General features: G+C 62.7%; 61 protein-coding genes and 1 tRNA gene (2 of these 62 running past the window's edge). 10 read left to right on the forward strand and 52 right to left on the reverse strand.

Going from position 1 to position 55,816, the window contains the following annotated elements:
• Positions 1-531 carry the 5' portion of a TetR family transcriptional regulator gene (locus ACMG4O_RS15820; RefSeq protein WP_370186075.1) on the reverse strand. The gene continues 102 nt to the left of window position 1, outside the view, so 531 of the gene's 633 nt are visible here — the first part of the coding sequence; the start codon lies at positions 529-531; its stop codon lies off the left edge, out of view.
• A 261-nt stretch (positions 532-792) separates the two neighbouring features.
• Between ACMG4O_RS15820 and ACMG4O_RS15825 the strand changes: the two genes are divergently transcribed.
• The 5 genes from ACMG4O_RS15825 to ACMG4O_RS15845 all read left to right on the forward strand — a co-directional run bounded on the left by ACMG4O_RS15825 (position 793) and on the right by ACMG4O_RS15845 (position 7,347).
• The gene (locus ACMG4O_RS15825; protein WP_414434131.1) at positions 793-2,799 is read left to right on the forward strand and encodes an SDR family oxidoreductase; all 2,007 of its coding nucleotides are present in this window, start codon (positions 793-795) and stop codon (positions 2,797-2,799) included.
• A gap of 97 nt (positions 2,800-2,896) precedes the next feature.
• Entirely contained in the window at positions 2,897-3,793 is an 897-nt protein-coding gene (locus tag ACMG4O_RS15830; RefSeq protein WP_335629392.1) for an SDR family NAD(P)-dependent oxidoreductase, read from the forward strand.
• Positions 3,794-4,022: 229 nt separating this feature from the next.
• Entirely contained in the window at positions 4,023-5,939 is a 1,917-nt protein-coding gene (locus ACMG4O_RS15835; RefSeq protein WP_414434132.1) for an FAD-dependent oxidoreductase, read from the forward strand.
• The gene (locus ACMG4O_RS15840) at positions 5,936-6,382 is read left to right on the forward strand and encodes a hypothetical protein (RefSeq protein WP_414434133.1); all 447 of its coding nucleotides are present in this window, start codon (positions 5,936-5,938) and stop codon (positions 6,380-6,382) included. The genes ACMG4O_RS15835 and ACMG4O_RS15840 overlap by 4 nt, the downstream gene beginning before the upstream one ends.
• Positions 6,379-7,347 (forward strand): hypothetical protein, encoded by a 969-nt coding sequence (locus ACMG4O_RS15845; protein WP_142949680.1) that lies wholly within the window; start codon positions 6,379-6,381, stop codon positions 7,345-7,347. Before ACMG4O_RS15840 ends, ACMG4O_RS15845 begins: the two co-directional genes overlap by 4 nt.
• Here ACMG4O_RS15845 and ACMG4O_RS15850 read toward each other — a convergent pair.
• Positions 7,337-8,302, reverse strand: a complete 966-nt coding sequence (locus ACMG4O_RS15850; RefSeq protein ID WP_335629388.1) for an alpha/beta hydrolase — start codon at positions 8,300-8,302, stop codon at positions 7,337-7,339. The genes ACMG4O_RS15845 and ACMG4O_RS15850 overlap by 11 nt on opposite strands.
• 104 nt (positions 8,303-8,406) lie before the next feature.
• Between ACMG4O_RS15850 and ACMG4O_RS15855 the strand changes: the two genes are divergently transcribed.
• Positions 8,407-9,906 carry an adenylate/guanylate cyclase domain-containing protein gene (locus tag ACMG4O_RS15855; protein WP_370184608.1) on the forward strand — a complete coding sequence of 500 codons (1,500 nt, stop codon included), beginning with the start codon at positions 8,407-8,409 and terminating at the stop codon, positions 9,904-9,906.
• A complete protein-coding gene (locus ACMG4O_RS15860) occupies positions 9,893-10,936 on the forward strand; it encodes a hypothetical protein (protein ID WP_194856572.1) in 1,044 nt (347 codons plus the stop codon). The genes ACMG4O_RS15855 and ACMG4O_RS15860 overlap by 14 nt, the downstream gene beginning before the upstream one ends.
• A 10-nt stretch (positions 10,937-10,946) precedes the next feature.
• Here ACMG4O_RS15860 and gspD read toward each other — a convergent pair whose 3' ends face one another.
• The 5 genes from gspD to ACMG4O_RS15885 form a co-directional block, all read right to left on the reverse strand.
• On the reverse strand, positions 10,947-13,253 hold the full coding sequence (gspD, locus tag ACMG4O_RS15865) for a type II secretion system secretin GspD (protein WP_370202156.1): 2,307 nt from the start codon (positions 13,251-13,253) through the stop codon (positions 10,947-10,949).
• Between the two features lie 7 nt (positions 13,254-13,260).
• Positions 13,261-14,115, reverse strand: coding sequence for a type II secretion system protein GspC (gspC, locus tag ACMG4O_RS15870; RefSeq protein WP_414434134.1), 855 nt, complete (start codon positions 14,113-14,115; stop codon positions 13,261-13,263).
• 122 nt (positions 14,116-14,237) lie between these two features.
• Entirely contained in the window at positions 14,238-14,957 is a 720-nt protein-coding gene (gene gspN / locus ACMG4O_RS15875) for a type II secretion system protein N (RefSeq protein WP_142949685.1), read from the reverse strand.
• A 12-nt stretch (positions 14,958-14,969) separates the two neighbouring features.
• Positions 14,970-15,506: a single-stranded DNA-binding protein gene (gene ssb / locus ACMG4O_RS15880; protein ID WP_142949686.1), complete on the reverse strand. Its 537-nt coding sequence runs from the start codon at positions 15,504-15,506 to the stop codon at positions 14,970-14,972.
• A gap of 166 nt (positions 15,507-15,672) precedes the next feature.
• Entirely contained in the window at positions 15,673-17,049 is a 1,377-nt protein-coding gene (locus tag ACMG4O_RS15885; RefSeq protein ID WP_142949687.1) for an MFS transporter, read from the reverse strand.
• Positions 17,050-17,316: 267 nt separating this feature from the next.
• Here ACMG4O_RS15885 and ACMG4O_RS15890 point away from each other — a divergent pair, with 267 nt between their 5' ends.
• Positions 17,317-17,964 carry a LuxR C-terminal-related transcriptional regulator gene (locus ACMG4O_RS15890; RefSeq protein WP_142949718.1) on the forward strand — a complete coding sequence of 216 codons (648 nt, stop codon included), beginning with the start codon at positions 17,317-17,319 and terminating at the stop codon, positions 17,962-17,964.
• Between the two features lie 119 nt (positions 17,965-18,083).
• Complete coding sequence (gene uvrA / locus ACMG4O_RS15895; protein ID WP_142949688.1) at positions 18,084-20,927, forward strand: excinuclease ABC subunit UvrA; 2,844 nt, start codon at positions 18,084-18,086, stop codon at positions 20,925-20,927.
• Positions 20,928-20,936: 9 nt separating this feature from the next.
• On the opposite strand, the gene ACMG4O_RS15900 is transcribed toward uvrA, so the two are convergent.
• A complete protein-coding gene (locus ACMG4O_RS15900; RefSeq protein WP_142949689.1) occupies positions 20,937-22,346 on the reverse strand; it encodes an SDR family NAD(P)-dependent oxidoreductase in 1,410 nt (469 codons plus the stop codon).
• A gap of 130 nt (positions 22,347-22,476) precedes the next feature.
• Between ACMG4O_RS15900 and ACMG4O_RS15905 the strand changes: the two genes are divergently transcribed.
• Positions 22,477-22,833, forward strand: a complete 357-nt coding sequence (locus ACMG4O_RS15905; RefSeq protein ID WP_414434135.1) for a hypothetical protein — start codon at positions 22,477-22,479, stop codon at positions 22,831-22,833.
• Position 22,834: 1 nt separating this feature from the next.
• Here ACMG4O_RS15905 and ACMG4O_RS15910 read toward each other — a convergent pair whose 3' ends face one another.
• From ACMG4O_RS15910 to tuf (ACMG4O_RS16125), 44 genes are all read right to left on the reverse strand, one after another.
• A complete protein-coding gene (locus ACMG4O_RS15910; RefSeq protein WP_335629381.1) occupies positions 22,835-23,320 on the reverse strand; it encodes a GyrI-like domain-containing protein in 486 nt (161 codons plus the stop codon).
• A 28-nt stretch (positions 23,321-23,348) separates the two neighbouring features.
• Complete coding sequence (locus ACMG4O_RS15915; RefSeq protein ID WP_142949692.1) at positions 23,349-23,885, reverse strand: ferritin-like domain-containing protein; 537 nt, start codon at positions 23,883-23,885, stop codon at positions 23,349-23,351.
• 205 nt (positions 23,886-24,090) lie between these two features.
• On the reverse strand, positions 24,091-24,474 hold the full coding sequence (rplQ, locus tag ACMG4O_RS15920) for a 50S ribosomal protein L17 (RefSeq protein ID WP_067609468.1): 384 nt from the start codon (positions 24,472-24,474) through the stop codon (positions 24,091-24,093).
• Between the two features lie 60 nt (positions 24,475-24,534).
• A complete protein-coding gene (locus ACMG4O_RS15925; protein WP_142949693.1) occupies positions 24,535-25,542 on the reverse strand; it encodes a DNA-directed RNA polymerase subunit alpha in 1,008 nt (335 codons plus the stop codon).
• 20 nt (positions 25,543-25,562) lie between these two features.
• Positions 25,563-26,189, reverse strand: coding sequence for a 30S ribosomal protein S4 (gene rpsD / locus ACMG4O_RS15930; RefSeq protein WP_067609472.1), 627 nt, complete (start codon positions 26,187-26,189; stop codon positions 25,563-25,565).
• A 16-nt stretch (positions 26,190-26,205) separates the two neighbouring features.
• Positions 26,206-26,604, reverse strand: a complete 399-nt coding sequence (gene rpsK, locus ACMG4O_RS15935) for a 30S ribosomal protein S11 (RefSeq protein ID WP_067609474.1) — start codon at positions 26,602-26,604, stop codon at positions 26,206-26,208.
• A gap of 24 nt (positions 26,605-26,628) precedes the next feature.
• A complete protein-coding gene (gene rpsM, locus ACMG4O_RS15940) occupies positions 26,629-26,985 on the reverse strand; it encodes a 30S ribosomal protein S13 (RefSeq protein WP_142949694.1) in 357 nt (118 codons plus the stop codon).
• 125 nt (positions 26,986-27,110) lie between these two features.
• Entirely contained in the window at positions 27,111-27,227 is a 117-nt protein-coding gene (rpmJ, locus tag ACMG4O_RS15945; RefSeq protein WP_008928865.1) for a 50S ribosomal protein L36, read from the reverse strand.
• A 38-nt stretch (positions 27,228-27,265) separates the two neighbouring features.
• A complete protein-coding gene (secY, locus tag ACMG4O_RS15950; RefSeq protein WP_067612757.1) occupies positions 27,266-28,645 on the reverse strand; it encodes a preprotein translocase subunit SecY in 1,380 nt (459 codons plus the stop codon).
• 12 nt (positions 28,646-28,657) lie between these two features.
• A complete protein-coding gene (gene rplO, locus ACMG4O_RS15955) occupies positions 28,658-29,092 on the reverse strand; it encodes a 50S ribosomal protein L15 (RefSeq protein WP_067612759.1) in 435 nt (144 codons plus the stop codon).
• 3 nt (positions 29,093-29,095) lie between these two features.
• Positions 29,096-29,278, reverse strand: a complete 183-nt coding sequence (rpmD, locus tag ACMG4O_RS15960; RefSeq protein WP_067612762.1) for a 50S ribosomal protein L30 — start codon at positions 29,276-29,278, stop codon at positions 29,096-29,098.
• Between the two features lie 24 nt (positions 29,279-29,302).
• Complete coding sequence (gene rpsE / locus ACMG4O_RS15965; RefSeq protein ID WP_067612765.1) at positions 29,303-29,800, reverse strand: 30S ribosomal protein S5; 498 nt, start codon at positions 29,798-29,800, stop codon at positions 29,303-29,305.
• A 12-nt stretch (positions 29,801-29,812) separates the two neighbouring features.
• Positions 29,813-30,163 (reverse strand): 50S ribosomal protein L18, encoded by a 351-nt coding sequence (rplR, locus tag ACMG4O_RS15970; RefSeq protein WP_067612768.1) that lies wholly within the window; start codon positions 30,161-30,163, stop codon positions 29,813-29,815.
• 17 nt (positions 30,164-30,180) lie between these two features.
• The gene (gene rplF, locus ACMG4O_RS15975; RefSeq protein ID WP_142949695.1) at positions 30,181-30,714 is read right to left on the reverse strand and encodes a 50S ribosomal protein L6; all 534 of its coding nucleotides are present in this window, start codon (positions 30,712-30,714) and stop codon (positions 30,181-30,183) included.
• 32 nt (positions 30,715-30,746) lie between these two features.
• Positions 30,747-31,139 (reverse strand): 30S ribosomal protein S8, encoded by a 393-nt coding sequence (gene rpsH, locus ACMG4O_RS15980; RefSeq protein ID WP_067612774.1) that lies wholly within the window; start codon positions 31,137-31,139, stop codon positions 30,747-30,749.
• A 41-nt stretch (positions 31,140-31,180) separates the two neighbouring features.
• A complete protein-coding gene (rpsN, locus tag ACMG4O_RS15985) occupies positions 31,181-31,486 on the reverse strand; it encodes a 30S ribosomal protein S14 (RefSeq protein WP_067612777.1) in 306 nt (101 codons plus the stop codon).
• 9 nt (positions 31,487-31,495) lie between these two features.
• Positions 31,496-32,035 carry a 50S ribosomal protein L5 gene (gene rplE / locus ACMG4O_RS15990; protein WP_067612780.1) on the reverse strand — a complete coding sequence of 180 codons (540 nt, stop codon included), beginning with the start codon at positions 32,033-32,035 and terminating at the stop codon, positions 31,496-31,498.
• Positions 32,036-32,048: 13 nt separating this feature from the next.
• On the reverse strand, positions 32,049-32,363 hold the full coding sequence (rplX, locus tag ACMG4O_RS15995; protein WP_142949696.1) for a 50S ribosomal protein L24: 315 nt from the start codon (positions 32,361-32,363) through the stop codon (positions 32,049-32,051).
• A 15-nt stretch (positions 32,364-32,378) separates the two neighbouring features.
• Complete coding sequence (rplN, locus tag ACMG4O_RS16000) at positions 32,379-32,747, reverse strand: 50S ribosomal protein L14 (protein WP_142949697.1); 369 nt, start codon at positions 32,745-32,747, stop codon at positions 32,379-32,381.
• 49 nt (positions 32,748-32,796) lie between these two features.
• Positions 32,797-33,066 (reverse strand): 30S ribosomal protein S17, encoded by a 270-nt coding sequence (gene rpsQ, locus ACMG4O_RS16005; RefSeq protein WP_142949698.1) that lies wholly within the window; start codon positions 33,064-33,066, stop codon positions 32,797-32,799.
• 2 nt (positions 33,067-33,068) lie between these two features.
• Positions 33,069-33,260: a 50S ribosomal protein L29 gene (gene rpmC / locus ACMG4O_RS16010; protein WP_067612792.1), complete on the reverse strand. Its 192-nt coding sequence runs from the start codon at positions 33,258-33,260 to the stop codon at positions 33,069-33,071.
• A 3-nt stretch (positions 33,261-33,263) separates the two neighbouring features.
• On the reverse strand, positions 33,264-33,677 hold the full coding sequence (gene rplP / locus ACMG4O_RS16015) for a 50S ribosomal protein L16 (protein ID WP_067612795.1): 414 nt from the start codon (positions 33,675-33,677) through the stop codon (positions 33,264-33,266).
• Between the two features lie 13 nt (positions 33,678-33,690).
• Positions 33,691-34,389 (reverse strand): 30S ribosomal protein S3, encoded by a 699-nt coding sequence (rpsC, locus tag ACMG4O_RS16020; RefSeq protein WP_194856579.1) that lies wholly within the window; start codon positions 34,387-34,389, stop codon positions 33,691-33,693.
• A 4-nt stretch (positions 34,390-34,393) separates the two neighbouring features.
• Positions 34,394-34,747 carry a 50S ribosomal protein L22 gene (gene rplV, locus ACMG4O_RS16025; protein ID WP_414434136.1) on the reverse strand — a complete coding sequence of 118 codons (354 nt, stop codon included), beginning with the start codon at positions 34,745-34,747 and terminating at the stop codon, positions 34,394-34,396.
• A 10-nt stretch (positions 34,748-34,757) separates the two neighbouring features.
• On the reverse strand, positions 34,758-35,033 hold the full coding sequence (gene rpsS / locus ACMG4O_RS16030) for a 30S ribosomal protein S19 (protein ID WP_067612803.1): 276 nt from the start codon (positions 35,031-35,033) through the stop codon (positions 34,758-34,760).
• A 22-nt stretch (positions 35,034-35,055) separates the two neighbouring features.
• Positions 35,056-35,880 (reverse strand): 50S ribosomal protein L2, encoded by an 825-nt coding sequence (rplB, locus tag ACMG4O_RS16035; protein WP_142949700.1) that lies wholly within the window; start codon positions 35,878-35,880, stop codon positions 35,056-35,058.
• Positions 35,881-35,899: 19 nt separating this feature from the next.
• Positions 35,900-36,196 carry a 50S ribosomal protein L23 gene (gene rplW / locus ACMG4O_RS16040; protein ID WP_067612437.1) on the reverse strand — a complete coding sequence of 99 codons (297 nt, stop codon included), beginning with the start codon at positions 36,194-36,196 and terminating at the stop codon, positions 35,900-35,902.
• A complete protein-coding gene (gene rplD, locus ACMG4O_RS16045; RefSeq protein ID WP_067612435.1) occupies positions 36,193-36,795 on the reverse strand; it encodes a 50S ribosomal protein L4 in 603 nt (200 codons plus the stop codon). Before rplD ends, rplW begins: the two co-directional genes overlap by 4 nt.
• 14 nt (positions 36,796-36,809) lie before the next feature.
• Positions 36,810-37,445: a 50S ribosomal protein L3 gene (gene rplC / locus ACMG4O_RS16050; RefSeq protein WP_194856580.1), complete on the reverse strand. Its 636-nt coding sequence runs from the start codon at positions 37,443-37,445 to the stop codon at positions 36,810-36,812.
• A 69-nt stretch (positions 37,446-37,514) separates the two neighbouring features.
• Complete coding sequence (gene rpsJ / locus ACMG4O_RS16055; RefSeq protein ID WP_067612426.1) at positions 37,515-37,826, reverse strand: 30S ribosomal protein S10; 312 nt, start codon at positions 37,824-37,826, stop codon at positions 37,515-37,517.
• Between the two features lie 216 nt (positions 37,827-38,042).
• The gene (gene tuf / locus ACMG4O_RS16060) at positions 38,043-39,236 is read right to left on the reverse strand and encodes an elongation factor Tu (RefSeq protein ID WP_142949704.1); all 1,194 of its coding nucleotides are present in this window, start codon (positions 39,234-39,236) and stop codon (positions 38,043-38,045) included.
• Positions 39,237-39,268: 32 nt separating this feature from the next.
• A complete protein-coding gene (gene fusA / locus ACMG4O_RS16065) occupies positions 39,269-41,368 on the reverse strand; it encodes an elongation factor G (RefSeq protein ID WP_194856876.1) in 2,100 nt (699 codons plus the stop codon).
• Between the two features lie 82 nt (positions 41,369-41,450).
• Complete coding sequence (gene rpsG / locus ACMG4O_RS16070; RefSeq protein WP_142949706.1) at positions 41,451-41,921, reverse strand: 30S ribosomal protein S7; 471 nt, start codon at positions 41,919-41,921, stop codon at positions 41,451-41,453.
• Positions 41,922-42,043: 122 nt separating this feature from the next.
• A complete protein-coding gene (gene rpsL, locus ACMG4O_RS16075; RefSeq protein WP_067606428.1) occupies positions 42,044-42,418 on the reverse strand; it encodes a 30S ribosomal protein S12 in 375 nt (124 codons plus the stop codon).
• 148 nt (positions 42,419-42,566) lie between these two features.
• Complete coding sequence (rpoC, locus tag ACMG4O_RS16080; protein ID WP_194856877.1) at positions 42,567-46,766, reverse strand: DNA-directed RNA polymerase subunit beta'; 4,200 nt, start codon at positions 46,764-46,766, stop codon at positions 42,567-42,569.
• Positions 46,767-46,870: 104 nt separating this feature from the next.
• Positions 46,871-51,013 carry a DNA-directed RNA polymerase subunit beta gene (gene rpoB, locus ACMG4O_RS16085; RefSeq protein ID WP_142949708.1) on the reverse strand — a complete coding sequence of 1,381 codons (4,143 nt, stop codon included), beginning with the start codon at positions 51,011-51,013 and terminating at the stop codon, positions 46,871-46,873.
• Positions 51,014-51,159: 146 nt separating this feature from the next.
• On the reverse strand, positions 51,160-51,540 hold the full coding sequence (gene rplL, locus ACMG4O_RS16090) for a 50S ribosomal protein L7/L12 (protein WP_067606407.1): 381 nt from the start codon (positions 51,538-51,540) through the stop codon (positions 51,160-51,162).
• A gap of 70 nt (positions 51,541-51,610) precedes the next feature.
• Positions 51,611-52,144, reverse strand: coding sequence for a 50S ribosomal protein L10 (rplJ, locus tag ACMG4O_RS16095; RefSeq protein ID WP_142949709.1), 534 nt, complete (start codon positions 52,142-52,144; stop codon positions 51,611-51,613).
• Between the two features lie 306 nt (positions 52,145-52,450).
• Positions 52,451-53,146, reverse strand: a complete 696-nt coding sequence (gene rplA / locus ACMG4O_RS16100; RefSeq protein WP_067609358.1) for a 50S ribosomal protein L1 — start codon at positions 53,144-53,146, stop codon at positions 52,451-52,453.
• Between the two features lie 3 nt (positions 53,147-53,149).
• On the reverse strand, positions 53,150-53,578 hold the full coding sequence (gene rplK, locus ACMG4O_RS16105; RefSeq protein ID WP_142949710.1) for a 50S ribosomal protein L11: 429 nt from the start codon (positions 53,576-53,578) through the stop codon (positions 53,150-53,152).
• A gap of 90 nt (positions 53,579-53,668) precedes the next feature.
• A complete protein-coding gene (gene nusG, locus ACMG4O_RS16110) occupies positions 53,669-54,211 on the reverse strand; it encodes a transcription termination/antitermination protein NusG (RefSeq protein WP_142949711.1) in 543 nt (180 codons plus the stop codon).
• A gap of 9 nt (positions 54,212-54,220) precedes the next feature.
• The gene (gene secE, locus ACMG4O_RS16115) at positions 54,221-54,598 is read right to left on the reverse strand and encodes a preprotein translocase subunit SecE (RefSeq protein WP_067606418.1); all 378 of its coding nucleotides are present in this window, start codon (positions 54,596-54,598) and stop codon (positions 54,221-54,223) included.
• A gap of 43 nt (positions 54,599-54,641) precedes the next feature.
• Positions 54,642-54,717 (reverse strand) — tRNA-Trp (locus tag ACMG4O_RS16120).
• Positions 54,718-54,778: 61 nt separating this feature from the next.
• Positions 54,779-55,816, reverse strand: partial view of an elongation factor Tu gene (tuf, locus tag ACMG4O_RS16125; RefSeq protein WP_142949704.1) — the 3' portion only. The gene runs 156 nt beyond the window's last position; only the last 1,038 of its 1,194 coding nucleotides appear in the window; the start codon falls outside the window, past its right edge — the gene reads right to left on this strand; its stop codon occupies positions 54,779-54,781.

Genomic DNA, 55,816 nt, shown 5'->3' on the forward strand with positions numbered 1-55,816 from the left:
ATCCAGCATGGCGATGCCGAGGCCGAACATCACCGCGATGGCCGCCTCCGCCTCGCGCTGGGCGGGCACCGGCGGGCGGTCCTGGGCGGCCACCGCCTCGCGCACGTCCTCGGCGAGCTCGTTGACCATCAGCTGCAGCTCGCCGTGGATGCGCCGGCGATAACTGGATCGCCGCCCCAGGCGCTGCTGCACCAGAAGGCGGAACTCATTTTCATAGTCCTGTTGAAAGCGCACGAAGCGCGCCACCAGTTCCCGCACCGCGCGCGCCGCGCCCACTTCGATCATGCTGCGCCGCCCCGCCGCCATGGAGGAGCGCAGGTGGAAACAGGCCCGGTCGATCAGCGCCAGGCCCAGGGCCTCCATATCCGGAAAATGGTTGTACAGGGAGGTGGCGGCCAGCCCCGCCTCGCGGGCCACCTCGCGCAGCCCCAGACTGTCCAGGCCGCGCCCGTCGGCCATCAAACGGCCGGCGGCGTCCAGGATCCGCTCGCGGGTCTGCTTTTTTTGTTGCTGCCGGGCACCTTCGCTCATTTCACGAACACTCGTTAGTTCAGAGGCCTTGCATATAGCCACAGAAAACAACCCCAGCGCAAGCGATCAAAAACCGTTTGACTAACAACTGTTCATAGAACAGAATGCCGAACACTTGTTAGTTGTAACGGGCAAAAAAGGGCGTCAACACTGGCCCTTTAGGCGTAGGCGGCGCATTATCAAACGGTCGCCATATTCAAGAACAATACCCGGTGCCGGCTCGGCCGTGGCCACCAGAGATGACAGCAAAGGGGTTTTCGCATGAACTACTTCGTTACCGGCGCGACCGGTTTCATTGGCCGCTTCTTGGTGGCGCGTTTGCTCAAGCGCGAAGGTGCCCGGGTGTTCGCACTGGTGCGGCCCGGTTCGGAATACAAGCTGGACGCCATGCGCCGGCGGCTGTGCGTGGAAGAGAGCCGTCTGGTGCCGATCACCGGGGACCTGACCAAGAAGCTGCTCGGTGTCAGCAAGCGCGACCAGGACGATCTGGTGGGCCAGATCGACCACTTCTTCCATCTCGCCGCCATCTATGACCTGAGCGCCGATGAAAACACCCAGCGCTACATCAACATCGAGGGCACCCGGCAAACGCTGAAACTGGCCGAGAAGGTCAACGCCCAGGCGTTCCACCATGTGTCTTCCGTGGCCGCCGCCGGGCTTTACGAGGGCACCTTCAGCGAGGACATGTTCGAGGAAGCCGGCGAACTGAACGACCCCTACCTGCTCACCAAGCACGAATCGGAAGCCCTGGTGCGCCAGGAAAGCCGCATCCCCTGGCGGATCTACCGGCCGTCGCTGGTGGTCGGCCACTCCCAGACCGGCGAGATGGACAAGATCGACGGCCCCTACTACTTCTTCAAGCTGATTCAGAAGCTCAAGGACTTCCTGCCCAACTGGATCCCGCTGATCGGCGTGGAGAGCGGCCACTTCAACATCGTGCCGGTGGACTTCGTGGCCGACGCGCTGGATCACATCGCCCACCAGGAGGAAGGCAACGGCCAGTGCTTCCACCTCACCGCCGACCGCAGCTACAACCTGGGTGAGGTGATGGACATCATCGCCAGCGCCGCCCAGGCGCCGCGCATGCCGGTGCGCATCGACCAGCGCATGTTCGACGCGGTGCCCGGCTTCGTGCGCCGCGGGGTCAGCGCCATGACGCCCCGCTTGCTGATCAATCAGGCGATGGAGAACCTGGACATTCCGCCGTCGCTGATCAAGTTCCTGACCTTCCCCACCGAATACGACAACCGCCGCGCCGCCGCCGCGCTGGAAGGCAGCGGCATCGAGGTGCCGGAGCTGGAAAGCTATGTGCAGCAGCTGTGGGACTTCTGGGAAAACCATCTGGACCCGGACCGCGACGAGCGCGAGGACGAACTGCAGCCACTGCCCTCCCTGCCGGAGCGCGCCGAAGACAAGATCGTGATGATCACCGGCGCCACCTCCGGGATCGGCAAGGCCTCGGCCCTCAAGCTGGCGCGCGCCGGCGCCACCGTGCTGGTGGTGGCGCGCACCCCGGAGAAGCTGGAAGAGACCCTCCACGAGATCAAGCAGGTGGGCGGCAATGCCCGCGCCTACCGCTGCGACGTGTCCAATCTGGAAGCGGTGGACGAACTGGTCGAGCAGGTGCTGGCCGATTACGGCCGGGTGGATATCCTGGTCAACAACGCCGGCCATTCGATCCGCCGCTCGGTGGTGCACTCGTTCCAGCGTTTTCACGATTTCGAACGCACCATGCAGCTCAACTACTTCGGTTCGCTGCGGCTGATCATGCGGCTGATGCCGGGCATGATCGAACGGGGCTTCGGCCATGTGATCAACATTTCCAGCATCGGCGTGCTGACCAACGCACCGCGCTTCTCCGCCTATGTGGCGTCCAAGGCGGCGCTGGATTCCTTCACTCGCTGCGCGGCCAGCGAGATGGCGCACCTGGGGATCCATTTCACCACCATCAACATGCCGCTGGTGCGCACGCCGATGATCGCGCCCACCAAGCTCTACAACCATGTGCCGACGATCAGCCCCAACCAGGCGGCGGACATGATCTGCGACGCCATCGTGCGGCGCCCCAAGCGCATCGCCACCAGCCTGGGCATCATGGGCCAGGTGATGCACTTCCTGACACCCAAGGTCACCGAAACGATCATGAACACCGGCTACAAGATCTTCTCGGACTCCGCCGCCGCCATGGGCGGCAAGGAAAAAACGCCGAAGAAAATCAGCCGCGAACAGGCCGCCTTCTCCCGGCTGTTCAAGGGGATTCACTGGTAAGCCGGCCACACTGGGCCGCCGGGCAACGGCGGTCATTGATCAAACGCTTGTTTGAATGCAATCTTAGGAGGTCTTCCATCTTCGTGGGGTGCCTCCAATGAACGACATCGAATGGCAGCGGCCGGACCTCCGGCCGCATATCAAACGCATCTCCGCCGCCGCCGGCTGGCGCTGGCGGCAGCGTTTCTCCCCCCGTGGCGCGCTGCGCCGCCGCGTCGCCGGCCAGGTGGTTCTGATCACCGGCGCCAGTTCCGGCATCGGCGCCGGACTCAGCCACCGCCTGGCCCGCGCCGGCGCCACCGTCCTTCTGGTGGCCCGCTCCCTCGAGAAACTGCAGGACACCGTGGACGATATCCAGGCCGACGGTGGCCGCGCCCACGCTTACCGCTGTGACCTGGCCGACCTCGACAGCTGCGACCGGCTCTGTGAGCAGGTGCTCGCCGAACACGGCGGCGTGGATATTCTGGTCAACAACGCCGGCCGCTCGATCCGCCGCTCGGTGATGCACAGCCTGGACCGCTTCCACGACTACCAGCGCACCATGCAGCTGAATTATTTCGGCGCCATCCGCCTGGCGATGAACCTGATTCCCGCCATGCAGGCACGCGGCCAGGGGCACGTGATCAATGTGTCCACCATGGGCGTGCAAAGCGCCCCGGCGCGCTTCTCCGCCTACCTGGGCTCCAAATCGGCGCTGGAAGGCTGGACCCTGGCGGCCCAGAACGAGCTGGTGCACACCGGCGTGGAATTCACCCTGATGAATTATCCGCTGGTGCGCACGCCGATGATCGCGCCCACCGCCATCTACCGCTACGTGCCGGCGATGAGCGAAGAGCGCGCCGTGGACTGGCTGTGCGAGGCGATCGTCACCCGCCCGAAACGCAAGGTGCCGGCGTTCGGGCTGGCCTCCCAGGTGATGTACCAGGTCCTGCCGAAAACCTCCGAGTTGATCGTCAACACCAGCTTCCAGCTGCTGCGCGACAAGCGGCGCTGACCCGGGAAAGGGCAAAAAAAAGCCCCGCCGAAGCGGGGCCGCAGACCGGGGTGACCCGGAAGCATACGCAGCGGGGCGTGACGCCCCGAAGCCATAATGCCCAAAGCCGGGCCCGCCGCTGTTGATCCAGATCAGATAGCCGGCATCCCAGGCGCGCTTGACCCGGCCCGCAGGGTGCCACTGTGGTCCGGGTCAAGCGCGGCACCGGGGAAGGCCCCACACTGCCGGCATGGCTGACCAAACCGCTCTCACCCGCAACCCCACCGCCCGCGCGCTGACCGCGTCCCTGTTTCCCGCCGGCCGGACCCTGCCGGCAGCGGACGCCGAGGCGCTGCTCACCCGTGTCGGCGAGCATGCTTTGCTGGCGCGGGCGCTGCGGCTCGGGCTGCTGTGGCTGGACGCCCGCCACCTGCTCCGCCATGGCCGGCGTTTCCACCGTGGCGACACGCCCCACCGGGCCCGTTTTCTCGACCGGCTGTCCCGCACCCCGGTGTCCGGTAAGCTCTTGCGCGCCGTGAGCCTGCCGCTCAAGGCGCACTATGTGTTTGACCGCGACGTGGAAGCGCGCACCGGCTGCCGGCCACCTGTGCAGGTGCCCAGCCAGGTGGAACATTTCCGCTGGCAGCAGCAGATCACCGCCGCCGGGGATTGCGCCGAGGATATGGAACTGGAAGCGGACGTGGTGGTGATCGGCAGCGGCGCCGGCGGCGCGTCGGCCGCCTACGAGCTGGCCAGCCGCGGCCTGGCCGTGGTGATCGTGGAAGAGGGCCAGTACTACGACCGCTCCCACTTCAACGGCCGGCTCACCGAGGTGATTCCCAAACTGTACCGGGCGCTGGGCAGCAACTGCGCCACCGGCAACGCCATTATTCCGGTGCCGGTGGGCCGCAACGTGGGCGGTACCACCACCATTAATTCCGGCACCTGCATGCGCACCCCGGAGGAGGTACTGGCCGACTGGCAGGCCCGCGGGCTGGGCGACTTCAGTGCCGAAGCGATGACGCCCTGGTTCGAACAGGTGGAAGAGGTGCTCAAGGTGCAGGCCGCCAAACCCGAACACGTGGGGGCCATCGGCGACGTCATCGATCGCGGCGCCGAGGCGCTGGGGTTCCGGCAGCGCCACCCGCTCAACCGCAACGCCGAGGGCTGCGACGGCCAGGGGCTGTGCCAGTTCGGCTGCCCCACGGACGCCAAGCAGTCCACCAACGTGAGCTACATACCCCGGGCGCTGGACCGCGGCGCCTTCCTGTTCTCCGGGTTCCGGGCGGAACGCCTGCACTGGCACGGCGACCGGGTCACCGGCATGACCGCCCGGGGCCGCAACCGGGACGGCCGTTCGGTCCGGTTAACGGTGAAAAGCCGCGCCGTGGTGGCCGCCATGGGGACCTTCTTTACACCGCTGTTCCTGCGTGACCAGGGCATCCGCAACCGCCATCTGGGCCGCCACCTCACCCTGCACCCGGCCGGCGTGGTCAACGCGATTTTCCCGGACCGGGACTTCGCCAACAGCCGCAGCATTCCGCAGGGCTTCGGCGTCACCGATTGGGGCAAGCAGGGTTTGATGTTCGAAGGCGGCAGCGTGCCCCTGGCGGGACACAGCCTGCTGAACAACCTTTACGGCGAGGACTGGGTGCGCTTCACCGAGGACTACCAGCAGACCGCCTACTTCGGCTTTATGATCCGCGACACCTCCCAGGGGCGCGTGCGGCGTGGGCCCCACCGGGACTGGCCGCTGATCCGCTACCGCATGAATGACCGGGACTTCGCGCAGTTTCTGCGCGGCGTGGACACGCTGGCGCGCATCTACTTCGCCGCCGGCGCCCGCGAGGTTCTGGTGCCGGGCCTGGACGGCCTTCAGCGCCTGCATAGCGTGGCGGAGCTGGAGCGCTTTCTGGCCGGCCCGCTCAAACCCCGCGACTTTCTGATCACCGCCTATCACCCGCTGGGCACCGCGCGCCTGGGGCGGGACCCGGACGACGGCGTCTGCGATGCGCAGCACCGGGTCCATGGCCGCCAGGGCCTCTATGTCATGGACGGGTCGGCGGTGCCTTCCAGCCTGGGCGCCAATCCCCAGGTCACCATCATGGCCCTGGCCGGCCGGGCCGCGGCCCGGTTGGCCGACCATCTACAGGAGCACCAAGCATGACACTGGGACTACTACTCAAGGAATCCATGAGCGGCTGGCTGGCTCTGGACAGCGACGGCGTGGAGCGTCCGTTCAGCTTTACGATTCGCGCTTTCACAACGCGCATCTTCAGCCTCGGCGCGCCGCGCTATTTTCGCGGCACCGCGCGCCTCGGCGATCATCAATGCCCCTGCGAGGGCGAATTGAGAATCCGCTTGAGCGGGCCCCATTACTGGCTGCGCTTCCGTCACCCGGAGCTGGGCGAGCTCTACGCCGAGGGACAAAAGCAATACGGTCAGGGCGGCTGGATTCAATCCCTGATCACCTGCCCGCTCACGGTCTACCAGGCGGACCGGCCGGTGGGCAAAGCCCGGGTGGCGTACCGGGACAGCATGCTGGCGTTCCCCTTCACGGCCCTGCGGCTGGTGGACGAGCGCCACGCGTATCAGGATGCGGCATCATGATCCCGTTCCACGGCAACCAGTACCCGGGCCAGGGCGGGCACTACGAATCCTGGTTCGTGCGCGCCAACGACCCCTACCGCCGGCGCGCACTGTGGATACGCTATACCCAGTTCATCGCCGCCGACGGCGGGCGGCGCCTCGGCGAGATCTGGGCGGTCTGGTTCGACGGCGAACGCCAGGTGGCGGTGAAGGAAGAGTTTCCTCTGGAGCACTGTCTGGTGGCCGCCGACCGCCTGGCGGTGGAGATCGGCGACAACCGGCTGGAACCGGGCAAGCTGCACGGCGGCGCCTCGCTCAACGGCCACCGCATCGAGTGGGATCTGCGCTACCAGGGCGGCCAGGAGCCGCTGCTGTTGTTGCCGGAAGACCGCTACCGGGCCGGCTTTCCCAAGGCCAAGTCGCTGGTCAGCCGGCCGGCGGTGCGCGTGTCCGGCCAGGTTCGGGTGGATGGCGACGCCATGCAGCTGGAACACTGGCCAGGCAGCGAAAACCATAATTGGGGAAAGCGCCACACCGACCAGTACGCCTGGGGCCAGGTGGCCGCCTTCGACGGCCGCCCGGACGCCTTTCTCGAGTGCGCCACGGCACGGGTCTGGTTCGGGCCCGTGCCCACGCCCTGGCTGAGTCTGGCGGTGCTGCGGCTGGACGGGCGGACTTACGCTTTCAACCGGGTCGGCCAGGCGCTGCGCTCACGGGGCCGCTACCGGTTCTTCCAGTGGCGGCTCGAGTGCCGTGCCGGTGACAACCAACTGCGGGTGGACATCGACGCGCCGCGCGAGGCCTTCACCGCCCTCACCTACTACAACCCGCCGGGCGGCAATAAAACCTGTCTTAACAGTAAACTGGCCCGCGCGCGGGTGTCGGTGATCCGCTCGGGCCATGAGGAGGTGTTGCACAGCGAGCACGGCGCCGCTTTCGAGATTCTCACCGACCGCGACGATCACGGCGTGCCGATCAGCGTCTAGGCGAGATCTCTTCCAGGAAACCGAGGATTTCCCGGTTCACCTCGGAGGCCTGCTCCATTTGAATCCAGTGGCCGCACTGGTCGAGCACCACGGTGCGCAGGTCCGGCACATAGTCGGGCATGCGCGTCAGGGCTTTTTGCCCGAACAGCAGCACCGGGTCCTGCATGCCGCCGAGAAACAGGACCGGGGCCGTGATGGTCCAGTTGTCGTCGTCGCGGCTCTCTTCCCAGGACGCGTCCATGGCCCGGTACCAGTTCAGGGCCCCGGTGAAGCCGGTCTTTTCAAAGCGGGCCACGTAGTAGGCGAGATCCTCGTCGCGCATCCAGCGCGGCGGCGAAGGCGGCGGTTGCATGGCCTGCAACACGCCGGTGCTGTCCGGCGCCACGGAAAAATCCTCGATGCCATCCGCGGAGAGGCTGTGGAACATGCGCCGCAGGCTGTCCTCCACATCGGCTTCCAGCTCCTGCTCCGGGGCTTGCGGGCGCTGGAAGTAGAGCATGTAGAAGAAGTGATCGCGGAACAGGTCGCGCATCGCTTCGGTGGGCGGCTTCGGCGACGGGCCGCCGTACGGCACCGACAGCCCCACCACGGCGGCGACCCGCTCCGGATGGCGGCGGGCCACCTGCCAGGCCAGGGCGCAGCCCCAGTCGTGGCCGATCAGCACCGCCTGGTCGGCGCCCAGGGCCTCGATCAACGCCACCACGTCGGCCACCAGCCGGCTTTGCCGGTAGGCGTCCACCTCGGCGGGGCCGCCGGTTTCACCGTAGCCGCGCAGGTCCGGGGCCACCGCGTGGTACCCGGATTGCGCCAGCGCCGGCAGCTGATAACGCCAGGAGGCCCAGCATTCCGGGAAACCGTGCAGGCAAAGCACCAACGGCGCCCCGGGTTCGCCGGCCTCGGCGATGAAGAAGTCCATTCCATTGGCGGCCAGGCGCCGTTCGCGGATAAATGCCATGTCGTGTTCAGTCTTTGCAGATGGTGGTTAAACGTCTGGTTTCCCTCGGGCCAGTCTGGCAATGTGACACTGGATACTGTTCCTGACAAGAGCCTCAAGCTCCCATGCCCGCATCACCTGCCAACCAGCCGAAAGCTTCCTGGAAAGCGCGCTTTGACGCCTTGATCCAGCCCTATATTCCGGAATATTTCCCGGTGGCCTGGAAGATGGGTCTGTCGATTTCGGCGCTGATCCTGATCGGTATGACATTGCTGGCGTTCATTCTGCTTAACAATCAGCTGCAGCGTATGCGCGACCAGGCGGACAGCTTCGGCAACGCCATCGCCACCCAGCTGGCGCATACCGCCCGCGAACCGCTGCTTGCCGAGGACCGCTTCCTGCTCAAGGTGCATATCAACAACCTGGTGCGCAGCGACAGCATCGCCGGCGCCGCGCTGTTCAACCGGGAGGGCCAGCCGATCGATCAGGCCGGGGTGCAACCGCCGGCCAGCGCCCCGTCCTCGACGGAAGTGCGCCGCTGGGGCGGGCTCGGGGAAAACGCCATGAGCACCTACTTCGCGCCGGTGCGCGTCAACGATAACCTGGCAGGATCGGTGGCGGTGACCCTGTCGGACCGCTCCATCACCCTGGCCCAGCGCGAGGTGCGCAACACCCTGATCACCGCCACCCTGGCGATGGGCGTGCTGGCGATCATCGCCTCCTTCCTGATCAGCCGACGGCTGGCGCAGCCGATCCACAATCTGCTCGCCGCCACCAGCGCCATGCGCAAGGGCGACCTGCAATACCGCATCCAGGAACGCCGCAATGACGAGATCGGCCATCTGATCGAGGCCTACAACGGCATGGCCCACGGCATGCTGGAGAAAGACCAGGTGGAGCGCGTGCTGCAGCGTTTCGTGAGCCCTTCGGTGGCGCGCAAGATGATGGCCAACCTGGACCAGGTCACCCTGGGCGGGCGCGACGTCACCGCCACGGTGGTGTTCGCCGACATCGTCGGCTTTACCCGGCTTTCCGAAAGTCTGGCGCCGGAAGCGGTGGCGGACATGCTCAACGTCTACTTCGATGCCATCAGCGCCGCTTCCGATTTCTACCGGGGCACCATCGACAAGTACATGGGCGATTGCGCGATGATCGTGTTCGGGGTGCCCGAGGAAGATTCCGAGCACCTTTTCCACGGTCTGTGCTGCGCGGTGATGATTCAGCGGCTGGTGACCCGTCTCAACGAATACCGCGACGCGCGCGGCCTGACCACCGTGGAATTCCGCATCGGTATGAATTCCGGGGCCATGCTGGCCGGCAATCTCGGTTCCAGGGAGCGCATGCAATACACGGTGGTGGGCGACACGGTGAATCTGGCCTCGCGGCTGTCCAACATGGCCGGCGCCGGCGAAATCATCGCCGCCTCGACAATCATGGCGGATCCCAATATCGGCTCCCGGGTGCGCGCCACCGAGTACGGCGCCATGCGGGTGCGCGGCCGCCAGGAGCCGGTAGGCACCTTCCGGGTGGACGGCGTGCACGCCCTGTCGGAAACGCTGATGGAACAACGCATTGCCCAATTCCTTGCCGAAATCAGCGCGGAGGCCGACCGTGAATCCTCTTAAGCGGGGCACCTGGCGGGCGACGCTGGGCCTGGGGGCGGTATTGATACTGCCCGGCTGCGCCTCATTGCTGCCGTTCTCGGATCCCGCCGACCGGGTGGGTGACGCGCTGCAGGAGCACCGCTACCGGGACGCCCTGGACATCATCGACCGCACCGACCAGAGCCATCCCCAATACGGCCTGCTCACCGAGCAACGCCAGGGGGTGCTGCAGGCAAGCCGGGAATACCGCCAGGAAAGACTGGCCCTGGCCCGGGATCTGTCGGCCCGGGAAGACTGGGGGCAGGCGTATCAGCTGCTGGAGGATACCGGCGACCGCGTGGCGGAACCGGAACCGGTGAACTCTCTGCTGGCGCAATTGCGGGAGCGCGAGGCACGGGCGCTGCGCGAACGCCTTAACCAGTGGTATCTGGCCCAGGCGAAGGCGCTGCTGGACACCGATGAGCTGGACCGGGACCTGGCCCACCATGATGACCGCCGGGCGGCGAGAATTCTGGATCAGCGCGCGCGGCTGCGCCAACAGGTGAGCGACGGCCTCACCGAACTGGGCGACGCCTACGCCGACCAGGCGCTGTGGCGCCAGGCACTGGTCTCCCTGGAGATGGCACAACGGCTGACGCCGGACCGCAGCCAGCCGGCCTCCTTGAAACGCGCGCGCAAGACCCTCGACAGCGCCCGGGACCGGGCGCGGGACGCCCGCCAGGAAACCCGCTTCCAGCACGCTGAAGCGCTGATTTCACAGTATCAACAAACCGGCCGTCTGGAGGACCTGCTGGCCGCCCGCACTTACCTGGCGCAGCACGATGGCGGCTACCTGGACACCATGCGCGAGCAAGTGAAGCGCTGGTCGCGGGACCGCTTCGCCCGGACCATGGCCCAGGGGGAAGCGCTTTACGCCAAGGGCGAATACCGGGCCGCCCACCAGCTGTGGCAGCGGGTGGCCCCGCTGGACCCGGACAACGTGGAATTACAGAAAAAACTGGAGCGCAGCGAGCGGGTGATCAGAAACCTGGAATCTCTGAACACCCCCTAGCGACCGCCGGCTAGCACCAGGGCGGCCGGCACTGGCTGGCGTTCGCCGCCTCCGGCTCGGCCCGCGAGGCCGCCACCGTCGATTCCTCGACCGGCTCGGGGGCCGCCGGCGCGGGCGCCGGGGCCGGCTCAACCGGTTGCGGCGTCCGGGTGGCGGAAGGCTCGCGGGCCTCGTCTTCGGCCTGGTCCGCCTCCTCATCGCGGGCGGCGGGCTCCTCTTCTTCCCCGGGCACCACGCCCTCGGTATCGGTCACCGGCCCGGAGGTGGGCGGCGTGGCGGAATCCTCTTCGCGTTTTTCCTGCTGCGCCTTATAAGCCCGCTCGTAATCATCGGAAACCGGTGAACGCCCTTCGAACAGGTTTTCCAGCTTCACCGGCAACGGGAACTGAACCTCGCGAACCAGATCGCCGTCATCGTTGACCCGGAACTGCATGGCGGTGACGCCCATGTATTTCTCGCGGGTCATGTCCACCAGCCGGTCGTTGTTCGCCAGCACCGTGGGCTTGATGAACACCATCAGATTACGTTTGACGTGGCTCTCGGAGGTGGAGCGGAACAGGAAGCCCAGCAGAGGGATATCACCGAGCAGCGGCACCTTGCGGACGGTCTCCTGAACGTCGTCGGAAATCAGGCCGCCGAGGGCGATGGTCTCACCGTCGTCCGCCAGCACCGTGGTGTTGAGCTGCCGCTTGGTGGTGACGATGTCCACCGCTTCACCAACCGAATCCTTCACCGCCGAGGTTTCCTGCTCAAGCTCCAGGCGGATGGTGTTCAACCCGGCCACATGGGGCGTCACCTTCAACGTCAGGCCCACATCCTCGCGCTGGATGGTGGTGAACGGGTTGGACACCCCGGACCCGGTGCTGGACGCCTGCCCGGTGACGAACGGCACGTTCTCACCGACGATAATCGACGCTTCCTGGTTGTCCAGGGTGAGAATGCTGGGCGTGGACAGCAGGTTGGTGTTGGTGGTGGAGGCCAGCGCCTGCACCAGCGCGCCCCATTCCAAATCGCCGTCCGCGTCGGTTTCCCCGAAGCCCGCGGCGATGCCGTCGCCCAGGGTGATATTGGAGGGGTCTTCGGTGATCACCGCCTGCAACAGGGACTGCACACTGATGCCGGAGCCGCCGAAGTTGACCGCGCCCACGCCGTTTTCCAGGTCGCCGGCCAGATACTGGAAGCCCAGGTTGTTAGCCTTGTCGCCGGTCACTTCGACGATGGCCGCCTCGATCAGGATCTGGGCGCGCCGCACGTCCAGCTGACTGATCACTGACTGCAGCTCTTTCATCATCTCCGGCTCGGCGCGGATCACCAGAGCGTTGAGGGATTCGTCCGACTGAATCGAGACCCGTGCTTCACCGTCGGAGGTTCGCGCGGCGGCGCCACTTTCATCACCGCCCTGGCGAACCGCCGAGGCCCCGGCGGCGAAGTTCTTCAGCAGCTCCGCCATTTTCTCCGAATCACCGTGGCTGAGCCGGACCACCTGCACGCCGCCGGCGGCGCTGGAGGGGCTGTCCAGTTGCTGGATCAGCGGCATCAGGCGGGCGCGGGTGCCGCGGTCGCCCTTGATAATCAAACGGTTGGTGCGCTCATCGGCGACCATGGTGGCGCCGCCCTGGGCGCCCCGGCGCCGGTTGTTAGCGGCCGGGTCCGAGGTGGTCAGTTCTTCGAGCAGCGACACCATATTGCCGGCGAACGCGTGCTCCAGCTGAACGATTTCAACCTCGTCGCTTTCAGCGTTGTCGAGGCTGTTGATAATGGCGCGCATGCGCTGAATGTTGTCGGCATGGTCGCTGATAATCAGCGCGTTGGCGGATCCCACCGCCGCCAGGTGACCGTACTGCGGCACCAACGGGCGCAGCACCGGCACCAGTTCCTCAACCGGAGAGTTGTCCACCGCGATCACCTGGGTGATCAACTCTTCACCGTCCACGCTGCCCGCGTTGGCGGTCAGCGGCAGGTTGCTCTGCTTGGCGGTGGTGTTGGTGACGATCTTGATCACGCCACCGGACGGCACTGCGGCGTAACCGTGGACCTGAAGCACCGACAGGAACAGCTCATAGACTTCGTCGGAGGTCAGTGGCTGGTTGGAAATGACAGTCACGTCACGGGCGCGCACCCGCGGATCGACGACAAAGTTCTTCCCGGTCATTTCCGCGACCTGGTTGATGAACGCCTGAATGTCCGCGTTGCGGATATTCACCGTCCAGTTCTTGCCATCGCCGGACTGCTCCACCTGAGCCTGCTGCTGGGCATGGGCGCCGAGAGCCAGGCTCAGCGTTAGCACTGCGATTATTGTTTTCAGGGCCGACTTCATAGGCTTCTCACGGTGGATAGTTCACGGTAAATTCCTGTTCGCCGCGCTGCACGACTATGGATGCGGCCTGGCTGTCCAGATAGGACTGCAATGCCGCCAGATCACTCTCTTCATCGCCAAGCGGGTAGCCGTTCACCGAGACCACCACGTCCCCCTGATTCAGCCCCACTTGTTCAATTAACTGCTTGGGCGCTTGTTCGCCGATTCTATACCCCTCGGTGCCGCCCTCACTGACCGGCTGCAGCCCCAGTTGCCGGATCAACGCGGTGCGCTGCTGGGCCAGATCGGTTTGCGGGCTCGGCGCCTGTGTCTGCGGCGCCGGCTCGTTCACCTGCGTCACGCCACCGCCGGACAGCCCTTTGATTTCGTTCAGACGCAACGTTTCCAGACGCCCCTGACGCCGCAGAATGACGCGGTCCGCGTAGATGTCTTCCAACTCAGCATTACCGGGAATCGCGTCACCAATATGAAACAGTTCCGCGTCCTTGCCCTTTTCCGCGATGATCGCGGACGACTTGTCCCGGTCGCGGGTCTGGAACAGCCCCAACAGCTCAAGGCTCAAACGGGTGTCCGGCGCATCCACCGGCCGGTCATCCAGGGCGTCGGGCTCCGCCTGGTAGACACCGAAAAGATTCCAGCTTTGCACCTGGGAAGAGGAAATCCCCGACTGGCCCTGCCGGGAGCCGGCCACGGCAACCTGCTGAAGGTCTGATTCGGGCACGCTGTCCGGGGGGCCGTACCAAAGCATCCAGACTGTCCGGGCAATCACATAGGCGAGAAACACCACCAACAAAAGAGCCAGAATGGCACGCAGCCAACGCCCCCCTTTTTGTCGGTTTCCCCTCCGGGCCCACTGAATCATAAAGCCATCAATCCTGTTTATCGTTATCCCGGCCCGCCGGCATCGAATCCCGAGTATAGAGAGCCGACCGTCCCTGGCCAATTTATACACGGTCTTTCCGACCGCTTGTTATGCAGAGGCGCTTAGCCTGGCCGCCCCAGGGTCAAAGGCCGGCGCATGCGAAAGACCACATCGGAAGGGTCCCCACCCTGGCTGACGCCCAGCAATTGCGGCCAGGCCCGGCGCACCTGCACGCTCAATGTCTTGTCTTCCAGGCTCGCCAGAACCAGCTGCTGCTGCTCGGGGCCGGTCACGGTAAGCCGGGGGCCGCTCTCCGACATCGTCAGCCGGCCGTCCAGGGGCGGCACACTGGCCGAGCCGTCGCGACCCCAGCTCACCGTGCCGCCGCTGTAATCAAGCGTCCCTTTGGCATCGACCACGTTCTCATCGACGAGTTCCAATACCAGCAAGGAAAGTGACACGGTACCATCGGCATCGCCTTGCGGCACCTGTCGGCTGACCATGGCCACCGGCACCTGCGCGCGCCACTGCTCCAGACGCCAGTCGCCCCAGGCGGCGCCCAGCCAGCCGCGCGCCTGCAACTCGCCGGCGGACAGGGACAAATCCACCCCGGGGGTCAGGCCGTGCCAATTCAGTTCCCAGCTCAGACGACCCTGCTGATCACGCCAGCGCGCCCGGACGTCGGCGTCCCACCAGGGGCCGCGAGCGTCGGACAACACCAGCGGCGCGCCACCGGGACGCAACGCCGGCACTTTGTCGATCACCAGCGCCGCCGGCATCAGAGCCACTAAAAAAACCACCAGGCTGGCGACAAACACCGCCCCCAAAGCGAACCAGCGCATCACAGCCCCACGTTAGAACGGAATATCGTCGTCGAAATCATCGGCCGGGCCGCTGAAACCACCGCCCTGCTGGCCACCGGCCGGCTTGGCGCGTTGATCACCACCGCCCTGCTGACCCCCGCCCTGCTGACCATAGTCGTAGTCCTGGTTCTCGTAGCCGGTGGGCTGGCCGCCGCCCTGGTTCTGGTAGCCGCCGCCGTCACCGCCGCCGCCACGGCCGTCGAGCATCTGCATCTCATTGGCGACGATTTCCGTGGTGTAGCGGTCCTGGCCGTCCTGCCCCTGCCACTTGCGGGTGCGGATGGAACCTTCCACGTACACTTTGCTGCCCTTCTTGAGATACTCGCCGGCGATCTCGCCGAGCTTGTTGAAGAACACCACCCGGTGCCATTCGGTGCGTTCCTGCTGCTGACCGGTCTGCCGATCCTTCCAGGTTTCGCTGGTCGCCAAACGGATGTTGGTGACCGCGCCGCCGCTGGGCATGAACCGGGTTTCCGGGTCGGCGCCCAGGTTACCGATCAGAATGACTTTATTGACGCCTCTCGCCATGGCTGTTCGCTCCCTCTCTCTGTAACGGCCTATAACGGCACGTCTCTAAACGACTGATATATCAATGGGACGGCACCGGCGGTGCCGGTGCGGTAAAAAGCAGACCGGTTATTGTGGCAGCTTTGGCCGCGCTTGAAACCCCCGGCGGCGCCGCCCGCCCAAACCGTCAGGCCCGCGGCTCCTGGACCTCGGCGCTGAGCGCCGTGAGCGCGTCCTCATCCAACAACTTATTGTCCACCTTCAGCAGCGCCAGGCGCTGTTCGGCGACCACCACCGCCTCCAATACGCCGGGCACCGAGCGCAACCGCGATGCCGCCTGATCCCAATCCTGGGCACTCGCCAGGCGAATCACGCGATTGTCGAGCTTGGGCAATTCGCCCATGCCGCGCAAGTACAGCAGCCAGCCCACGGCGATAACCGCGCTGCCCAGGAACACCGCTTCGGCGCCCACCCACTGATACAGGGCGCCGCCCAGCTGGCCGCCGATGAACACGCCCAGGAACTGGCTGGTGGAGTAAACGCCCATGGCGGTGCCGCGGGTGCCGGCGGGGGCGGCGCGGCCCACCAGCGAGGGCAGCAGCGCCTCGAGCAGATTGAAGGCCATGAAATAAACGAACAACGCCAGCACGAAGTGCCACAGTGTATTGCCGGCCAGCGCCAGCAGGATTTCAGCGACGATCAGCAGGCCCACGGCCACGCGCTTGATGGGCATGGCCCCGCGACGCTCGGCGGCGATGATCAGAGGTACCATGGCCAGAAAGCCGCCCACCAGCACCACCAGATACAGCAGGCTGTGCTGTTCCAGCGACATCCCGAGACGCTGCTTGAGCAGTTGCGGCAGCACCACGAACGACGCGGTCATGGTCATGTGCAGCACCAGGATGCCCACATCCAGGCGGCGCAGCACCGGATCGCCCAGCACGGTGCGGAAGCGCTGCGCGGCGGGCAGCGGTTCACTGCTGCGCACCCTGGGCGAGGGCACCCAGACCGCCACCAGCATCGCCGCCAGACCCAGCACCACGGTGAACCAGAACAGGCCGCTCAGCCCCAGCCAGCGGGCCAGCAGCGGCCCCAGGATCAGGGCGAGGATAAAGGAGGAGCCCACCGCCATGCCGATCAGCGCCATGGCGCGGGTGCGGCGCTGCTCGCTGACCACGTCGCCGATCAGCGCCATGATCACGCTGGCGATGGCCCCGGCGCCCTGCAGTGCCCGGCCCAGAATAACGCCGTGGATGCTGTCGCTGAGCGCCGCCACCGCCCCGCCGATGACGAACAGCAGCAGGCCGATCAGCAACAGAGGGCGGCGGCCGAAGCGGTCCGACAGCATGCCGAAGGGAATCTGCAGCAGGGCCTGCATCAGGCCGTAGGCGCCGATGGCGGTGCCGATCAGCAGCGGGGTGGCCCCGTCCAGTTCGGCGCCGTAGACGGCGAACACCGGCAGGAGCATGAACAGCCCGAACATGCGCAGGGCGAAAATCGCTGCCAGGGAGCCGGTGGTGGTCAATTCAGTGCGCCGCAGCGCGGCCCGGGAAGCGTCCGTCATGGTCCAACATCGGTGATACACAAAGGGACGGCGAGTGTACCAGATTCAATCCCGCGTCGGGTGATGATGGGCAGGCCGCCGCCGGAATCCGGGTCTAAGCCGTTCCGCCCAGTGGCCATCGGGCAGACGTTCCCCGCGACCGCCGTATAATGGTAAATTGAACCCCCGCCAATGCGATGATAAATTGGCCCCTTGAATCAGTTTTTTTTCGTATCCCCCTCGCGGGACACAACCTCCCGGTACACGGGACGCATCATGGACGAATTAATGGACACTCAAGAATCACAAAAGGTGTACGTGGTCGGCGGCCAGCATCTTCAGAACGCGCTGCTCACGGAGTTCCTCGACAAAGCGTCGATTACCGCCAGCGCGGTGAAGTCGGTGGACCAGGTCCACGAAGACGACCTGCGCGCCGTGGAGCAGAATCTGTTCCTGGTGGATTTCCATTCCGTGGATGTGAATGACGTCATCACCCGCCTGCTGGAAACGGACAAGCGTCTCGACAGCGAAATTCTGATCGGCGTGTTCAATGTCGACGACGACGATGACCTGTCGCGCCTGGCGGGCCTGCCGATGGTCAACGGCGGCTTTCAGCATGACTGCCCGCAGGGGCTGCTGACCAAGGGCATCAAGTCGATGTTCGAGGGCGAGCTGTGGTTCCCGCGCAAGGTGTTGCAGCAATACCTGGTGAAAAGCCGCGCCTTCAACAAGACCTTCGGCCGCAACGAGGTGAACCTTACCGACCGCGAGATCGAAGTGCTCAAGGTGATGGCCACCGGCGCCAAGAATTCGGAAATCGCCACGGTGCTCAACCTCAGCCCGCACACCATCAAGACCCACATCTACAACATCTTCAAGAAGATCAATGCCTCCAACCGCCTGCAGGCGGTGAACTGGGCGCAGGAAAACCTCTGATACCCCACCTGCCCGACGCCGGCAATCCGGCGTCAGGGCACCATCGTTCTTTCCCCCATCACGCTCTTTCCCCTATACTGCACTGTTCATTCTGACAGTAGCCAAGGGCACGCCATCTCATGGATACCATTCTGGTTCGGGGCGCTCGCACCCATAACCTGAAAAACGTGGACCTCGACATTCCCCGTGACAAGCTGGTGGTGATCACCGGACTTTCCGGGTCCGGGAAATCGTCGCTGGCGTTCGACACCCTCTACGCCGAAGGCCAGCGCCGTTACGTGGAGTCCCTGTCCACCTATGCCCGGCAATTCCTGTCGATGATGGAGAAGCCCGATGTGGACCACATCGAAGGGCTGAGCCCGGCGATCTCCATCGAGCAGAAATCCACCAGCCATAATCCGCGCTCCACGGTGGGCACCATCACCGAGATCTACGACTACCTGAGGTTGCTGTTCGCCCGGGTCGGCGAGCCGCGCTGCCCGCAGCACGAAGCCCCACTGGCCGCGCAGACCATCAGCCAGATGGTGGACCAGGTGCTGGCCATGGAAGAAGGCAGCAAGCTGATGCTGCTGGCCCCGGTGATCCGCGAGAAGAAAGGCGAGCACCTGCATCTGTTCGACGAGCTGCGCGCCCAGGGCTTTATCCGTGTCCGCGTGGACGGTCGTATCTACGATATGGACGACACCCCGGACCTGGACAAGAACAAGAAGCACACCATCGAAGTGGTGGTGGACCGCTTCAAGGTGCGCTCGGACCTGCAGAACCGGCTGGCGGAGTCCTTCGAGACCGCCCTCAACCTGGCCGACGATATCGCCATCATCGCCTCCATGGACGGCAAGCCCCTGGACGGTGACAGCGAGGAAATCACCTTCTCGGCGAAGTTCGCCTGCCCCCATTGCGGCTACTCGATTCCGGAGCTGGAGCCGCGCCTGTTCTCGTTCAACAACCCGGCGGGCGCCTGCCCCAGTTGCGACGGCCTGGGCGTGAAGCAGTTCTTCGACGAGGACAAGGTGATCACCAGCGAGGAGCTGTCCCTGGCGGAAGGCGCGATCCGCGGCTGGGACCGCCGCAATGTCTACTATTTCCAGATGCTCACCGCCCTGGCGCAGAGCCTGGATTTCGACATGGACGTGGCGTTCAAGGATCTGGACAAGACGGTGCGCCGCAAGATTCTCTACGGCACCGGCAAGGAGAGCGTGGAGTTCCGCTATCTGAACGACCGGGGCGACATCATCAAGCGCAACCACCCGTTCGAGGGCATCGTGCCCAATATGGAGCGGCGCTACCGGGAAACCGAGTCCGAGGCGGTGCGCGAGGATCTGGCCAGCTACCTGTCCACGTCCACCTGCCCCAGCTGCGACGGGTCCCGCCTGCGCGAGGCGGCCCGTAACGTCTTTATCGACAACACCACCCTGCCCGAGCTGGTGCGTCTGGCGGTGGGCAAGTCGTTCGACTATTTCGACAACCTGAAGCTGCCCGGCAACCGCGGCGAAATCGCCGAGAAGATTCTCAAGGAAATCCGCGACCGGCTGCAGTTTCTGGTCAATGTGGGTCTGGACTATCTGAACCTGGAGCGCAGCGCCGAGACCCTGTCCGGCGGTGAGGCCCAGCGTATCCGCCTGGCCAGCCAGATCGGCGCCGGCCTGGTGGGCGTCATGTACGTGCTCGACGAGCCTTCCATCGGTCTGCACCAGCGCGACAACGAGCGCCTGCTGTCCACCCTGACCCGCCTGCGGGACCTGGGCAATACGGTGCTGGTGGTGGAGCACGACGAGGACGCCATCCGCACCGCCGACCATGTCATCGACATCGGCCCGGGCGCCGGCGTGCACGGCGGCCGGGTGGTGGCCCAGGGCACCGCCGAGGAAGTGGCCGCCAACAAGGACTCCCTCACCGGCGACTACCTGTCCGGGCGCCGGCGCATTGAAGTGCCCGCCAAGCGCAGGACCACCGGGGACGACTGGCTGACCCTGACCGGCGCCACCGGCAACAATCTCAAAGGCACCGAGCTGAAGCTGCCGCTGGGCCTGTTCACCTGTGTCACCGGGGTGTCCGGTTCGGGCAAATCAACGCTGATCAACCACACGCTCTACCCGCTGGCGGCCACCACCCTGAACAAGGCCACCACCCTGAAAGCGTCGCCCCATGAGCGCCTGGAAGGTCTGGAGCATCTGGACAAGGTGGTGGACATCGACCAGAGCCCGATCGGCCGCACGCCGCGCTCCAACCCGGCCACCTACACCGGCATTTTCACGCCGGTGCGCGAGCTGTTCGCCGGCACCCAGGAAGCCCGGGCGCGGGGCTACAAGCCCGGCCGCTTCAGCTTCAACGTCAAGGGCGGCCGCTGCGAAGCCTGCCAGGGCGACGGCGTGATCAAGGTGGAGATGCACTTCCTGCCGGACATCTATGTGCCCTGCGAGGTGTGCGACGGCCGCCGCTACAACCGGGAGACCCTGGAAGTCACCTACAAGGGCAAGAACATCTACGAAGTGCTGGAAATGACCATCGAGGAAGCCCGCGAGTTCTTCGATGCGGTGCCGGCCCTGCAGCGTCGCCTGCAGACCCTGCTGGATGTGGGCCTGAGCTATGTGAAGCTGGGCCAGGCCGCCACCACCCTGTCCGGCGGCGAGGCACAGCGGGTGAAACTGGCCCGTGAGCTGTCCCGGCGCGACACCGGCCGCACGCTCTATATTCTCGACGAACCCACCACCGGCCTGCACTTCCAGGATATCCAGATGCTGCTGGATGTGCTCAACCGGCTGCGCGACCACGGCAACACCATCGTGGTGATCGAGCACAACCTGGATGTGATCAAAACCGCGGACTGGATCGTTGATCTGGGGCCCGAGGGCGGCGACGGCGGCGGCCGGGTGATCGCCCAGGGCACGCCCGAAAAAGTGGCCAAGGCCAAGGGCAGCCACACCGGGCGCTTCCTGAAATCGATGCTGAAAGCGTCTTCCTGAAGCGGCGCCTCAGATCGGCCCGCCGTGGCCGGGCCGGCAGCGGGCGGCCAGCCAGCGTGCCAGCTGGCGGCGCTGTTCCGGCGTGACCCGGGTGCCGGGCAGCACGGCGGTGGGCCGGGGCCGGCGGTCGAACCAGAAACGGCCGCTGATGTTCGCCACCGCCGGGCTGCTGACCAGCCACACCATGGTGTCCGCGCCCTGGCGCGGCGAGCGGAGCCAGGGCCCGACCCGTTTATGGAACACCGGCAGAGAGGCGGCGACGCCGGGGGTGTCCGCCCAGCCGGGATGCATGCTGTTGAAGCGAACGCCCGGGTGTTGCTCCGCCCAGTGCTCGGTTTGCGCCACCAGCGCCCGCTTGGCCCGGGCGTAGGCCTTGGCGCCGTCGAAGCGCTCGTTCTCGAATTCCATGTCGTCCAGGTGCAGCGCCTGCAGGTACAGACCGCCGCTGGCCACGTTCACCACGCGCCCCTGGCCCCGCTCCAGGGCGGGCAAAAGCTTCTCGGTGAGCAGGTAAGGCGCCAGCAGGTTGACCGCCAGGGTGCGCTCGGTGCCTTCGGTGGTCAGGTCGCGCTCATTGAACAGCGCGCCGGCGTTGTTGATCAGGCCGTGCACTTCCGGAGTCAGGGCGTGAATACGGGTGGCCGCCAGGCGCACTTCCTCGAGCCGTGACAGATCGGCCTCCACGGTGTGCAGGGCGTCCACGCCGCAGCCGCTGAAGGCGCGTACCGCGTTCTGCGCCTGCCGCAGACGCTCACGGTCGCGCCCGACCAGAATCAGGGTGGCGCCGAGGCGGCTGAGCTCCTTGGCGGCGGCCAGCCCCAGCCCGCCGGTGGCACCGGTGACCACGACGATGCGGCCGTCGATGAAATCACTGAGCCCGCGGTCCGGCATGGACTGGTAGCCAAGCCGTGAGAATTCCAGGGCGGCGGGCAGCAGCGCGCGATAGCGCAGCCATTGCCAGACGCCGGGTTCTTCAACGCGGGAGGGCTCCAGGGCACGGCGCAGGTCCTCCATGGCGCGGTGCCCCATGGCGGTGAGCCAGGGCTTGATGATGGCCTGCAGGCGTTCGGCGAGCCCGCCCACATCCAGATCGAGGGTGTAGAGAATTTCCGTGAAGGTCTCGTCGGCCCCGGGCCGGAACTCAATGTGCTCGCGGGCGCTGGCGTCCGGGCCCTGACCGCGCAGGCTCAGGCTGCGCCCCGGGTCGGTGTCGACAAGTTCATAGCCGAAGGCGCGCTGGCGGCCGGCGAAGCGATAATCCACTTCAAAACGGCTCTGCCGGCCGACCGGGCCCGGCGTGCTTTTGCGGGCGTTCTCGACAGCCGGGTTCCACTGCTCCGACGCTGCCATATCCAGCATGTACCGGTAACAATCCGCCGTGGGCCGGCGCACCTGAACGCGCTCCTGCAAGCGAATCATAGCTTTCACACCCTCGGTGAATAAAACACTTTGATTATGCCGGCGCCGCGCGCTTCGAACCGTGAAGGCCGGCGCCGCTATGGCACGGAACCTGCTTGGTTCTCAGAGCCATTGTGACGGAGTCGAGATCATGAGCGAAGGAATCAACACGCACTGGTTGATGCACTATCGCGTGGTCGCGCTGGTCAACCAGTGTCGCCGCCTGATCCGCGACGAGTTCGGTACGCGCCTGTCGCTCACCGACCCACAACTTCGCCAGGAACTGGACCGCTTCGCGGCACGCAGCCAATCCCGGGAGCTGGCCCGGCTGATGGACGACATTGCCCGGGAAGCCGGCGCCTCCGAGGCGCCCCCTGAGCCGGAAAAGACGGCGCCCAAACGTATGTACCGGGGCCAGCCTCTTCCAGAGCCCGACTCCGAAACGGAGCCGGGCCGTGCCGCGTCGCCTAAAACGATGATCTATCGGGGCCGCCAGGTGCGGGGCTGAGTTACTTCACGCCCACGTAAATGGTCACCTGGTCGCCGCCTTCGAAGACTTCATAGTCGGTGAGGAAGGCACGCTCCGGGGCGTCGTCGCTCTCGAAGTAATGCCATACCTGCCCCCAGGTCTCCATGACCGTGTCGGGCATCCTGCCCCGCCCCTGGAACACCAGGTAGTCTCCGGCTTCCAGGGTCACGGTGGCGTACTCCTCCGGCACTTTCTCCTCGTCGGTGACTTCGACACCGGCAAGTACGCTGTAATCGCCGGCGACGCCGTCATCGAACTCGGTGTAGACACCGTAAACCGGGGAGCCGGCGGCTTTGTCCGGTATTGAGTGCGCCAGACGCTCGTCATCGAATTTTTCCCAAAGACGGCTGAGCCGGGAATCCTCGGCGTGCATTTCAAGATCGTTATTGGTGCGTATCTGAATGCCCGCCACGGTCTTGCCGTGCTGGCGCTGACGCTCCGGGGTGCTTCTTTCGGGGGTCGCCACTAGCTGTTTCCTCCTTGGCCGGGTCGGTTCACAACGATTCCAGGATCGACGCCATGTCGTCCGCGTGCTCTTCTTCCTGAGCCAGTATCTCTTCCATGATGCGGCGGGTGGTCGGGTCCTTGTCACCCAGGTAGGTGGCGATCTCCCGGTAGCTGTCGATGGCGATGCGCTCGGCGATCAGATCTTCCTTGACCATCTCCTTGAGGGTCTCGCCTTCCACGTACTCGGCGTGGGAGCGGCTCTGCAAGCCTTCAGGGGAAAAATTGGGGGCGCCGCCGAGCTGCACGATGCGTTCCGCCAGCCAGTCCGCGTGCTGCTGTTCCTGCTGGGCGTGCTCGAGGAACTCGTCGGCCGCGATGCTGGCGTTGAGCCCGTCGGCCATGTAGTAGTGGCGCTTGTAACGCAGTGTGCAGACGATCTCGGTGGCCAGCGCTTCGTTAAGCAGCTTGAGAACGGTCTCGCGGTCGGCGTTGTAGCCGGCGGTGACGGCGCCCTGCTCGATATGCTGGCGGGCCCGTTCACGCAGTGTCTTCACATCGGTCAGAAAAGGCTGACTGTTACTCATGGATTCTCCCTGCGTTGCTTTTCTTAACACTACACAGGGATGCGGCCGTTGGCAGCCCGGAACAAGGCGGGAAATCGCAAAATCCGGTAAAGCGGGCGCACCAGTCCGGGGCACGCCGGGCCCTGGCCGGCGCCGGCGGGCCTTTTCTCAGACACAAAAAAACCGGGCCTGGGCCCGGTTCTTTGTGTCGTCCCGCAGGGGCGACTTATTCCGCGTCGGCGATCTCGCCTTCCGGACGATCCACCAGCTCCACGTAGGCCATGGGGGCGTTGTCGCCGGCCCGGAAGCCCATCTTGAGGATACGCAGGTAGCCACCCGGGCGCGCCTTGTAGCGCGGACCCAGTTCGTTGAACAGTTTACCGACCATTTCCTTGGACCGGGTACGGTCAAACGCCAGACGGCGGTTGGCCACCGAGTCTTCCTTGGCCAGGGTGATCAGGGGCTCGGCCACCCGACGCAGCTCCTTGGCTTTCGGCAAGGTGGTTTTGATCGCTTCATGTTCGAACAGCGACACCGCCATGTTGCGGAACATGGCCTGACGGTGTGAGCTGTTCCGGTTCAGTTTTCTGCCGCTCTTGCGATGACGCATGGTTCTGTTCCTATTTCAGGGACGCCAAGGCGCCCATGACAACTCTGTTAGTGCGGTTGATTAACGCAACTTGGTGTTAAGCCGGTCATCATCCCGGAGACTGACCGGCGGCCAGTTTTCCAGGCGCATGCCCAGCGACAGGCCCTTGGAGGCCAGCACATCCTTAATCTCGGTGAGGGACTTCTTGCCCAGGTTCGGGGTCTTGAGAAGCTCGACCTCGGTACGCTGAACCAAATCACCGATGTAGTAGATATTCTCCGCCTTCAGGCAGTTGGCGGAACGAACGGTCAGCTCCAGGTCGTCCACCGGGCGCAGCAGGATCGGATCGATCTCTTCGCGCTCTTGCTTCGGCTCGGGCTTGGCGTCCTGCTCCAGATCCACGAATACCGCGATCTGCTGCTGCAGAATGGTGGCGGCACGGCGGATCGCCTCTTCCGGATCGATGGTGCCATCGGTTTCCAGATCGATCACCAGCTTGTCCAGGTCGGTACGCTGCTCGACCCGGGCGGCCTCCACCACGTACGCCACGCGGCGCACCGGGCTGTAGCTGGCATCCAGCTGCAGGCGGCCGATGCCGCGGGTTTCGTCGTCATCACTCTGACGAGTGTCGGCGGCTTCGTAGCCACGGCCTTTCTGCACTTTCAGGCGCACACGCAGTTCGGTGTCGCCGGTGATGGTGCAGATCAGGTGGTCCGGGTTAACGATCTCAACGCTGTGATCGCGCTGGATATCGTCGGCGGTAACATCGCCCGGGCCTTTCTTGACCAGTTCCAGGGTCGCTTCTTCGCGATCTTCCATCTTCAGGGCCACGCCCTTCAGGTTGAGGAGGATGTTGATCACATCTTCCTGCACACCCTCGATGGAGGAGTACTCGTGCTGTACACCGTCGATCTCCACTTCGGTGATCGCGCAGCCAGGCATGCTGGACAGCAGGATGCGGCGCAGCGCCGTGCCCAGAGTATGGCCGAAACCACGCTCCAGCGGCTCCAGTACGACCTTGGCGTGGGTCTCGCTGATCGCGTTGACCGCGATCGAGCGGGGCGTGAGAAATTCGTTCACGGCGGTCATAGAGATCCCTCAGGCAGTCCTTACTTGGAGTACAGCTCGACGATCAGGTTTTCGTTGATCTCGGCCGGCAAATCGATACGCTCCGGCAGGGCTTTGAACGTGCCCTCGAACTTCTTCTCGTCCACTTCCACCCAGGTCGGGAAGCCGCGCTGCTGGGCCAGTTCCATGGCGTTCTTGACGCGCAGCTGGTTCTTGGCCTTTTCACGCACGGTAACGATGTCACCGGGGCTCACCTGGTAGGAGGCGATGTTCACGCTACGACCGTTAACCAGGATCGCGCGGTGTGATACCAGCTGGCGTGCCTCGGAACGGGTCGCGCCGAAGCCCAGACGGTATACCACGTTGTCCAGACGGCCTTCCAGGAGCTGCAGAAGCACCTCGCCGGTGGCGCCGCGGGACCGGGCGGCTTTCTTGTAGTAGCCGCGAAACTGCTTTTCCAGAACGCCGTACATGCGACGGACTTTCTGTTTCTCGCGCAACTGCACGCCGTAGTCGGACAGGCGGCTGGGGCGACGGCCACCGCCGGCCTGACCGGGGGGCTGTTCCGCCTTGCACTTGGATTCCAGCGGACGAATGCCGCTTTTGAGGAACAGATCAGTGCCTTCACGACGGGAAAGCTTGCACTTGGGACCGATGTATCTTGCCATCTTGCTCTAACTCCCGTTACACGCGGCGCTTCTTGGGCGGACGACAACCATTATGCGGAATGGGCGTCACGTCCTGAATGTGGGTAATCTTGTAGCCACAGCCGTTGAGCGCGCGAATAGAGGACTCACGGCCCGGACCGGGACCCTTGACTCGGACTTCCAGGTTCTTCAACCCGTAATCCTTGGCGGCATTACCCGCGTTTTCGGCAGCCACCTGGGCCGCGAAAGGCGTGCTTTTGCGGGAACCACGGAAGCCGGCACCACCGGAGGTCGCCCAGGACAAAGCGTTGCCCTGACGGTCGGTGATGGTGATGATGGTGTTGTTGAAAGAAGCGTGTACATGCGCGATACCGTCCGCAACGGTCCGCGTTACCTTCTTCCGACGTGCGCCACTGTCTCTTTTCGCTTTAGCCATGCTTACTTATCCAGATATCAGGACTTACTTGCGGATCGGTTTCCGCGGGCCCTTGCGGGTCCGGGCATTGGTTTTGGTACGCTGGCCGCGCAGCGGCAGCCCACGGCGATGACGGATGCCGCGGTAGCAGCCCAGATCCATCAAACGCTTGATATTCATGTTGATTTCCCGGCGCAGATCGCCCTCCGTGGAAACCTTGGCGACCTCGGCGCGGATCGCGTCCAGCTGGTCGCCGGAAAGGTCACGCACCTTGACGGTCGGCTCAATGCCGGTCTGCTCGCAAATAGCGCGAGCGCGGGTGCGGCCGATCCCGAAAATATAGGTGAGTGAAATCACCGAATGCTTGTTGTCCGGGATGTTAACGCCTGCAATACGGGCCATCCGAATATCTCCGATTCACAACGCGGTAGTGCCAGCCTCTGGCGCCGAAAGGCGGAAGAGTCTAGCGTTACACCGACTGAATTTCAACCAAACACTAGGAAAAGAAGTTCTGCCCAACCGGGCCGTTAGCCCTGGCGCTGCTTATGCCGGGGCTCGGCACTGCAAATCACCATAACCCGGCCCTTCCGGCGGATTACCTTGCAGTTGCGGCAGATCTTCTTAACAGAAGCCTGAACTTTCATCGCACTCGCCTCACTTTACCTTCAAGCCCGTGGGCCGGTTATCGCACCAGACCGGTGCCGCCATACCCTTTCAGGTTGGCCTTCTTCATCAACTTCTCGTACTGGGTGGACATCAGGTGCGAATTAACCTGCGACCAGAAGTCCATAACCACTACCACCACGATCAACAGTGAGGTGCCGCCCAGATAGAAAGGCACGTTCCACACCCCCTGCAGACCCAGAGGCAGCAGGCATACCAGCGTCATGTACACCGAACCGATCAGGGTCAGCCGACCCATCACCGTGTCGATATAACGAGCGGATTGCTCGCCGGGGCGGATACCCGGGATGTAAGCCCCGGATTTCTTGAGATTGTCCGCCACGTCTTTCGGGTTGAATACCAGGGCCGTGTAGAAGTAGCAGAAGAACACGATCGCCAGGGTAAACAACAAAATGTACAACGGTGTGCCGGGCAGCAGCGCGTCGCTGACGACACGCAGGGCCTGGCCCCACCAGGAATCCGGGTCGCTGGTGCTGAACCACTGGCTCAGCGACGCCGGGAACAGCAGGATGGAACTGGCGAAAATCGCCGGAATCACGCCCGCCATGTTCACTTTCAACGGCAGATGGCTCTGCTGGGCCGCATAGACGCGGCGGCCCTGCTGCCGCCGGGCGTAGTTAACGGTGATTCTCCGCTGACCACGCTCGACGAACACCACACCGAAGATCACCGCCACCGCCACCAGGAACACCAGCAGCATGGCCAGCAGACTCAGATCGCCCTGACGGGCCGATTCGAAAGTCTGCGCCACCGCGCCGGGCAGACCGGCCACGATGGAAGCGAAGATCAGCATGGAAATACCATTGCCGATACCGCGCTCGGTGATCTGCTCACCCAGCCACATCAGGAACACCGTGCCGGTTACCAGCGTGGTCACGGCCACGAAGTAGAAGCTGGCCACCTGCATGGTGGACGCCGCCTCCGGCAACAGGGTGATGCCCTGGCTTTTAAGGCCCGCGCACACACCAAACGACTGAATCGCGCCCAGTGCCACCGTCAGATAACGGGTGTACTGGGTGATCTTGCGGCGACCCTGCTCGCCTTCCTTGCGCAGCTGCTCAAGGGAGGGAACCACCGCGCTCATCAGCTGGATAACAATGCTCGCGGTAATGTACGGCATGATACCCAGGGCGAAGATGCTCATGCGCTCCAGCGAACCGCCGGAGAACATATTGAACATGCCAAGAATGGTGTCCCGGTTGTTGTTGAACATCTGTTCCAACGCTTCCGGGTTCATTCCGGGAACCGGGATGTGCGCACCGATCCGGAACACCAGCAGGGCTCCCAGCAGGAAACCGATGCGGCGCCACAGCTCACGAGTGGCGCCGCCGGTGGCCGCGGTGTTGTTGTTCAGTGTTTGTGCACGGTTCTTGGCCATAGCCCCGCCTTATTACTCCTCGATTTTACCGCCGGCCTTCTCCACCGCTTCGCGAGCACCCTTGGTCAGGGCGACGCCGCGGATGGTTACCGCGCGGTCGATTTGGCCGCGCAGCACGATCTTGGCGCGTTTCTTATCGGAGCGAACAACACCGGCGTCCTTCAGGGCCGCCAGGTCGATCACGTCACCTTCCACCTTGGCCAGCTCCGCCAGACGCACTTCCGCGGTGGCCATGGCCAGCTTGGAGGTGAAGCCGAACTTGGGAACCCGACGCTGCAGCGGCATCTGGCCGCCTTCGAAACCAGGCTTCACGGTGCCGCCGGAACGGGACTTCTGACCTTTGTGGCCGCGGCCACCGGTCTTGCCCAGGCCGGAACCGATACCACGGCCAACCCGCTTCTCGTCCGGACGGGATCCGTCAGCTGGATGCAAATCATTGAGACGCATCGCTTATTCTCCCTCTACCCGTACCAAGTACGCGACTTTGTTGATCATGCCACGTACGGAAGGTGTGTCTTCAACTTCCACGGTGTGACCGATGCGGCGCAGCCCGAGACCGCGCACACAGGCCTTGTGGCCTTCCAGCCGACCGCTGCTGCTTTTAACCTGGGTTACTTTGATCTTGTCAGCCATCGTTAAGCTTCCGTCTGTGTGCGCTTAGCCGAGAATCTCTTCAACGGACTTGCCGCGCTTAGCCGCCACCGACTCCGGTGAGGACATCTGCTTCAGCCCGTTGAACGTTGCACGCACCACGTTCACTGGATTGGTGGATCCGTAGCACTTCGCCAGAACGTTCTGCACGCCGGCCACTTCCAGCACCGCGCGCATCGCGCCACCGGCAATCACACCAGTACCGTCGTCGGCAGGCTGCATGTACACCTTGGAGGCGCCATGGCGTGCCTTGATCGGGTGCTGAATGGTGGTGCCTTTCAGGTCCACCTGAATCATGTTGCGGCGGGCGGCTTCCAGCGCCTTCTGGATGGCGGCCGGCACTTCGCGTGCCTTACCGCGGCCGAAGCCTACCTTACCTTTGCCGTCGCCCACTACAGTCAACGCAGTGAAACCGAAGATGCGGCCGCCTTTTACTACCTTGGCAACCCGGTTCACCTGAACCAGCTTCTCCTGGAGACCTTCGTTGGGATCAACTTTCGCCATAACCAAGCACCCTTAGAATTCAAGCCCGTTTTCGCGCGCGGCATCCGCCAACGCCTTGATCCGACCGTGATAACGGAATCCGGAACGATCAAAGGCTACACGCTCGATGCCCGCCTCTTTGGCGCGCTTCGCAATCAGTTCGCCTACTTTCGATGCGGCGTCGGCATTGCCGGTGGCCGCTTCGCGCAGGTCCTTCTCGACGGTACTCGCCGTAACCAGAACCCGGTCACCAGCCGCGCTGGTGATCTGCGCGTAGATGTGGCGCGGGGTGCGATGTACGGACAGACGGATCTGGCCGGACTCGCGGATGTTAAGGCGAGTACGTTTGGCCCTGCGCAGACGTGCAAGTTTCTTGTCCATCATGGCTCTAGTCTCAACAATTATTTCTTCTTGGCTTCCTTACGGCGCACCTGCTCATCAGCATAGCGCACCCCCTTGCCTTTGTAGGGCTCGGGCGGACGGAAGGCCCGGACATTGGCGGCAACCTGACCAACCAGCTGCTTATCAATGCCCTTGACAACAATTTCGGTCTGGGTCGGGGTTTCGATGGTGATGCCATCGGGCAGCTGATACGCCACCGGATGGGAGAAACCCAGCGTCAGGTTCAGGGTCTTGCCCTGAGCCTGGGCGCGATAACCCACGCCGTTGAGGACCAGCTTGCGCTCGAAGCCCTCTGAGACGCCGGTGACCATGTTGTTCACCACCGCGCGGGTGGTACCGGCCAGCGCCCAGGATTCCTGGGACTCCTCGCGCGGCTTGACGGTGAAGATACCGTCTTCAAACGACACGTCCACCTGCTCGTGCACTTCATGTTCCAGGTTGCCTTTGCTGCCCTTTACGGACACCTTGCGACCGTCGATTTTCAGCTCGACGCCGCTGGGCAACTTAACCGGATTTTTCGCTACTCTAGACATTGCTGCACCTAAACCCGTCTACACCGCTACCGTTAGGACACTTCGCAGATCAGCTCGCCGCCTACATTAGCCTGGCGCGCTGCGCGATCGGAAAGAATGCCCTGGTTGGTGGACACGATCATCACACCAAGGCCGCCCTTGACCTTGGGAATCTGGCCGGCGTTTTTGTAGACACGCAGACCGGGGCGGCTGACACGGGAAATCTTTTCGATTACCGGACTGCCCTCGAAATACCGAAGGTCCACGGTCAGCACGGGCTTCTTGTCGCCGGCCACCGAGAAGCCTTCGATGTAACCTTCTTCCTTCAGTACCTTGGCAATGGCCTGCTTAGCCGTGGAAGAAGGAATCTCCACCTTGGCTTTCCGGGCCATCTGCGCGTTACGGATACGAGTAAACATATCCGCCAGGGTATCTTGCATGCTCATGCCGCAATCGCTCCGCTACTCATGCCTATATCTTGGCTTGCTTACCAGCTGGCCTTAACCAGACCGGGGACGTCGCCGCGCATCGCTGCTTCGCGCAGCTTGATACGGCTCAAACCGAACTTCCGGTAGTAGCCGTGCGGACGACCGGTAATCCGGCAGCGATTACGCTGGCGCACCGGAGAGGAATCGCGCGGCAGCTTCTGGAGCTGCAGTTGCGCGTCCCATTTTGCTTCGGGTTCGGCGTTGGGATCGTTAACGATCGCTTTCAGCGCCTGACGCTTGGCGGCGTAACGCTGAACCAACTTGGCGCGCTTCGCCTCCCGATTTTTCATAGAGACCTTTGCCATGACAAATCCTCAGCCCTTCAGCGGGAAGTTGAAGGCGCGCAACAGCGCGCGTGCCTCGTCGTCGGTTTTCGCCGTGGTGGTGATGGTGATGTCCATACCACGCAGCTTATCAACCTTGTCGAAATCCACTTCGGGGAACACGATCTGCTCGCGCAGCCCCATGGAATAATTGCCCCGGCCGTCGAATGACTTGGGATTCAAACCACGGAAGTCGCGCATCCGGGGAATCGCCACCGCCACCAGGCGGTCCAGGAATTCGTACATACGGCGATTGCGCAGGGTCACCTTGCAGCCGATCGGCCAGCCTTCACGAATCTTGAAACCCGCAACGGACTTACGCGCCTTGGTGATCAGCGGCTTCTGGCCGGCAATCGCGGTCATGTCGGACAAGGCGCCTTCGATGGCCTTACGGTCCGCGGCCGCTTCACCGACACCCATGTTCAGGGTGATCTTGGTGATTTTCGGCACTTCCATGACATTGTCGTAACCCAGCTCTTCTTTGAGCTTTGCCACGATCTGTTCGTTGTAAACCTTTTTCAGATCACTCATGGTCCACCTGTCCTCACGCGTCCAGCGTTTCGCCGCTAGACTTGAAGAAACGCACCTTATCGCCATCCTCGAAACGGAAGCCAACACGGTCCGCTTTCTCGGCCTTGGGGTTCCAGATGGCCACATTGGAAGCGTCGATACCCGCTTCCTGTTCGACGATGCCGCCCTGAATACCACGGTTCGGATTGGCGCGTACGTGTTTCTTAACCACGTTCACCCCGGCCACGATCAGACGGCCGTTCGGCAGCACGCGCTGAACCTTGCCGCGCTTACCTTTATCCTTGCCCGCGATTACGATGACTTCATCATCACGCTTGATCTTGAGCATTACGTTCACCCGCCTTTAAAGAACTTCCGGTGCCAGGGAGATGATTTTCATGAACTGCTCGGTACGCAGCTCACGGGTCACCGGTCCAAAGATCCGGGTACCTACCGGCGCCTTGTTGTTGCCCAACAGCACCGCGGCGTTTTCATCAAAACGAATCACGGAGCCGTCCGGGCGGCGCACACCGCGGCGGGTGCGGACCACCACAGCGGTCATCACATCACCCTTCTTAACGCGGCCGCGCGGAATCGCTTCCTTTACTGTGACCTTGATGACGTCACCAATGCCTGCATAGCGGCGGTGGGAGCCACCCAGCACCTTGATGCACTGCACTCGACGGGCGCCGCTGTTATCGGCGACTTCGAGCATCGTTTCGGTCTGAATCATCGCTTACTCTCTCCAACTCCTGCCCTGCAGGCAGCCACAGCAACCTTGGTCAGACCTTGTTGGTCTGCTCCACCACGTTCACCAGCATCCAGGTTTTACGCTTGGACAACGGGCGGCACTCTTCAATCGTGACCAGGTCGCCTTCGTTGCACTGATTCTCTTCATCATGCGCCATCAACTTGGTTGACCGCTTGATGATCTTGCCGTAAATCGGGTGCTGCACCCGGCGCTCCACCAACACGGTGATCGTTTTCTCACCCTTGTTGGAAATGACCTTGCCAGTAGCGGTCCGGCGCAGTATCTCTTTCGCTTCTGCCATGCCTAGTTACCCTGCTTCTCTCTCAGAATGGTTTTCACCCGTGCAATATCACGGCGAACCTTCCCAAGCTGATGGGTTTGTGAAAGCTGCCCGGATGCCAGTTTCATGCGCTGCTTAAACTGCTCTTCAAGCAACTCGAGCTGCTGGTTGTTCAGCTCTTCGACACTCTTTTCTCTCAGTTCGCTCGCTTTCATGGCTTACATCACCGTCCGAGTCACTACGCGGGTGCTGATCGGCAGCTTGGCCGCGGCGAGGCGGAACGCTTCTCGCGCTACGTCCTCTGAAACACCTTCCATTTCGTAGAGCATGCGGCCCGGCTGAATCTGAGCCACCCAGTACTCCACGTTACCCTTACCTTTACCCATCCGGACTTCGAGCGGCTTCTGGGTGATCGGCTTATCCGGGAACACACGGATCCAGATTTTGCCGCCCCGCTTGATGTGCCGGGTCATGGCACGACGGGCTGCTTCGATCTGGCGGGCGGTAATGCGGCCACGACCGGTAGCCTGCAGGCCCACGGTGCCGAAAGACACCTTGCTGCCCCGCTGTGCCAGGCCGCGGTTACGGCCCTTATGAACTTTCCGGAATTTGGTACGCTTCGGCTGCAACATCGTTCGTTACCCTTTAACCGCGGCCGCGCTTCTTGGCGCCCTTGGACTGCTGTTGCTTCTGTTCTTCCTGAATCTGCTCCATGCCACCAAGCACTTCGCCACGGAAGATCCAGACCTTTACGCCAATGGTGCCGTAAGTGGTTTCGGCGCGAACGCTGGCATAATCGATGTCCGCACGCAGCGTGTGCAGCGGCACCCGGCCTTCGCGATACCACTCGGTACGGGCGATCTCGGCGCCACCCAGGCGTCCGGACAACTGAATCCGAATACCTTCGGCGCCGGACTTCATGGCGTTCTGCACCGCGCGCTTCATAGCGCGGCGGAACATTACCCGACGCTCCAACTGACCGGCGACGTTGTCGGCCACCAGGCGGGCGTCGAGATCCGGCTTGCGCACCTCTTCGATATTGATGTGCACCGGAACGCCCATCTTGGCGGCCACGTCGCGACGCAGGCGCTCGACGTCCTCGCCTTTCTTACCGATCACAATACCCGGACGCGCCGTGGAGATCGTGATGCGCACGTTTTCTGACGGGCGCTCGATCTTGATACGGCTCACCGAGGCATTCTTCAGGCGCTTGAACAGATATTCACGCACCTGCAGGTCGGAAACCAGGCAGTCGGAATAGGTTTTCTGCCCGGCATACCAGAGCGAGTTATGCTCTTTGACAATGCCCAGGCGAATACCGATCGGATGAACTTTCTGACCCATCTGGTTACTCCTGACCTTCTGAGACTTTTACAGTGATGTGACAAGTGCGCTTGAGGATGCGATCGGCGCGGCCTTTGGCGCGCGCTCGAATACGCTTCATCGTCATGCCCTCGTCCACAAACACTGTGGAAACTTTCAGCTCATCCACGTCAGCGCCGTCGTTGTTTTCCGCGTTAGCAATCGCGGACTCCAGCACTTTCTTTACAATCCGGGCCGCCTTCTTGGGGCTAAAGGCCAGAACATTCAGCGCCTTCTCCACCTCCAGACCTCTGATCTGGTCGGCCACAAGGCGGGCTTTTTGAGCCGAAATTCTTGCGCCCCGCAGACGGGCTGCAACTTCAGTAACTTCAGTCGCCATGGCTGTCACCTTATCGCTTAGCCTTCTTGTCCACGATGTGCCCGCGGTATGTGCGGGTCAGGGCGAATTCGCCCAACTTGTGGCCCACCATGTGCTCGGTGATCAATACCGGAACATGCTGACGGCCGTTATGTACCGCGATGGTCAAGCCCACCATCTCCGGGATGATCATGGAGCGACGGGACCAGGTTTTGATCGGCTTACGGGAGCCGGCTTCCACCGCTTCTTCCACCTTCTTCAAAAGGTGGTGATCCAGAAACGGACCTTTCTTCAGTGAACGTGGCACAGCCTGAACCTCTCTCTATCCCTTACTTACGACGGTCACGCACAATCATCTTGGAGGTGCGCTTGTTTGTACGCGTTTTGTGGCCCTTGGTAGGTACACCCCAGGGGGTAACCGGGTGACGACCGCCGGAAGTGCGACCTTCACCACCACCATGAGGGTGATCCACCGGGTTCATCGCCACACCACGTACGGTCGGGCGAACACCCCGCCAGCGCTTGGCGCCGGCCTTACCCAGCGAGCGCAGACTGTGCTCGCTGTTGGCAACTTCACCGATGGTGGCCTTGCACTCGGCGCTCACCTTGCGCATCTCGCCGGAGCGGAGACGCAGGGTGACATAGCCACCATCCTTTGCCAGCACCTGAATCGCGGTGCCGGCGGAGCGGGCCAGCTGGCCACCCTTACCGGGCTTCATTTCCACGTTATGAACCGTGGAACCCAGCGGAATGTTGCGCAGCGGCAGAGCGTTACCCGCCTTGATCGGCGCGTCTTCACCGGACTGGATACGATCACCGGCTTTCAGGCCACGCGGCGCCAGAATATAGCGACGCTCACCATCCAGGTATTTGATCAGGGCGATATGAGCGGACCGGTTGGGGTCGTACTCAAGGCGCTCGATCACACCGGCGATACCGTCCTTGTCCCGACGAAAGTCGACGCGACGATACTTTTGCTTGTGACCACCGCCTTTATGGCGGGTGGTGATGCGGCCGTTGTTATTACGACCGCCACTTTTACTCTTCGCTTCCAGCAGCGGCTCATAAGGTGCACCTTTGTGCAGATCCTCATTAACCACCTTGACCACAAAGCGGCGGCCCGGGGAAGTCGGCTTAGCTTTAACAATCGCCATGATTACTTACTCCCTTACCTTACTCTGCGCCCAGGAAGTCGATGTCCTGGCCTTCCGCCAGAGACACATAAGCCTTCTTCCAGCCCGCGCGCTTACCGGCGACACGCCCGAAGAACTTCTGCTTGCCTTTGACGCTGAGAGTCCGCACGGACTCCACTTTCACGTCGAACAGCGCTTCCACGGCCTTCTTGATTTCAAGCTTGTTGGCGTCTTTCGCCACCTTGAAAACGAAGGCGTTGCCCTGATCGGCCACCAGCGTGGCTTTCTCCGAAACGTGCGGCGCGAGAAGTACGTTAAAAATGCGCTCTTTGTTCATGCCAGCGCCTCCTCAAGCTGCTTCAGAGCCGGAACTGTCACCAGCACCTTCTCGAAGGCGATGAGACTGACCGGATCCACGCCACTGGCGTCGCGAATATCCACTTTGGGCAGGTTGCGTGCCGCCAGGTAGAGGTTTTCATCCACCTCGCTGGTCACGATCAGCACACTGCTCAATTCCAGATCCTTTAGCTTGGATGCCACCTGCTTGGTTTTCGGTGAGTCGATGTTGAACTCGTCGACCACCACCAAACGTTCCTGACGTACCAGCTCGGAAAAAATGCAACGCAACGCGCCGCGGTACATCTTGCGATTCACCTTCTGGGAAAAATCGCGGGGTTCTGCGGCAAACGTCTTGCCGCCGCCACGCCACAGCGGGCTGCGGATAGTGCCGGCACGGGCCCGGCCAGTACCTTTCTGACGCCAGGGCTTACGGCCACCACCGCTTACCGCCGCGCGATTCTTCTGAGCCTTGGAACCCTGACGGGCACCGGCCAGAAACGCGGTCACAACCTGATGAACCAGAGGCTCGTTGAAGTCTTTGCCGAAGGCGACTTCAGAAACGGTTACGGTACCTCCAGAGGCAGTATTGAGATTCATCCTCTATTCCTCTTTCAGGCCTTCGCCTTCACTGCCGGGCGCACGATAACATCACCACCGGCCGCACCGGGGATGGCACCCTTTACCAGCAACAGATTCTTTTCCGCATCCACACGCACGATTTCAAGGTTCTGAACCGTTACGCGCTCGGCGCCCAGATGACCCGCCATCTTCTTACCCTTGAAAACCTTGCCCGGGGTCTGGTTCTGACCAATAGAACCCGGCGCGCGGTGTGACAAGGAGTTACCATGGGTAGCGTCCTGAGTACGGAAATTCCAACGCTTCACGCCGCCCGCGAAGCCTTTACCCTTGGAAGTGCCGGTTACGTCCACGGACTGACCCGCTTCGAACACCTCAAGAGTCACCTCGGAGCCGGCCTGCAGCTCGCCGACTTCGCCGCGGAACTCGCCCGCGCTGCGGCCGGCTTCGACACCAGCCTTCGCGAAGTGACCGGCCTGCGGCTTGGTCACCCGGCTGGCCCGGCGCTCACCCACCGTCACTTGCACGGCTTCGTAGCCATCTGTTTCTTCGGTCTTGACCTGACTCACCCGATTCGGGGTCACTTCAATGACGGTCACCGGAACACTGATACCTTCCTCAGTGAACACCCGGGTCATCCCGCACTTCCGACCGATTACACCAATCGCCATTGTCTACCTCTTCACAACCTGTCGCGGTTGAACCGCCCGTAGTTGTCGGTCTGAGCAATCTCAGGCCAGTTATCCCAGGCTAATCTGCACGTCCACACCAGCCGCCAGGTCAAGCTTCATGAGCGCATCCACGGTTTTATCCGTGGGCTCAACGATGTCGACCAGCCGCTTGTGGGTGCGGATCTCGTACTGATCACGCGCATCCTTATTCACATGCGGAGAGATCAGCACAGTAAACCGTTCTTTACGCGTCGGCAGAGGGATTGGACCCTGTACCTGCGCACCCGTCCGTTTTGCCGTATCCACGATCTCCTGGGCGGACTGATCAATGAGACGATGATCAAAGGCCTTGAGACGGATGCGGATTCTTTGGTTAGCCATAGCTAACAAACTCCAGACTGTTTCGTACCATTCTTTAGATGGCAAAAAGCCCGCCCAACCTGTCCGTCCGGAAGGTGGTGGGTGTCAAAACAAGCCCGGGAACGATGCCCCGGTTGATCGCGCTCTTTAGCCGGTGCTTTGTTTACCGGTTAAGAGGGCGCAAATTATAGGGATAAAAAAAGGCCAGGGCAAGGGCCCCGGCCTTTTTATTTCCCTTTACTCGATGATCTTGGACACCACGCCGGCGCCAACGGTGCGGCCGCCTTCGCGGACCGCGAAGCGCAGGCCTTCTTCCATGGCGATCGGTGCGATCAGCTCGACGCTCATCTGCACGTTATCGCCCGGCATCACCATCTCGGTGCCTTCCGGCAGCTGGCAAGCGCCGGTCACGTCGGTGGTCCGGAAGTAGAACTGCGGACGGTAGCCGTTGAAGAACGGGGTGTGACGGCCGCCCTCGTCCTTGCTCAGCACGTACACCTCACCCTCGAACTTGGTGTGCGGGGTGATGGAGCCCGGCTTCGCCAGCACCTGGCCACGCTCTACTTCGTCACGCTTGGTGCCGCGCAGCAGCACGCCCACGTTCTCGCCGGCACGACCTTCGTCGAGCAGCTTGCGGAACATCTCAACGCCGGTGCAGGTGGTCTTCATGGTGTCTTTCATACCCACGATTTCCATCTCGTCACCCACCTTGATGATACCGCGCTCCACACGACCGGTTACCACGGTACCGCGGCCGGAGATGGAGAACACGTCCTCGATCGGCATCAGGAACGGCTGGTCCACGGCGCGCTCCGGCTCCGGGATGTACTCGTCCAGGCACTCCACCAGCTTGGCTACCGCCGGCATGCCGATGTCGCTGGTGTCACCTTCCAGCGCCTTCAGCGCGGAACCGGTGATGATCGGGGTGTCGTCGCCCGGGAAGTCGTAGTCGCTGAGCAGCTCGCGGATTTCCATCTCGACCAGCTCGAGCAGCTCTTCGTCGTCCACCATGTCCGCTTTGTTCAGGAACACAACGATGAACGGAACGCCAACCTGACGGGACAGCAGGATGTGCTCGCGGGTCTGCGGCATCGGGCCGTCGGCCGCGCTCACCACCAGGATCGCGCCGTCCATCTGCGCCGCGCCGGTGATCATGTTCTTCACGTAGTCGGCGTGACCCGGGCAGTCAACGTGCGCGTAGTGACGCTTCGGAGAGTCGTACTCAACGTGGGAGGTCGCGATGGTAATACCGCGCTCACGCTCTTCCGGGGCGTTATCGATGGAATCGAACGCGCTCGCGGAACCGGTGCCCCAGGTCTCGAAACAGACCCGCGTCAGGGCGGCGGTCAGCGTGGTTTTACCATGGTCAACGTGACCGATGGTGCCTACGTTTACATGCGGTTTGTTACGTTCAAACTTTTCCTTTGCCACGGCTCAATACCCTTAACAAATTATCCGTAAATTTAAGATTTCTTACCGCTGATGACGTCATCGGCGATATTGCGCGGTGCCTCGGAGTACTTCAGGAACTCCATGGAGTAGCTGGCGCGACCCTGAGACATGGAACGCAGATCGGTCGCGTAGCCAAACATCTCGGAGAGCGGCACTTCGGCACGAATCACCTTGCCGGACAGAGTGTCTTCCATGCCCTGCACGGTGCCACGACGACGGCTCAGGTCACCCATGACGTCGCCCATGTACTCCTCGGGGGTAACCGCTTCGACCTTCATGATCGGCTCGAGCAGAACGGCACCACCCTCTTTCGCGGCGTTCTTCACCGCCAGGCCGCCGGCCATGCGGAAGGCGTTCTCGTTGGAATCCACCTCGTGGTAGGAACCATCGTAGAGAATCGCTTTCACGCCCAGCACCGGGTAGCCGGCCAGCACACCGGACTTCAGCTGCTCATCGATACCTTTCTGAACAGCACCGAAGTACTCTTTCGGAACCACACCGCCGTGAATCTGCTCTTCAAACTCGAAGTCCGCATCGCGATCGATGGGCTCGAACTTGATTTTGACGTGGCCGTACTGACCACGACCACCGGACTGCTTGACGAACTTACCTTCCACGTCCACCGGCTTGGTGAAGGTTTCGCGGTAAGCCACCTGCGGCGCGCCGATGTTCGCTTCCACCTTGAACTCCCGCTTCATGCGGTCGACAAGGATGTCCAGGTGCAGCTCGCCCATGCCGGAAATGATGGTCTGGCCGGACTCTTCGTCGGTCTTCACACGGAAGGACGGATCCTCCTGTGCCAGACGACCCAGCGCCATGCCCATCTTCTCCTGGTCGGCCTTGGACTTCGGCTCCACCGCCACGGAAATCACCGGATCCGGGAATTCCATGCGCTCAAGGATGATCACCTTGTTCAGGTCACAGAGGGTGTCACCGGTGGTGACGTCCTTGAGACCCACGCAGGCGGCGATGTCGCCGGCGCGCACTTCCTTGATCTCCTCGCGGGAGTTGGAGTGCATCTGCAGCAGACGGCCGACGCGCTCTTTCTTGTCGCGAACGGAGTTCATCACGCTGTCACCGGAGTTCAGCACGCCGGAGTAAACGCGGATGAAGGTCAGCGAGCCCACGAACGGGTCGGTGGCGATCTTGAACGCCAGGGCGGAGAACGGCTCGTCGTCGCTGGACTTACGGGCCTCAACGGTTTCACCGTCTTCCAGTACACCCTGGATCGCCTTCACTTCGTCCGGCGCCGGCAGGTATTCGATCACCGCGTCCAGCAGCGCCTGCACGCCCTTGTTCTTAAAGGCGGAGCCGCACAGAGCCAGAACGATCTCGTTGGCGATGACCTGCTGACGCAGACCAGCCTTGATCTGCTCGTTGGTCAGCTCGCCATTCTCCAGGTAGGTCTCCATCAGTTCTTCGGAGGCCTCGGCGGCGGACTCGACCATCTGCTCGCGCAGCTCGTCGCAACGGGCCTGGAGCTCTTCGGGGATGTCCTTCTGCTCGTAGGTCATACCCATGTCGCCTTCGTTCCAATAGATCGCCTTCATGCGGATCAGGTCGACCACGCCCTTGAAGTTATCTTCGGAACCGATGTTCAGCTGAATGGGAACCACCTTGGCACCCAGACGCTTGCGGATCTGCTCGACCACGCGCTCGAAGTCGGCGCCGGCGCGGTCCATCTTGTTGACGAACACCACGCGGGGCACTTCGTACTTATTGGCCTGACGCCATACGGTCTCGGACTGCGGCTCCACACCGGAAGTACCACAGAACACCACCACGGCACCGTCGAGTACACGCAGGGAACGTTCCACCTCAATGGTGAAGTCCACGTGCCCCGGGGTATCAATGATGTTGATCCGGTGCTGGTCGTACTGCTGGTCCATGCCCTGCCAGAAGGTAGTGGTGGCAGCGGAGGTAATGGTAATACCACGCTCCTGCTCCTGCTCCATCCAGTCCATGACCGCGGCACCGTCGTGTACCTCACCGATTTTGTGAGACACACCGGTGTAAAAGAGGACGCGCTCGGTGGTGGTAGTCTTGCCCGCGTCCACGTGGGCGCAGATACCAATGTTGCGATAGCGGTTGAGAGGAGTCTTACGTGCCACGCTGCTAACCTCGATTCACTGAATCCAATACAAAAACCGGCCTGAACTTGAGCAGGCCGGTTTACTCATCCTACCTTCTTGCTTAGAAGCGGAAGTGGGAGAAGGCCTTGTTGGCCTCGGCCATGCGGTGCACGTCTTCCCGCTTCTTCATGGCTGCGCCCTTGCCTTCAGCGGCGTCCGCCACTTCACCGGCGAGGCGCTGAGCCATGCTTTTCTCACCACGCTTACGCGCGGAATCCACCAGCCAGCGCATGGCCAGGGCGGTACGACGACTGGGACGCACTTCGACCGGCACCTGATAGGTGGCGCCACCGACCCGACGGCTTTTCACTTCCACCATCGGACGGATATTGTCGAGCGCTTTCTCGAACAGTTCCAGGGGCTCGCCGTTCTTTCGATCCGCGACGATGTCCAGGGCGCCATAAACGATGTGCTCGGCCACGGACTTCTTGCCGTCGACCATCACATGGTTCATGAACTTGGCCAGCAACTGGCTCCCGAACTTCGGATCCGGCAGGATCTCGCGTTTGGCTACGACGCGTCTTCTAGGCATCGGATGTGTTCCTCGTTTTCACCCCGCCGGGGCGGGGAAAGCTTCAGGGTTACCCGGGACGGAGCCCGGCCTTACTCATCCCATCGGGCCAACCGGCCCGACCGTCAGAAAAGGGGTTCGATTTACTTCTTCGGCCGCTTGGCACCGTACTTGGAACGGCGCTGCTTACGGTCCTGAACACCCGCGGTGTCCAGCGTGCCACGCACGGTGTGGTAGCGCACGCCGGGCAGGTCTTTCACACGACCGCCACGGATCAGCACCACGGAGTGCTCCTGCAGGTTATGACCTTCCCCGGGAATGTAGGAAGAAACTTCATAACCGTTGGTCAGGCGCACACGGCACACTTTACGCAACGCGGAGTTCGGCTTTTTCGGGGTAGTGGTGTACACCCGGGTGCAAACGCCGCGACGCTGCGGGCAGCCCTGCAGGGCGACCGAGTCGCTTTTTTCAACCTTCCTCTTGCGCGGGTTGCGCACAAGCTGGTTTACAGTTGCCATGAAACTACTGCTCCACGCTTACAGTTCTGTGACGAACTTGCTTCGTTTCGCCACCCTTGGGTCCGTCCACGGCCTTTTCCGGGCTATAGACAGGGGCGACGGATTCTAGGGATCCGGGGGCGTCAAGTCAAGACGCCCCCGGAGCCGACTACTCCTCGTCGGAGGAGCTGAGTGCTTCGGAAAGCGCCGCTTCCACCTCGTCCATGGTCGGGCCGTCGCCGTGCGCTTCCTCGCGCTGGCGGCGCCGTTCCATATGGTAGGCGTAACCGGTACCGGCGGGGATCAGACGACCCACCACCACGTTTTCCTTCAGACCGCGCAGGTCGTCTTCCTTGCCGGTCACCGCCGCTTCGGTCAACACCCGCGTGGTTTCCTGGAAGGACGCCGCGGAGATGAACGATTCGGTGGCCAGGGACGCCTTGGTGATACCCAGCAGCAGGCGCGAGCCGCGTGCCGGCATCTTGTCGTCCCCGTTGAGGCGCTCGTTCTCTTCCATCAGGCGGGCGTATTCGATCTGCTCGCCCTTGATGAAGGAGGAATCGCCCAGCTCGGTGATTTCCACCTTGCGCAGCATCTGGCGGATGATCGTCTCGATGTGCTTGTCGTTGATCTTCACACCCTGCAGGCGGTAGACCTCCTGCACCTCGTTGACGATATAGCGCGCCAGCTCCACTTCACCCATCAGACGCAGGATGTCGTGGGGGTTGAGCGGCCCGTCGGAGACCACTTCGCCCTTCTCCACGTGCTCACCTTCGAACACGTTGAGCAGACGCCATTTGTGGATCAGCTCTTCGTACGGCGCACCGCCGTCGTCCGGGGTGATCACCAGGCGCACCTTGCCCTTGGTTTCCTTACCGAAGGAAACGACACCGCTCTTCTCGGCGAGGATCGCGGCCTCTTTCGGGTTACGCGCCTCGAACAGGTCGGCCACGCGGGGCAGACCACCGGTGATGTCACGGGTCTTGGAGGATTCCTGCGGAATCCGCGCGATCACGTCACCCATGCCGATCTTGGCGCCGTTCTTGAGACCGGACAGCGCGCCGCCGGGCAGGAAGTACGCCGCCGGCGCGTCGGTGTTGGGCAGTGCCACGGGGTTCCCCTTGGCGTCCACCACGCGAACCACCGGGCGCAGGTCCTTACCCGCGGAGGGCCGGTCCTGGGTGGAGAGCACTTCGATGTTGGTCAGACCGGTGAGCTCATCGGTCTGGTAGTTCACCGAAATACCTTCTTCCATGTCCCCGAACTGAACCTTACCTTCCACCTCGGCGATGATCGGGTGGGTGTGCGGGTCCCAGGTGGCGACCACCTGGCCGGCTTCGGCCTGGTCGTCCTCGCCCACGGTGACCATGGCGCCGTAGGGCATCTTGTAGCGCTCGCGCTCACGACCCAGGTCGTCCACCACCGCCAGCTCCGCGGAGCGGGAAACGATCACCAGACCGTCTTTGTGCTGCACGTGCTTGGCGTTGTGGAAGCGGATCCTGCCACCGTGCTTGACCTGAATACTGGACACCGCGGAAGCCCGGCTCGCCGCGCCACCGATGTGGAAGGTCCGCATGGTCAGCTGGGTACCCGGCTCACCGATGGACTGGGCGGCGATCACGCCGACCGCCTCGCCGATGTTAACCCGGTGACCGCGGGCCAGATCACGGCCGTAGCAGCGGGAGCACATGCCCCACTTGGTCTTACAGGTGATCGGGGAGCGGACGATCATCTCGTCGATACCCATCGCCTCGAGCTTCTCGACCCAGACTTCGTCCAGCACCGTGCCGGCGGTGAAGACCACCTCGTCGGTACCCGGGCGCACCAGGTCACGGGCCACGGTCCGGCCCAGCACCCGCTCACGCAGGGGCTCGACGATGTCACCGCCTTCGATCAGCGGCGTCATCAGCAGGCCTTCCTCGGTGCCACAGTCTTCCTCGGTGACCACCAGATCCTGGGCCACGTCCACCAGACGGCGGGTCAGGTAACCGGAGTTGGCGGTTTTCAGTGCCGTGTCCGCGAGACCTTTACGGGCGCCGTGGGTGGAGATGAAGTACTGAAGTACGTTCAGACCCTCACGGAAGTTGCTGGTGATCGGCGTCTCGATGATCGAGCCGTCCGGCTTGGCCATCAGGCCGCGCATGCCGGCGAGCTGACGGATCTGCGCCGGGGAGCCCCGGGCGCCGGAGTCGGCCATCATGTAGATGGAGTTGAAGGACGCCTGGGTCTCGTCTTCACCGTCACGGTTAACGACGATTTCCTTGTTCAGGTTGTCCATCATCGCCTTGGCGATCTGGTCGTTGGTGCGCGCCCAGATGTCGACCACCTTGTTGTAGCGCTCACCGCGGGTCACCAGACCGGAAGCGAACTGCTCCTCGATCTCGCGCACTTCTTCCTCGGCGGCGGCGATCAGTTTCACCTTGGCTTCCGGGATCACCATGTCCTCGACACCGATGGAGGAGCCGGACAGCGTCGCTTCGCGGAAGCCCATGTACATGATCTGGTCGGCGAAGATGCAGGTTTCCTTGGTACCGAGAATCCGGTAGCAGGTGTTCAGCAGCTTGGAGATCGCCTTCTTGGTCATGTTCTGGTTGACCATGTCGAAGCCGATGCCTTCGGGGACGATGTCCCAGATCTTACAGCGGCCCGGGGTGGTCTCCACCAGACGGGTGGCTTCCTCGATGCGGCCTTCCTGATCCTTGACCACTTCGTGGATGCGCACCTTGACCCGCGCGTGCAGCGCCACTTCCCGCGTGCCCAGGGCGCGCAGTACTTCGGCGATGTCGGCGAACACCCGGCCTTCGCCTTTGACGTTCACCTTCTCACGGCTGATGTAGTACAGACCCAGAACCACGTCCTGGGTGGGTACGATGATCGGCTCGCCGCTGGCGGGAGAGAGGATGTTGTTGGTGGACATCATCAGCGCGCGCGCTTCGAGCTGGGCTTCCAGGGTCAGCGGCACGTGCACCGCCATCTGGTCACCGTCGAAGTCGGCGTTGAACGCCGCGCACACCAGCGGGTGCAGCTGGATCGCCTTACCTTCAATCAGCACCGGCTCGAACGCCTGGATGCCCAGACGGTGGAGCGTGGGCGCCCGGTTCAGCATCACCGGGTGCTCGCGGATCACCTCGGCGAGGATGTCCCACACCTCGGCGGTCTCGCGCTCGACCATCTTCTTGGCCGCCTTGATGGTGGTGGCCAGGCCGCGGGCTTCCAGCTTGGCGAAGATGAACGGCTTGAACAGTTCCAGAGCCATCTTCTTCGGCAGACCGGTTTCGTGCAGCTTGAGGGTCGGGCCCACCACGATCACGGAACGGCCGGAGTAGTCCACCCGCTTACCGAGCAGGTTCTGACGGAAACGGCCCTGCTTGCCCTTGATCATGTCGGCCAGGGACTTCAGCGGGCGCTTGTTGGAACCGGTGATGGCGCGGCCACGGCGGCCGTTGTCCAGCAGCGCGTCCACGGACTCCTGCAGCATGCGCTTTTCGTTGCGCACGATGATGTCCGGGGCGTTCAGGTCCAGCAGCCGCTTGAGGCGGTTGTTACGGTTGATCACCCGGCGGTAGAGATCGTTCAGGTCGGAGGTCGCGAAGCGGCCGCCGTCCAGGGGCACCAGCGGACGCAGGTCCGGCGGCAGCACCGGCAGCACCGTCATGATCATCCACTCCGGCGCGTTGCCGGAGGCGTGGAAGCCTTCCATCAGCTTGAGACGCTTGGACAGCTTCTTCAGCTTGGTGTCGGAGTTGGTCGCCTCGATGTCCTCGCGCAGGGTGTTGATCTCTTCCTGCAGGTCGAGCTCCAGCAGCAGCTGCTGGACCGCCTCGGCGCCCATCTTGGCTTCGAACTCATCACCGAACTGCTCGAGCGCGTCGAAGTACTCTTCGTCGGTCAGCAGCTGACCGCGCTCCAGAGTGGTCATACCCGGCTCGGTCACCACGAAGGACTCGAAGTACAGCACCCGCTCGATGTCGCGCAGGGTCATGTCCAGCATCAGGCCGATGCGCGAGGGCAGCGACTTGAGGAACCAGATGTGCGCTACCGGACTGGCCAGCTCGATGTGGCCCATGCGCTCACGGCGAACCTTGGAGAGGGTGACTTCAACGCCACACTTCTCACAGATCACGCCCCGGTGCTTGAGCCGCTTGTATTTACCGCACAGGCATTCGTAGTCCTTGATAGGACCGAAAATACGCGCGCAGAACAGGCCATCACGCTCCGGCTTGAACGTACGGTAGTTGATGGTCTCCGGCTTTTTCACTTCGCCAAAAGACCAGGAACGGATCAGGTCCGGCGGCGCCAGACCGATCTTCAGTTTGTCGAATTCCGTGACTTGTCCCTGACTTTTGAGCAGATTCAGCAAGTCTTTCAAGGCCAGTCCTCCGTATGGAGCTTTCGCTCGCGATTCTTTCCTAAATCCGGGTCGGGCGGCAGCGCCGCCCGGGTGGCGCGCCGCCCGAAGGCGGCGTCACGCACTCAGTCGTTTTCCAGCTCGATATTGATACCGAGAGACCGGATTTCCTTCAGCAGTACGTTGAAGGATTCCGGCATGCCCGGATCCATCCGGTGGTCGCCGTCGACGATGTTCTTGTAAATGCGGGTACGGCCATTTACGTCGTCGGACTTCACGGTGAGCATTTCCTGCAGGGTGTAGGCGGCGCCGTACGCCTCCAACGCCCAGACTTCCATCTCACCGAAGCGCTGACCACCGAACTGTGCCTTACCACCCAGCGGCTGCTGGGTCACCAGGCTGTACGAACCGGTGGAGCGGGCGTGCATCTTGTCGTCCACCAGGTGGTTCAGCTTCAGCATGTACATGTAGCCGACGGTCACCTTGCGGTCGAACGGTTCGCCACTGCGGCCGTCCCACAGCTGGATCTGACCGGAGCGGTCGTAACCGGCCAGCTCCAGCAGCGCCTTGATCTCGAACTCCTTGGCACCGTCGAATACGGCGGTAGCCATGGGCACGCCGGCCCGCAGGTTCTCGGCCAGCTCCATGATGTCGGCTTCGCTGAAGCTGCCCCACTCCTCGTCGGTGCCGCCGGCGCCGGTCTGGTTGTAGATCTGGTCCAGGAAATCGCGCACCTCGGTGGCTTTCTTTTCCTGATCCAGCATCTCGCCGATGCGCTCGCCCAGGCCTTTGGCCGCCCAGCCGAGGTGGGTCTCGAGAATCTGACCCACGTTCATCCGCGACGGTACACCCAGCGGGTTGAGCACCACGTCCACCGGCACGCCGTGCTCGTCGTACGGCATGTCTTCCTCGGGCATGATCACGGAGATCACACCTTTGTTACCGTGACGGCCGGCCATCTTGTCACCGGGCTGGATGCGACGCTTGATCGCCAGGTAGACCTTGACCACCTTGAGCACGCCGTGGGACAGGTCGTCGCCGCCGGAGATCTTGGACTGCTTGTCCTTGTAGCGCTCGTCCTGCTCTTTCTTGTGCTGCTCCAGGTACTGATGGGTACGCTCGAGCTGCTCGGCCACGTCGTCGTCGGCGGGGCGCAGTTCGAACCACTGGGCCGCGTCCAGATCGTCCAGGATCGCGTCGGTCAGCTCGGTACCACGCTTGAGGCCGGCACCGCCGTTGACCTTCTTGCCCACCATCACGGTGCGCAGACGGTCCAGGCTGTCCCGCTCGAGAATGCGGTACTCGTCCTTCAGGTCCTTGCGGAACTTGTCCAGCGCGTCCTGCTCGATCTGCTTGGCGCGCTCGTCTTTCTCGACGCCGTCACGGGTGAACACCTGAACGTCGATCACCGTGCCTTTCACGCCGGAGGACACACGCAGGGAGGTGTCCTTCACGTCGGACGCCTTCTCGCCGAAGATGGCACGCAGCAGCTTCTCTTCCGGCGTCAGCTGGGTTTCGCCCTTCGGCGTCACCTTGCCCACCAGAATGTCGCCGGCTTCCACTTCCGCACCGATGTAGACAATACCGGACTCGTCCAGCTTGCCCAGCGCCGCCTCGCCCACGTTGGGGATGTCGGCGGTGATTTCCTCGGCGCCCAGCTTGGTGTCCCGGGCGATGGCGGTCAGTTCCTGAATGTGGATGGAGGTAAAGCGGTCCTCTTTCACCACACGCTCGGAGATGAGGATGGAATCCTCGAAGTTGTAACCGTTCCAGGGCATGAACGCGACGCGCATGTTCTGGCCCAGGGCCAGTTCACCCATGTCCACGGACGGGCCGTCGGCCATGATGTCGCGGGCGGAGACCCGGTCACCCACTTTCACCAGCGGACGCTGGTTGATGCAGGTGTTCTGGTTGGAGCGGGTGTACTTGGTGAGGTTGTAGATATCCACACCGGCTTCGCCTTCCACCACCTCATCGTCGTTCACTTTAACGATGATCCGGGAGGCATCCACCTTGTTCACCACGCCGCCACGCTGGGCCACCACGCAGACGCCGGAATCGCGGGCCACGTGACGCTCCATACCGGTGCCCACCAGGGGCTTCTCGGCACGCAGGGTCGGTACCGCCTGGCGCTGCATGTTGGAGCCCATCAAGGCGCGGTTGGCGTCATCGTGCTCCAGGAACGGAATCAGGGACGCGGCCACGGACACCACCTGGCGCGGGGAGACATCCATATGGGTAATGGTGTCCCGCTCCATGACGGTGAATTCGTAACGGTGACGCACGGTGACGAAGTCTTCAACGAAGCCGCCGTCGTCGGTCATCTTGGCGTCCACCTGGGCGATCACGCACTCGGCTTCCTCGATGGCGGAGAGATACTCGATCTCGTCGGTCACCTTGCCGTCGATCACCTTGCGGTAGGGGGACTCCAGGAAACCGTACTCGTTGGTGCGCGCGTAGCTGGCCAAGGAGTTGATCAGGCCGATGTTCGGACCTTCCGGCGTCTCGATCGGACATACCCGGCCGTAGTGGGTCGGGTGCACGTCGCGCACTTCGAAGCCGGCGCGCTCACGGGTCAGGCCGCCCGGGCCCAACGCGGAGACACGACGCTTGTGCGTGATCTCGGACAGCGGGTTGTTCTGGTCCATGAACTGGGACAGCTGGGAGGAGCCGAAGAACTCCTTCACCGCCGCCGCCACCGGCTTGGCGTTGATCAGGTCCTGGGGCATCAGGCCCTCGGACTCGGCTAGGCTCAGGCGCTCTTTCACGGCGCGCTCGACACGGACCAGGCCGACGCGGAACTGGTTCTCGGCCATTTCGCCCACGGAACGGATGCGGCGGTTGCCCAGGTGATCGATGTCATCGGTCACGCCGTTGCCGTTGCGGATGTCCACCAGCGTCTTCAGTACGTCGATGATGTCGGAGGTCTCGCCGCCGATCTGCTCGTAGTACTGCTTGCCTTCGTCATCGGTGCGGTTACTGAAGTAGCGACCGTCATAGATGATACCCGGGCCGGTGACGTCCTCACGGCCCAGACGACGGTTGAACTTCATCCGGCCCACGCCGGACAGGTCGTAGCGCTCGTCGGTGAAGAACAGGTTGCGGAACAGGTTCTCCGCCGCTTCCTTGGTGGGCGGCTCGCCGGGGCGCATCATGCGATAGATTTCCACCAGCGCCTCAAGGGGGCTGCGGGTGGGATCGGCACGCAGGGTGTCGGACATGAACGGCCCGTTGTCGAGATCGTTGGTGTACAACGTCTCGAACCGCTTGATGCCGCCCTTCTCCAGTTTCTCCAGCGCGTCGGCGCCCAGCTCGGTATTACACTCCAGCAATACCTCGCCGGTTTCCTCGTCGATGATGGACTTGGCGAGGTAACGGCCCTGGAGGTATTCGGCGGGAATTTCCAGGTATTCGATATTGGCTTTTTCGAGCTGGCGGATGTGACGCGCGGTTACCCGGCGGCCACGTTCCACCACCACTTCATCGCCGGCCAGGATATCGAACGTCGCGGTTTCACCACGCAGACGTTCCGGCACCAGGCGCATGCGATACACACCGTCTTCGACCAGAATCTCGTTGGTCTCGAAGAAGATGTCGAGAATTTCATCGGAGGTGTAGCCCAGCGCGCGCAGCAGGATCGTCGCCGGCAATTTGCGGCGGCGGTCGATACGCACGTACACCATGTCCTTGGGATCGAACTCGAAGTCCAGCCAGGAACCACGGTAGGGAATCACCCGGGCGGAATACAGCAGCTTCCCGGACGAGTGCGTCTTGCCCTTGTCGTGGTCGAAGAACACGCCGGGAGAACGGTGCAGCTGGGACACGATGACCCGCTCGGTACCGTTGATCACGAAGGTACCGTTTTCGGTCATCAGGGGGATTTCACCCATGTAGACCTGCTGCTCACGGATGTCCTTGATGGCGCCATTGGACTCTTTGTCGTAGATCACCAACCGGATACGCACGCGCAAAGGCGCGGCATAGGTGGTGCCACGAATGATGCATTCCTTGACATCGAAAACGGGTTTGCCGAACTCATAGCCGGCATACTCGAGTGCCGCGTTCCCGGAGTAGCTTGATATCGGGAATACGGACCGGAAGGCCGCTTCCAGGCCTTCTTCAAAGCGCTCATCGGCGCTTTTGTCGTGTTGCAGGAACTTGCGGTAAGAATCGAGCTGTATGGCCAGAAGGTACGGAACCTCCATGACCTTTGGAAGCTTGCCGAAATCTTTGCGGATCCGCTTTTTCTCAGTGAATGAGTATGCCATCTGCGTTCCTCGGCTGTTGACCTATCACCCCTGGGTGATACTTCTGTACGAAACCCTTCATACAGAAACGACAAAAGGCTGGCAGCCCTTAAGCTGCCAGCCGGCGTCTTTCCGTCATAATGTGGAAAGACATAACGCTCTCGCGCTTACTTGAGCTCAGCAGTACCGCCGGCCTCTTCGATCTTTTTCTTGATCTCTTCGGCTTCGTCCTTGGAAGCGCCTTCCTTGACCGGAGCGGGTGCGCTCTCAACCAGTTCTTTCGCTTCTTTCAGACCCAGACCGGTCACTTCGCGCACTGCCTTGATCACGCCGACTTTCTTGTCGCCGAAACCGGTCAGAACCACGTCGAACTCAGTCTGTTCTTCGGCGGCGGCACCAGCGTCACCACCAGCGGCTGCGGGAGCAGCGGCAACGGCGGCAGCGGCGGTTACGCCGAACTTCTCTTCCATGGCCTCGATCAGTTCAACGAGGTCCATAACACTCATATCAGCTACTGCGCTGAGGATATCTTCTTTGGAAACGGCCATTTTCAATCTCCTAAAATCACCGTACGGGCGATCCCGAGTGAATCGGGTAGTTACGCTGCCGGCCTGAGGCTCAGGCAGCTTCCTGCTGTTTCTTGTCCTTCACAGCGGCCATCGTGCGAACAAACTTGCCCGGTACCTCGTTGAGGGTGCGGACAAACTTGGCCACCGGGGCCTGCATGACGGACATAAGCTGAGCAATGGCTTCATCACGGGTGGGCAGCTTCGCCAGGATGTCGATATCCTTAGCGTCGTAAGCCACACCGCCTATCGCCAATGCTTTAACTTCGAGCGCGTCGTGGTCCTTGGCGAAATCCTTGATGAGACGGGCAGCTGCGCCCGGATCTTCTTGGGAAAAAGCCAGAACCGTGGGGCCGACCAGCGCATCGGTGAGGCACTCATACTCAGTACCTGCAACGGCGCGCTTGGCCAACGTGTTCCGAACAACTTTCAGATACACGCCGGTTTCGCGGGCCTTGAGACGGAGATTGGTCATTTCCGCCACAGAGAGACCACGATAGTCGGCAACCACGGCGGACAGCGCTTCGGAAGCCGCAGCATTCACCGAAACCACAATCGCCCGTTTGTCCTCCAGATTCAAAGGCACGATTTACCTCCTGGATTCACAAACTTAACCGGATTCATCGACTGCCTTGCTGATGTACCCGGCGGTTGCCATGACCGGTTGCCCGGTCGGTATCGCGGAAGCCAGCCCCTGCTTTGACACAGGATTTGTAACTACCGCGCCTGCGCAGGCGGTTACCCTTTAATCGCGGACGGAAACTTGGCTCATAAAGCCAGACTCCATTCACGTCAGCGGACCTGCGGTCTTTGACGCCCCGTCGGCCGCGCCTCTTGCGAGGCCGCCGCCGGGATCAAAGCCCTTTGGACCGGCCTAAGCCGGCCCGTTTTCTTACATGGCCAGGGAGGCGGGATCGATCGCCAGGCCCGGGCCCATGGTGCTGGAAAGCGTGACCTTCTTGAAATACGCCCCTTTCGCGGAAGAAGGCTTGGCCTTCTTCAGGTCGTTGATCAGCGCTTCCACGTTTTCCTTGATGGCGTTGGCGTCAAAACCCACCTGACCCACGGTGCAGTGGATGATGCCGCCCTTGTCGGTGCGGTAACGCACCTGACCGCCTTTGGCGTTCTTAACCGCCTGGGCCACGTCCGGAGTCACGGTGCCCACCTTGGGGTTGGGCATCAGACCGCGGGGACCCAGGATGGTGCCCAGCTTACCGACCACGCGCATGGCGTCCGGAGAAGCGATCACCACGTCGAAATTGATCTCGCCGCCCTGAACCTGCTCGGCCAGGTCGTCGAAACCGACCACGTCCGCGCCGGCTTCCTTGGCTTCTTCCGCCTTGGCGCCCTGAGCGAATACGGCGACGCGCACGGTCTTACCGGTACCGTGGGGCAGCACGGAGGCGCCACGCACGTTCTGGTCGGATTTACGCGGGTCGACGCCCAGATTCACGGACACGTCGATGGATTCCTTGAACTTCACGGTGGACATCTCGGCCAGCAGAGTCACGGCCTCTTCCACCGGGTACAACTTGCCCGGCTCGATCTTTTCACGGATGGCGCGGGCGCGCTTGGACAGCTTAGCCATTGGTTAGTCCTCCACGTCCAGGCCCATGGAACGGGCGGAGCCCGCGATAGTGCGCACTGCGGCGTCCAGATCCGCGGCGGTGAGATCAGGCTCCTTGGCCTTGGCGATCTCTTCCAGCTGCGCCCGGTTCACCGTGCCCACCTTCTTGGTGTTGGGCTCACCGGAGCCGCTCTTGATGTTGGCCGCTTTCTTCAGCAGGTAAGACGCCGGCGGCGTCTTCATGGTGAAGGTAAAGGAGCGGTCACCGTAAACGGTGATCACCACCGGCACCGGCGCACCCTGATCCATCTGCTGGGTCTGGGCGTTGAAAGACTTACAGAATTCCATGATGTTCACGCCGTGCTGGCCCAGAGCGGGACCCACCGGCGGTGAGGGGTTAGCCTGACCCGCTGCCACCTGCAGCTTGATGTAGGCTTCTACTTTCTTAGCCATGATAAGACTCCTTGGGTTCAAGCGCCCGGGAACGGGCTCCCCTGAGGTTGGTCATCCGCCTTCCGCCACAACAGCGGAAGACACCAGGGATCAGGTCTTCTCGACCTGTCCGAATTCCAGTTCCACGGGGGTGGAGCGACCGAAAATCAACACCGCCACGTGCAGGCGGCTCTTTTCGTAGTTCACTTCTTCCACCACGCCGTTGAAGTCGGCGAAAGGCCCGTCCGTAACGCGGACCACTTCGCCCGCCTCGAACAGGGTTTTCGGCTTCGGCTTTTCCACCGCATCGTCCATGCGGCGAAGAATGGCGTCCGCCTCTTTCTGGGTGATCGGCGACACGCGACCCGGATTTTTCGGATCCTCGCCGATAAAGCCCATCACCTTGGGCGTCTCCTTGACCATGTGCCAGGAGTCGTCGTTCATTTCCATGTGCACCAGCACATAACCGGGAAAGAACTTGCGCTCGGACCGGCGCTTCTGGCCGGCGCGCATTTCCACCACTTCTTCGGTGGGCACCAGAATCTCGCCAAACAGCTCCTCCATGGAGTTGAGCTTGATCCGCTCCTCCAGGGACCGCTTGACGTGCTTTTCAAAGCCGGAATAAGCGTGTACCACGTACCAACGCTTTGCCATGTGCACCCCTTAGCCGATGAGCATCGAGATTGCGCCGTTGAGCACCCAGTCGAGCACGAACAACAGCAAAGCCACGATCAATACGAACACCAGAACAATCGCCGTGGTTTGCAGCGTTTCCTGGCGCGTGGGCCAGACCACCTTGCGCAGCTCCACCATGGAATCCTTGCGCAACTGGTTGAACGCCTTGCCTTGCTCGGTCTGCAGGGCCACGAAGGCCGCCAGCAGAGCCACCACCACGACGCCCAGCGCCCGATACAGGGGGGACATGTCGGAGAAATAGCTGTTACCGGCCACGGCGGTGACTACCAATGCAGCCACCACCAGCCATTTGATGCCCTCCAGAACGGAGGAGGAGCCAGACTGCCCTTGTGCTTTCTCAGTCATCTGCCGATGCACCCCGCCGCCCGAATGGCAGCTCTGGGAAATTTGGCAGGCCAGGAGGGACTCGAACCCCCAACAGCCGGTTTTGGAGACCGGTGCTCTACCAATTGAACTACTGGCCTGTAACTTTACAAATGCAACAGCCGGGGCATGAAAGCCCCGGCCATCAACACACTAACTGTCTTACTCGATGATCTTGGACACCACGCCGGCGCCAACGGTGCGGCCGCCTTCGCGGACCGCGAAGCGCAGGCCTTCTTCCATGGCGATCGGTGCGATCAGCTCGACGCTCATCTGCACGTTATCGCCCGGCATCACCATCTCGGTGCCTTCCGGCAGCTGGCAAGCGCCGGTCACGTCGGTGGTCCGGAAGTAGAACTGCGGACGGTAGCCGTTGAAGAACGGGGTGTGACGGCCGCCCTCGTCCTTGCTCAGCACGTACACCTCACCCTCGAACTTGGTGTGCGGGGTGATGGAGCCCGGCTTCGCCAGCACCTGGCCACGCTCTACTTCGTCACGCTTGGTTCCGCGCAGCAGCACGCCCACGTTCTCGCCGGCACGACCTTCGTCGAGCAGCTTGCGGAACATCTCAACGCCGGTGCAGGTGGTCTTCATGGTGTCTTTCATACCCACGATTTCCATCTCGTCACCCACCTTGATGATACCGCGCTCCACACGACCGGTTACCACGGTACCGCGGCCGGAGATGGAGAACACGTCCTCGATCGGCATCAGGAACGGCTGGTCCACGGCGCGCTCCGGCTCCGGGATGTACTCGTCCAGGCACTCCACCAGCTTGGCTACCGCCGGCATGCCGATGTCGCTGGTGTCACCTTCCAGCGCCTTCAGCGCGGAACCGGTGATGATCGGGGTGTCGTCGCCCGGGAAGTCGTAGTCGCTGAGCAGCTCGCGGATCTCCATCTCAACCAGCTCGAGCAGCTCTTCGTCGTCCACCATGTCCGCTTTGTTCAGGAACACAACGATGAACGGAACGCCGACCTGACGGGACAGCAGGATGTGCTCGCGGGTCTGCGGCATCGGGCCGTCGGCCGCGCTCACCACCAGGATCGCGCCGTCCATCTGCGCCGCGCCGGTGATCATGTTCTTCACGTAGTCGGCGTGACCCGGGCAGTCAACGTGCGCGTAGTGACGCTTCGGAGAGTCGTACTCAACGTGGGAGGTCGCGATGGTAATACCGCGCTCACGCTCTTCCGGCGCGTT

Origin of the sequence: Alloalcanivorax venustensis, assembly GCF_047495515.1 — a bacterium.
GTDB classification, from domain to species: Bacteria; Pseudomonadota; Gammaproteobacteria; order Pseudomonadales; family Alcanivoracaceae; genus Alloalcanivorax; species Alloalcanivorax venustensis.

Coding starts and splice junctions, on each gene's coding strand:
- gspN (WP_142949685.1), bottom strand. CDS start 14,957: ATGCGCTGGTTCGCTTTGGGGGCGGTGTTTGTCGCCAGCCTGGTGGTT.
- rplX (WP_142949696.1), bottom strand. CDS start 32,363: ATGCTCAAGATCAAGCGTGATGATGAAGTCATCGTAATCGCGGGCAAG.
- rpmJ (WP_008928865.1), bottom strand. CDS start 27,227: ATGAAAGTTCAGGCTTCTGTTAAGAAGATCTGCCGCAACTGCAAGGTA.
- ACMG4O_RS15900 (WP_142949689.1), bottom strand. CDS start 22,346: ATGATTCGCTTGCAGGAGCGCGTTCAGGTGCGCCGGCCCACGGCGGAT.
- rpmC (WP_067612792.1), bottom strand. CDS start 33,260: ATGAAAGCGAGCGAACTGAGAGAAAAGAGTGTCGAAGAGCTGAACAAC.
- rpsC (WP_194856579.1), bottom strand. CDS start 34,389: ATGGGTCAGAAAGTTCATCCGATCGGTATTCGCCTGGGCATTGTCAAA.
- ACMG4O_RS15925 (WP_142949693.1), bottom strand. CDS start 25,542: ATGACCGCCGTGAACGAATTTCTCACGCCCCGCTCGATCGCGGTCAAC.
- nusG (WP_142949711.1), bottom strand. CDS start 54,211: ATGGCAAAGCGTTGGTACGTGGTACACGCTTATTCCGGCTTTGAAAAG.
- ACMG4O_RS15850 (WP_335629388.1), bottom strand. CDS start 8,302: ATGGCATTTATCCGCGAACGGCGCCTGGCCGCCAATGGAATGGACTTC.
- rplQ (WP_067609468.1), bottom strand. CDS start 24,474: ATGCGTCATCGCAAGAGCGGCAGAAAACTGAACCGGAACAGCTCACAC.
- rplC (WP_194856580.1), bottom strand. CDS start 37,445: ATGGCGATTGGTGTAATCGGTCGGAAGTGCGGGATGACCCGGGTGTTC.
- rpsH (WP_067612774.1), bottom strand. CDS start 31,139: ATGAGCATGCAAGATACCCTGGCGGATATGTTTACTCGTATCCGTAAC.
- rplO (WP_067612759.1), bottom strand. CDS start 29,092: ATGCGTCTCAATGATTTGCATCCAGCTGACGGATCCCGTCCGGACGAG.
- ACMG4O_RS15835 (WP_414434132.1), top strand. CDS start 4,023: ATGGCTGACCAAACCGCTCTCACCCGCAACCCCACCGCCCGCGCGCTG.
- gspC (WP_414434134.1), bottom strand. CDS start 14,115: ATGATTCAGTGGGCCCGGAGGGGAAACCGACAAAAAGGGGGGCGTTGG.
- rpsE (WP_067612765.1), bottom strand. CDS start 29,800: ATGGCGAAAGTTGATCCCAACGAAGGTCTCCAGGAGAAGCTGGTTCAG.
- rpsN (WP_067612777.1), bottom strand. CDS start 31,486: ATGGCAAAGGTCTCTATGAAAAATCGGGAGGCGAAGCGCGCCAAGTTG.
- secE (WP_067606418.1), bottom strand. CDS start 54,598: ATGACTGAGAAAGCACAAGGGCAGTCTGGCTCCTCCTCCGTTCTGGAG.
- rpsJ (WP_067612426.1), bottom strand. CDS start 37,826: ATGGCTAACCAAAGAATCCGCATCCGTCTCAAGGCCTTTGATCATCGT.
- gspD (WP_370202156.1), bottom strand. CDS start 13,253: ATGAAGTCGGCCCTGAAAACAATAATCGCAGTGCTAACGCTGAGCCTG.
- rplE (WP_067612780.1), bottom strand. CDS start 32,035: ATGAGTGATCTGAAAAAGGTTTACAACGAACAGATCGTGGCAAAGCTC.
- ACMG4O_RS15915 (WP_142949692.1), bottom strand. CDS start 23,885: ATGAGTAACAGTCAGCCTTTTCTGACCGATGTGAAGACACTGCGTGAA.
- rpmD (WP_067612762.1), bottom strand. CDS start 29,278: ATGGCTGACAAGATCAAAGTAACCCAGGTTAAAAGCAGCAGCGGTCGG.
- rplR (WP_067612768.1), bottom strand. CDS start 30,163: ATGATGGACAAGAAACTTGCACGTCTGCGCAGGGCCAAACGTACTCGC.
- rplW (WP_067612437.1), bottom strand. CDS start 36,196: ATGAACAAAGAGCGCATTTTTAACGTACTTCTCGCGCCGCACGTTTCG.
- rplK (WP_142949710.1), bottom strand. CDS start 53,578: ATGGCTAAGAAAGTAGAAGCCTACATCAAGCTGCAGGTGGCAGCGGGT.
- rpsG (WP_142949706.1), bottom strand. CDS start 41,921: ATGCCTAGAAGACGCGTCGTAGCCAAACGCGAGATCCTGCCGGATCCG.
- rplL (WP_067606407.1), bottom strand. CDS start 51,540: ATGGCCGTTTCCAAAGAAGATATCCTCAGCGCAGTAGCTGATATGAGT.
- ACMG4O_RS15845 (WP_142949680.1), top strand. CDS start 6,379: ATGATCCCGTTCCACGGCAACCAGTACCCGGGCCAGGGCGGGCACTAC.
- secY (WP_067612757.1), bottom strand. CDS start 28,645: ATGGCCAAGAACCGTGCACAAACACTGAACAACAACACCGCGGCCACC.
- rplV (WP_414434136.1), bottom strand. CDS start 34,747: ATGGCGACTGAAGTTACTGAAGTTGCAGCCCGTCTGCGGGGCGCAAGA.
- rpsM (WP_142949694.1), bottom strand. CDS start 26,985: ATGGCCCGTATTGCAGGCGTTAACATCCCGGACAACAAGCATTCGGTG.
- ssb (WP_142949686.1), bottom strand. CDS start 15,506: ATGGCGAGAGGCGTCAATAAAGTCATTCTGATCGGTAACCTGGGCGCC.
- rpsQ (WP_142949698.1), bottom strand. CDS start 33,066: ATGGCAGAAGCGAAAGAGATACTGCGCCGGACCGCTACTGGCAAGGTC.
- rplB (WP_142949700.1), bottom strand. CDS start 35,880: ATGGCGATTGTTAAAGCTAAGCCGACTTCCCCGGGCCGCCGCTTTGTG.
- ACMG4O_RS15825 (WP_414434131.1), top strand. CDS start 793: ATGAACTACTTCGTTACCGGCGCGACCGGTTTCATTGGCCGCTTCTTG.
- rplN (WP_142949697.1), bottom strand. CDS start 32,747: ATGATTCAGACCGAAACGATGCTCGAAGTCGCCGATAACAGCGGCGCC.
- ACMG4O_RS15885 (WP_142949687.1), bottom strand. CDS start 17,049: ATGACGGACGCTTCCCGGGCCGCGCTGCGGCGCACTGAATTGACCACC.
- rplF (WP_142949695.1), bottom strand. CDS start 30,714: ATGTCTAGAGTAGCGAAAAATCCGGTTAAGTTGCCCAGCGGCGTCGAG.
- ACMG4O_RS15905 (WP_414434135.1), top strand. CDS start 22,477: ATGAGCGAAGGAATCAACACGCACTGGTTGATGCACTATCGCGTGGTC.
- ACMG4O_RS15840 (WP_414434133.1), top strand. CDS start 5,936: ATGACACTGGGACTACTACTCAAGGAATCCATGAGCGGCTGGCTGGCT.
- uvrA (WP_142949688.1), top strand. CDS start 18,084: ATGGATACCATTCTGGTTCGGGGCGCTCGCACCCATAACCTGAAAAAC.
- rpsK (WP_067609474.1), bottom strand. CDS start 26,604: ATGGCTAAAGCGAAAAGAGACAGTGGCGCACGTCGGAAGAAGGTAACG.
- rplP (WP_067612795.1), bottom strand. CDS start 33,677: ATGTTGCAGCCGAAGCGTACCAAATTCCGGAAAGTTCATAAGGGCCGT.
- ACMG4O_RS15890 (WP_142949718.1), top strand. CDS start 17,317: ATGGACACTCAAGAATCACAAAAGGTGTACGTGGTCGGCGGCCAGCAT.
- rpsL (WP_067606428.1), bottom strand. CDS start 42,418: ATGGCAACTGTAAACCAGCTTGTGCGCAACCCGCGCAAGAGGAAGGTT.
- rpoB (WP_142949708.1), bottom strand. CDS start 51,013: ATGGCATACTCATTCACTGAGAAAAAGCGGATCCGCAAAGATTTCGGC.
- ACMG4O_RS15855 (WP_370184608.1), top strand. CDS start 8,407: ATGCCCGCATCACCTGCCAACCAGCCGAAAGCTTCCTGGAAAGCGCGC.
- rplA (WP_067609358.1), bottom strand. CDS start 53,146: ATGGCTAAGCTGTCCAAGCGCGCCCGCGCCATCCGTGAAAAGATCGAG.
- rpsD (WP_067609472.1), bottom strand. CDS start 26,189: ATGGCAAGATACATCGGTCCCAAGTGCAAGCTTTCCCGTCGTGAAGGC.
- rplD (WP_067612435.1), bottom strand. CDS start 36,795: ATGAATCTCAATACTGCCTCTGGAGGTACCGTAACCGTTTCTGAAGTC.
- ACMG4O_RS15830 (WP_335629392.1), top strand. CDS start 2,897: ATGAACGACATCGAATGGCAGCGGCCGGACCTCCGGCCGCATATCAAA.